Origin of the sequence: Superficieibacter sp., assembly GCF_032071645.1 — a bacterium.
Lineage (GTDB): Bacteria > Pseudomonadota > Gammaproteobacteria > Enterobacterales > Enterobacteriaceae > Superficieibacter.
Genome location: NZ_DAMAPU010000005.1, coordinates 1 through 57,671, shown reverse-complemented (window position 1 = coordinate 57,671; position 57,671 = coordinate 1). Strand labels below are relative to the sequence as shown.

Annotated in this window: 44 protein-coding genes and 1 riboswitch (1 of these 45 running past the window's edge); of the genes, 23 read left to right on the top strand and 21 right to left on the bottom strand. The window is 57.7% G+C overall.

Features of this window, described 5'->3' with window-relative positions; genetic code table 11:
* The 5 genes from motA to RT197_RS11440 form a co-directional block, all read left to right on the top strand.
* On the top strand, positions 1 to 249 hold the end of the coding sequence (gene motA, locus RT197_RS11460) for a flagellar motor stator protein MotA (RefSeq protein ID WP_312950585.1). 618 nt of this gene lie to the left of the window's left edge; 249 of the gene's 867 nt are visible here — the last part of the coding sequence; the start codon falls outside the window, past its left edge; it ends in the stop codon at positions 247 to 249.
* Entirely contained in the window at positions 249 to 1,241 is a 993-nt protein-coding gene (gene lafU, locus RT197_RS11455) for a putative lateral flagellar export/assembly protein LafU (protein WP_409529690.1), read from the top strand. The genes motA and lafU overlap by 1 nt, the downstream gene beginning before the upstream one ends.
* A 124-nt stretch (positions 1,242 to 1,365) precedes the next feature.
* Positions 1,366 to 1,462: riboswitch (TPP riboswitch) on the top strand.
* A 35-nt stretch (positions 1,463 to 1,497) separates the two neighbouring features.
* The gene (gene thiM, locus RT197_RS11450; protein WP_312950582.1) at positions 1,498 to 2,286 is read left to right on the top strand and encodes a hydroxyethylthiazole kinase; all 789 of its coding nucleotides are present in this window, start codon (positions 1,498 to 1,500) and stop codon (positions 2,284 to 2,286) included.
* A complete protein-coding gene (gene thiD, locus RT197_RS11445) occupies positions 2,283 to 3,083 on the top strand; it encodes a bifunctional hydroxymethylpyrimidine kinase/phosphomethylpyrimidine kinase (RefSeq protein WP_312950580.1) in 801 nt (266 codons plus the stop codon). Before thiM ends, thiD begins: the two co-directional genes overlap by 4 nt.
* Positions 3,084 to 3,266: 183 nt before the next feature.
* On the top strand, positions 3,267 to 4,013 hold the full coding sequence (locus RT197_RS11440; RefSeq protein WP_312951222.1) for a GntR family transcriptional regulator: 747 nt from the start codon (positions 3,267 to 3,269) through the stop codon (positions 4,011 to 4,013).
* Here RT197_RS11440 and RT197_RS11435 read toward each other — a convergent pair.
* From RT197_RS11435 to RT197_RS11425, 3 genes are all read right to left on the bottom strand, one after another.
* Positions 3,987 to 4,952 (bottom strand): PfkB family carbohydrate kinase, encoded by a 966-nt coding sequence (locus tag RT197_RS11435; protein WP_312950577.1) that lies wholly within the window; start codon positions 4,950 to 4,952, stop codon positions 3,987 to 3,989. The genes RT197_RS11440 and RT197_RS11435 overlap by 27 nt on opposite strands.
* Positions 4,949 to 5,953, bottom strand: a complete 1,005-nt coding sequence (locus tag RT197_RS11430; RefSeq protein WP_312950574.1) for an ADP-ribosylglycohydrolase family protein — start codon at positions 5,951 to 5,953, stop codon at positions 4,949 to 4,951. Before RT197_RS11430 ends, RT197_RS11435 begins: the two co-directional genes overlap by 4 nt.
* 81 nt (positions 5,954 to 6,034) lie before the next feature.
* Positions 6,035 to 7,309: a nucleoside permease gene (locus RT197_RS11425; protein ID WP_312950571.1), complete on the bottom strand. Its 1,275-nt coding sequence runs from the start codon at positions 7,307 to 7,309 to the stop codon at positions 6,035 to 6,037.
* Positions 7,310 to 7,560: 251 nt separating this feature from the next.
* Here RT197_RS11425 and fbaB point away from each other — a divergent pair, with 251 nt between their 5' ends.
* Entirely contained in the window at positions 7,561 to 8,613 is a 1,053-nt protein-coding gene (gene fbaB / locus RT197_RS11420) for a class I fructose-bisphosphate aldolase (protein WP_312950568.1), read from the top strand.
* Positions 8,614 to 8,655: 42 nt separating this feature from the next.
* Here fbaB and RT197_RS11415 read toward each other — a convergent pair whose 3' ends face one another.
* Positions 8,656 to 10,266, bottom strand: coding sequence for an FGGY-family carbohydrate kinase (locus tag RT197_RS11415; RefSeq protein WP_312950566.1), 1,611 nt, complete (start codon positions 10,264 to 10,266; stop codon positions 8,656 to 8,658).
* Between the two features lie 19 nt (positions 10,267 to 10,285).
* Positions 10,286 to 11,035 (bottom strand): SDR family oxidoreductase, encoded by a 750-nt coding sequence (locus RT197_RS11410; RefSeq protein ID WP_312950563.1) that lies wholly within the window; start codon positions 11,033 to 11,035, stop codon positions 10,286 to 10,288.
* Between the two features lie 243 nt (positions 11,036 to 11,278).
* Here RT197_RS11410 and RT197_RS11405 point away from each other — a divergent pair, with 243 nt between their 5' ends.
* A complete protein-coding gene (locus RT197_RS11405) occupies positions 11,279 to 12,292 on the top strand; it encodes a substrate-binding domain-containing protein (protein ID WP_312950562.1) in 1,014 nt (337 codons plus the stop codon).
* Positions 12,293 to 12,299: 7 nt separating this feature from the next.
* Here the strand turns inward: RT197_RS11405 and RT197_RS11400 are convergent, their stop codons facing one another.
* Positions 12,300 to 13,241: a sugar-binding transcriptional regulator gene (locus RT197_RS11400; RefSeq protein ID WP_312950559.1), complete on the bottom strand. Its 942-nt coding sequence runs from the start codon at positions 13,239 to 13,241 to the stop codon at positions 12,300 to 12,302.
* 271 nt (positions 13,242 to 13,512) lie between these two features.
* Between RT197_RS11400 and yefM the strand changes: the two genes are divergently transcribed.
* From yefM to RT197_RS11370, 6 genes are all read left to right on the top strand, one after another.
* Positions 13,513 to 13,764, top strand: a complete 252-nt coding sequence (gene yefM / locus RT197_RS11395; RefSeq protein WP_312950556.1) for a YoeB-YefM toxin-antitoxin system antitoxin YefM — start codon at positions 13,513 to 13,515, stop codon at positions 13,762 to 13,764.
* On the top strand, positions 13,761 to 14,015 hold the full coding sequence (gene yoeB / locus RT197_RS11390) for a type II toxin-antitoxin system mRNA interferase toxin YoeB (RefSeq protein ID WP_224330706.1): 255 nt from the start codon (positions 13,761 to 13,763) through the stop codon (positions 14,013 to 14,015). Before yefM ends, yoeB begins: the two co-directional genes overlap by 4 nt.
* Positions 14,016 to 14,237: 222 nt before the next feature.
* Positions 14,238 to 15,605, top strand: a complete 1,368-nt coding sequence (gene dalD, locus RT197_RS11385; RefSeq protein WP_312950552.1) for a D-arabinitol 4-dehydrogenase — start codon at positions 14,238 to 14,240, stop codon at positions 15,603 to 15,605.
* 9 nt (positions 15,606 to 15,614) lie between these two features.
* On the top strand, positions 15,615 to 17,078 hold the full coding sequence (xylB, locus tag RT197_RS11380; protein ID WP_312950550.1) for a xylulokinase: 1,464 nt from the start codon (positions 15,615 to 15,617) through the stop codon (positions 17,076 to 17,078).
* Positions 17,079 to 17,145: 67 nt separating this feature from the next.
* Positions 17,146 to 18,426: an RbtT/DalT/CsbX family MFS transporter gene (locus RT197_RS11375; protein WP_312950547.1), complete on the top strand. Its 1,281-nt coding sequence runs from the start codon at positions 17,146 to 17,148 to the stop codon at positions 18,424 to 18,426.
* A 52-nt stretch (positions 18,427 to 18,478) separates the two neighbouring features.
* Positions 18,479 to 19,144: an HAD-IA family hydrolase gene (locus tag RT197_RS11370; RefSeq protein WP_312950544.1), complete on the top strand. Its 666-nt coding sequence runs from the start codon at positions 18,479 to 18,481 to the stop codon at positions 19,142 to 19,144.
* A gap of 123 nt (positions 19,145 to 19,267) precedes the next feature.
* Here the strand turns inward: RT197_RS11370 and yegS are convergent, their stop codons facing one another.
* A complete protein-coding gene (gene yegS, locus RT197_RS11365) occupies positions 19,268 to 20,167 on the bottom strand; it encodes a lipid kinase YegS (protein WP_312950542.1) in 900 nt (299 codons plus the stop codon).
* A 282-nt stretch (positions 20,168 to 20,449) separates the two neighbouring features.
* A complete protein-coding gene (yegQ, locus tag RT197_RS11360) occupies positions 20,450 to 21,811 on the bottom strand; it encodes a tRNA 5-hydroxyuridine modification protein YegQ (protein ID WP_312950540.1) in 1,362 nt (453 codons plus the stop codon).
* A gap of 229 nt (positions 21,812 to 22,040) precedes the next feature.
* On the opposite strand from yegQ, the gene RT197_RS11355 reads away from it, so the two are divergent.
* Both RT197_RS11355 and RT197_RS11350 read left to right on the top strand, forming a co-directional pair.
* Positions 22,041 to 24,707 carry a DUF2339 domain-containing protein gene (locus tag RT197_RS11355; protein ID WP_312950537.1) on the top strand — a complete coding sequence of 889 codons (2,667 nt, stop codon included), beginning with the start codon at positions 22,041 to 22,043 and terminating at the stop codon, positions 24,705 to 24,707.
* Positions 24,704 to 26,053, top strand: coding sequence for a DUF3999 family protein (locus tag RT197_RS11350; protein WP_312950534.1), 1,350 nt, complete (start codon positions 24,704 to 24,706; stop codon positions 26,051 to 26,053). The genes RT197_RS11355 and RT197_RS11350 overlap by 4 nt, the downstream gene beginning before the upstream one ends.
* A 29-nt stretch (positions 26,054 to 26,082) precedes the next feature.
* Here the strand turns inward: RT197_RS11350 and RT197_RS11345 are convergent, their stop codons facing one another.
* The 7 genes from RT197_RS11345 to RT197_RS11315 form a co-directional block, all read right to left on the bottom strand.
* Complete coding sequence (locus tag RT197_RS11345) at positions 26,083 to 26,796, bottom strand: tetratricopeptide repeat protein (protein ID WP_312950532.1); 714 nt, start codon at positions 26,794 to 26,796, stop codon at positions 26,083 to 26,085.
* 151 nt (positions 26,797 to 26,947) lie between these two features.
* Entirely contained in the window at positions 26,948 to 27,670 is a 723-nt protein-coding gene (baeR, locus tag RT197_RS11340) for a two-component system response regulator BaeR (protein ID WP_312950529.1), read from the bottom strand.
* Complete coding sequence (gene baeS / locus RT197_RS11335; RefSeq protein ID WP_312950527.1) at positions 27,667 to 29,103, bottom strand: two-component system sensor histidine kinase BaeS; 1,437 nt, start codon at positions 29,101 to 29,103, stop codon at positions 27,667 to 27,669. The genes baeR and baeS overlap by 4 nt, the downstream gene beginning before the upstream one ends.
* On the bottom strand, positions 29,100 to 30,515 hold the full coding sequence (locus RT197_RS11330; protein WP_312950524.1) for an MFS transporter: 1,416 nt from the start codon (positions 30,513 to 30,515) through the stop codon (positions 29,100 to 29,102). Before RT197_RS11330 ends, baeS begins: the two co-directional genes overlap by 4 nt.
* Position 30,516: 1 nt before the next feature.
* Positions 30,517 to 33,594 carry a multidrug efflux RND transporter permease subunit MdtC gene (mdtC, locus tag RT197_RS11325; RefSeq protein ID WP_312950522.1) on the bottom strand — a complete coding sequence of 1,026 codons (3,078 nt, stop codon included), beginning with the start codon at positions 33,592 to 33,594 and terminating at the stop codon, positions 30,517 to 30,519.
* Positions 33,595 to 36,717, bottom strand: a complete 3,123-nt coding sequence (locus RT197_RS11320) for an MdtB/MuxB family multidrug efflux RND transporter permease subunit (RefSeq protein ID WP_312950521.1) — start codon at positions 36,715 to 36,717, stop codon at positions 33,595 to 33,597.
* Positions 36,717 to 37,952, bottom strand: coding sequence for an MdtA/MuxA family multidrug efflux RND transporter periplasmic adaptor subunit (locus tag RT197_RS11315; RefSeq protein WP_312950518.1), 1,236 nt, complete (start codon positions 37,950 to 37,952; stop codon positions 36,717 to 36,719). Before RT197_RS11315 ends, RT197_RS11320 begins: the two co-directional genes overlap by 1 nt.
* Before the next feature lie 280 nt (positions 37,953 to 38,232).
* On the opposite strand from RT197_RS11315, the gene RT197_RS11310 reads away from it, so the two are divergent.
* Entirely contained in the window at positions 38,233 to 38,292 is a 60-nt protein-coding gene (locus RT197_RS11310; RefSeq protein WP_312951220.1) for a type I toxin-antitoxin system Ibs family toxin, read from the top strand.
* Positions 38,293 to 38,399: 107 nt separating this feature from the next.
* Here RT197_RS11310 and yegD read toward each other — a convergent pair whose 3' ends face one another.
* The 4 genes from yegD to RT197_RS11290 all read right to left on the bottom strand — a co-directional run bounded on the left by yegD (position 38,400) and on the right by RT197_RS11290 (position 43,361).
* Positions 38,400 to 39,755, bottom strand: coding sequence for a molecular chaperone (gene yegD, locus RT197_RS11305; protein WP_312950515.1), 1,356 nt, complete (start codon positions 39,753 to 39,755; stop codon positions 38,400 to 38,402).
* A gap of 88 nt (positions 39,756 to 39,843) precedes the next feature.
* On the bottom strand, positions 39,844 to 41,058 hold the full coding sequence (locus RT197_RS11300) for an SGNH/GDSL hydrolase family protein (RefSeq protein ID WP_312950512.1): 1,215 nt from the start codon (positions 41,056 to 41,058) through the stop codon (positions 39,844 to 39,846).
* A complete protein-coding gene (locus RT197_RS11295; RefSeq protein ID WP_312950509.1) occupies positions 41,045 to 42,079 on the bottom strand; it encodes a DUF459 domain-containing protein in 1,035 nt (344 codons plus the stop codon). The genes RT197_RS11300 and RT197_RS11295 overlap by 14 nt, the downstream gene beginning before the upstream one ends.
* Positions 42,066 to 43,361, bottom strand: coding sequence for an MBOAT family O-acyltransferase (locus RT197_RS11290; RefSeq protein ID WP_312950507.1), 1,296 nt, complete (start codon positions 43,359 to 43,361; stop codon positions 42,066 to 42,068). Before RT197_RS11290 ends, RT197_RS11295 begins: the two co-directional genes overlap by 14 nt.
* A gap of 254 nt (positions 43,362 to 43,615) precedes the next feature.
* Between RT197_RS11290 and alkA the strand changes: the two genes are divergently transcribed.
* On the top strand, positions 43,616 to 44,461 hold the full coding sequence (gene alkA, locus RT197_RS11285; RefSeq protein WP_409529689.1) for a DNA-3-methyladenine glycosylase 2: 846 nt from the start codon (positions 43,616 to 43,618) through the stop codon (positions 44,459 to 44,461).
* Here the strand turns inward: alkA and RT197_RS11280 are convergent.
* Positions 44,454 to 47,783: a diguanylate cyclase gene (locus RT197_RS11280; RefSeq protein WP_312950505.1), complete on the bottom strand. Its 3,330-nt coding sequence runs from the start codon at positions 47,781 to 47,783 to the stop codon at positions 44,454 to 44,456. The two genes, alkA and RT197_RS11280, sit on opposite strands and share 8 nt — an antisense overlap.
* 338 nt (positions 47,784 to 48,121) lie before the next feature.
* Between RT197_RS11280 and udk the strand changes: the two genes are divergently transcribed.
* The 3 genes from udk to asmA all read left to right on the top strand — a co-directional run bounded on the left by udk (position 48,122) and on the right by asmA (position 51,309).
* On the top strand, positions 48,122 to 48,763 hold the full coding sequence (udk, locus tag RT197_RS11275) for a uridine kinase (protein ID WP_312950503.1): 642 nt from the start codon (positions 48,122 to 48,124) through the stop codon (positions 48,761 to 48,763).
* Between the two features lie 90 nt (positions 48,764 to 48,853).
* Positions 48,854 to 49,435 (top strand): dCTP deaminase, encoded by a 582-nt coding sequence (gene dcd, locus RT197_RS11270; protein WP_312950500.1) that lies wholly within the window; start codon positions 48,854 to 48,856, stop codon positions 49,433 to 49,435.
* Positions 49,436 to 49,461: 26 nt separating this feature from the next.
* A complete protein-coding gene (gene asmA / locus RT197_RS11265; RefSeq protein WP_312950497.1) occupies positions 49,462 to 51,309 on the top strand; it encodes an outer membrane assembly protein AsmA in 1,848 nt (615 codons plus the stop codon).
* A 71-nt stretch (positions 51,310 to 51,380) separates the two neighbouring features.
* Here the strand turns inward: asmA and RT197_RS11260 are convergent, their stop codons facing one another.
* Entirely contained in the window at positions 51,381 to 52,967 is a 1,587-nt protein-coding gene (locus RT197_RS11260; RefSeq protein ID WP_312950494.1) for a TerC family protein, read from the bottom strand.
* Positions 52,968 to 53,642: 675 nt separating this feature from the next.
* Here RT197_RS11260 and RT197_RS11255 point away from each other — a divergent pair.
* Genes RT197_RS11255 through wzc form a run of 3 tightly spaced genes read left to right on the top strand, consistent with a single transcriptional unit; the run spans position 53,643 to position 57,397 of the window.
* Positions 53,643 to 54,782 (top strand): polysaccharide export protein, encoded by a 1,140-nt coding sequence (locus RT197_RS11255; protein ID WP_312950491.1) that lies wholly within the window; start codon positions 53,643 to 53,645, stop codon positions 54,780 to 54,782.
* Between the two features lie 6 nt (positions 54,783 to 54,788).
* Positions 54,789 to 55,232: a low molecular weight protein-tyrosine-phosphatase Wzb gene (gene wzb / locus RT197_RS11250; protein WP_312950488.1), complete on the top strand. Its 444-nt coding sequence runs from the start codon at positions 54,789 to 54,791 to the stop codon at positions 55,230 to 55,232.
* 2 nt (positions 55,233 to 55,234) lie between these two features.
* The gene (wzc, locus tag RT197_RS11245) at positions 55,235 to 57,397 is read left to right on the top strand and encodes a tyrosine-protein kinase Wzc (protein ID WP_312950485.1); all 2,163 of its coding nucleotides are present in this window, start codon (positions 55,235 to 55,237) and stop codon (positions 57,395 to 57,397) included.
* Positions 57,398 to 57,671: the final 274 nt, after the last annotated feature.

Here is a 57,671-nt window from a genome sequence, read left to right as displayed (position 1 = left end):
GTGGGAACATTCCTTGGGGTCTTTTTCTGTTACTGCTTTATGGACCCACTGGCGAACGCCATGGAGCAACAGGCGCGTGCGGAACACTCACTGCTGGAATGTGTGCGTACTGTACTGGTTGCTCAGGCAGGGGGAAAACCGACGCTGCTGGCTGTGGATGCTGGACGTAAGCTCCTGCATCTTGCCTCCAAACCGACCTTTGCGAATCTGGACGCGTGGGTTAATGCGATGCTGGAGACAGAGGAATAATGCGCCAATCGAACAGACGCGGTCGGGATCAAAAGACCACGATTATCCGGCGGCAAATAAAAAAGAGCCACGGCGGTCATCATGGGGGAGCATGGAAAGTGGCCTTTGCGGATTTTACCCTGGCGATGATGGCGCTGTTTATGACCCTGTGGATTGTTAACAGCGTCAGTAAAAAAGATCGTGAAAGTATTGTTGCAGCGCTTCATGGACACTCCATTTTTAATGGCGGGGGTATCGCTCCGCTCAACAACCTGGGTAAGAAACATATTGTTAATGGCACTAACAGCCGGGGAAATAAGCAAGGGGCCAACAGCGATAAAGTGCTGAGCGCCCGGGTCGATGAGGATAGCGCCAAAAAAGCGCTGGACACGACGAAGAAAATGGCGCTGTTGAAACAGAAATCTGTCAGAGAATTGGGTGAACTGGCAACCAGCATTAACGATATTGCGCTCAGGGCGCATATGGAATCTAACCTTGAGATGGAAATTGTGCCACAAGGTCTGCGCATCCTGATCAAAGACAATAAGAATCGCAGTATGTTTGAACGGGGAAGCGCCAAAATCATGCCGTTCTTCAGCGCGTTGCTCACCGAACTGACGCCCATTTTTGACTCTCTGGATAATAAAATCATTATCACGGGCCACACGGACGCGATGCAGTATAAGCAGAATGCCTACAACAACTGGAACCTCTCCGGTGACCGGGCGCTGTCGGCCAGGCGGGTGCTGGAACAGGCGGGGATGCCAACGGACAAAGTGATGCAGGTGAGTGCAATGGCCGACCAAATGCTGCTGGATACCAAAGATCCTACCGGTGCTAATAATCGCCGTATCGAAATTATGGTGCTCACTCAGTCAGCCTCCGACACGCTGTATCAGTTCTTTGGCGCGCAAGGAGAGAAAATTGTCAAGCCAATAGCCAGCCAACTGGAGGCGGGCGAAAAGCCACATATTGCGCTACCTGCGTTGAAAATACAAAACAAGCACGGATGAAGGAGCACACCCCGTCGTTTTTTCTTATGGCTATTTAATTTTACCTTGTTTAAATAGCCTTACAGTACAAACTTGCATCACCAGGCGACTTCCCCTAAGCTGGTCATTAATAAAGAAATGTAATCTACATGACTCGGGGTGCCCTTCTGCGTGAAGGCTGAGAAATACCCGTATTACCTGATCTGGATAATGCCAGCGTAGGGAAGTCTGACTCCTGTACAGAAGTCCTTCTTCAGCGTCTGGCAGGAGCATAACTATGCAACCTGACCTGCACAGCCGCACCGCTGCGGCGCACGCGTTACCTCTTTTCCGTCGTCGTTCCCCGCTTGTTCACTGCATGACAAATGACGTCGTGCAAACCTTTACCGCCAACGTCCTGCTGGCGCTGGGCGCATCCCCGGCGATGGTGATTGATGCGCAGGAGGCCGCGCAGTTTGCGGCAATCGCCGATGCGCTGCTGATAAACGTCGGCACCCTGACCGAAGAGCGCGCGCAGGCCATGCGGGCGGCGGTCATCAGCGCCAGCGCCGCGCAAAAACCCTGGACTCTCGATCCGGTGGCGGTCGGTGCACTGACCCTGCGCAGCCGCTTTTGCCATGAGCTGTTAACGCTGCGGCCCGCCGCCATTCGCGGTAATGCGTCGGAGATCCTTGCCCTCGCCGGAGCCAGCGCGGGCGGACGCGGAGTGGATACCACCGACACGGCAGCGGCGGCGCTGCCTGCTGCTCAGGATCTGGGGCGGTCGTTCTCGACGATTGTGGTCGTGACGGGCGAAGTGGATTACATCACCGACGGTCAGCGCACGCTGGCGGTCAGCGGCGGTAATGCGCTGATGACCCGCGTGGTGGGTACCGGCTGCGCGCTCTCCGCCGTGGTTGCCGCCAGCGGTGCGCTACCCGGTGACCGGCTTAGCAACGTGGCCTCTGCCTGCGCCTGGTTCAAACAGGCCGGATCGCAGGCTGCCGGACACAGCGGCGGCCCCGGCAGTTTTATTCCGGCCTTTCTTGATGCGCTGTGGACGCTGGAAGGGGAGGTGCAGGCATGAAACGAATCAACGCATTAACCATTGCCGGAACCGATCCCAGCGGCGGCGCGGGCATTCAGGCCGATCTGAAAACCTTCTCGGCGCTCGGCGCTTACGGCTGTTCGGTTATTACCGCGCTGGTGGCGCAGAATACCCGTGGCGTACAGTCGGTGTATCGCATCGAGCCGGATTTCGTCGCCGCGCAGCTTGATTCGGTCTTCAGCGATGTGCGCATCGATACCACCAAAATTGGGATGCTGGCGGAAACCGATATCGTTGAGGCGGTAGCGGAGCGTCTTCAGCGCTACCAGATCAAAAACGTAGTGCTGGATACGGTCATGCTGGCAAAAAGCGGCGATCCGCTGCTTTCTGCGTCGGCGGTCGCCACTCTGCGCAGCCGTCTGCTGCCGCAGGTTTCACTGATCACCCCCAACCTGCCGGAAGCCGCCGCGCTGCTGGATGCGCCTCATGCCCGCACCGAGCGGGAAATGCTGGAACAGGGCCGGGCGTTGCTGGCGCTGGGCTGCGGTGCGGTGCTGATGAAAGGCGGGCATCTCGACGACGCCGAAAGCCCGGACTGGCTGTTTACCCCTGACGGCGAACAGCGGTTTACCGCCCCGCGGGTGAATACCAAAAACACCCACGGCACCGGCTGCACGCTTTCTGCGGCGCTGGCCGCGCTGCGCCCGCGCCATTCCCGTTGGGCCGACACGGTGCAGCAGGCCAAAAGCTGGCTTTCTGCGGCGCTGGCGCAGGCCGATACGCTGGAGGTCGGGGAGGGAATTGGCCCGGTGCATCATTTTCACGCGTGGTGGTAGGCATTCGGCTCCCGGCGACTGATTAACCCGGCAAATGTGTGGGTATCCCCGGCACCTGCGACGGGGGCAGCCAATATCAGGATGAGCGCGGGCCGGGTAAGCACGGGCTGGCGGTCAAGAAAATGCTCAGATTTTGACGCGCGTGATATACTGCCAGCAGACCCGGACATGGAAAAAAGACAAATGGAACAAGCGCATATCCAGCTGATTGAGCAGCTAAATGAGCGAATGACGGCGGCGGATAATACACCGCTGTACCTGAAATTTGCCGAGACGATAAAAAATGCCGTGCGCAGCGGCGGGCTGGCGCACGGCAATATTTTGCCTGGCGAGCGCGATCTCAGCCAGTTGACCGGCGTTTCGCGCATTACCGTGCGCAAGGCTATGCAAACCCTGGAAGAAGAGGGCGTCGTGACGCGGGCGCGAGGCTACGGGACGCAAATCAATAATATCTTTGAATATTCGCTGAAGGAGGCGCGCGGCTTTTCCCAACAGGTGGTGCTGCTCGGCAAAAAGCCGGATACCCTGTGGGTGAATAAGCGTATCGTTCCCTGCCCGGAAGAGGTGGCGCAGCGGCTGGCGATTGAGACCAACAGCGACGTGTTCATGCTCAGGCGCATTCGCTATGTTGATGATGAGGCGGTGTCGATTGAAGAGTCGTGGGTGCCCACGCATCTTATTCACGATGTCGATGCGATCGGCGTTTCACTGTATGAGTATTTTCGCAGTCAGCATATTTTCCCTCTGCGTACGCGTTCATGGGTCAGCGCACGCATGCCGGATGCCGAGTTTCAGTCGCATATTAAGATGGATGACACCGTGCCGATGCTGGTGATCAAGCAGGTCGCGCTCGACCACCAGCAGCGGCCCATTGAATACAGCATCAGCCACTGCCGTAGCGATCTATACGTTTTCGTGTCGGAGGAGTAACTCCTCGCGCGTCGGCGCACAGTCGCCGCCGCGATGTCCCACCACCCATGAGGCCACCGCGTTGCCCAGCAGCACCGCATCGGCCAGCGACCAGCCGCTTGCCAGACCTGCCAGCGTACCGCCCGCGTGGCTGTCGCCCGCGCCGATGGTGTCCACCACCGTTGTCGGGAAAGCCGCCGCCGTACCCTGGCCTTCGGCGCTGAAATACCACGCGCCCGCTTTATCGTGACGCACGATCAGCGGCGAGCCGAATTTTTGCAGCCAGTCTTCACCAAACGCGGGCATTTCCGGGCGCAGGTTAAACGCTTCGGCGGCGATCTCTGCCTCCTGACGATTGAGCGAAATAATCGGCTGGCAGGCCATAATCCGCGCCATCAGCGGGGCGGGGATATCGGCGATGCGCGGGCCAAAATCGATAAACGGCGTCACTTCCTGCAACGTTTCCAGCCAGCCGACCAGCAGCTCACCGCAGGACGAGGCGAGCTGGTAGCCGGAAAGTGAAACCAGACTGCCCGGTGCGACGTCAAGCCGGGCCAGCCAGTCGGCATTCCACGCATTTTCCACGCCGCTGAAGGACATAAACGTGCGCTCGCCGTCCGGCTCGACCAGCGCCAGGCACCAGCCGTTGTCGCCGCTGGCGTTATCGATCAGGCTGGTCAGCCCCTCTTTTGCCAGATTATTGCGCACGATCTCTGCCCACACTCCCCGGCCGAGCGGCAGCGCGTTGTTGGCGGCGACGCCCAGCCGCTTCAGCGCCACGGCGATATTTAACGCGCAGCCGCCGATATTGACGCTTTGCTGCTTAAGTTCAATATCGCAGCCGCGCCACGGCAGGGCGTAGGCGTCGGCAATCACATCAATGACCGCCGCACCGACCACCGTCACCGGACGGCGCGCGCGCAGGGTCGCCAGTTTATCCGTCAGCGTCGGCGCATTCATGCTTCCTCCCGTTGTTGGCGAAAGCGCATCAGGGCATCGGCGTAGCGCGTGAAATCAAGCTGATTGACGTCGTCCAGCTCCTGCTTCAACGCCGGATCGATCGCCCCGACGCCCTGCAACGCGCCGCAAATGGCGGTCGCCATTGCCCCGATGGTGTCGGTGTCGCCGCCAAGGTTGGCGCACAAAATAGCGCAGCGGTTAGGATCGGTTTGCGCCAGTTCAACCATCGCAATGGCGCAGGAAACCGACTCCAGGGTGCTGGTGCCAGCGCCGACCTGCTGATACAGCGCTTCGCTGGCGGATTCGGTGCCATCCGCCTCGCGAACGATTTTCAACGCCAGCTCCAGACGCGCCGCCAGCGAGGCGCTGAAGGTAGTGATGCGTTTTTCCTGCGCGTGGCGGGCGAGGGCGGGCAGGGCATCGACAATACGCGACCAGGGTTCGCCGTCAATGGCGCGGGAAATCGCCCACGCCACGACTACCGCCCCGGCAATGGCCAGATCCGATTTGTGCGTCGGGCTGGAGGCCAGCGCCACGTCGTCAATAAACGCGTCCACGTCGCGCGCCGGAAGCAGGCAGCCGAGCGGGGAGACGCGCATCGCCGCCCCGTTGGTGACGCCGTTGTTTTCCAGTTCAGCCACCGGTTTGCCGTCGCGGATCGCCTTCAGGGCGATTTTTGACGTCGGGCCGAGGACGTTTTTATTAAAGGCGTCAAAGCGCAGCGCCCAGTCCAGGATATTACGGCCAATCAGATCCGGGTCAATTTGCCCGTCGCGCGCCAGCAGCGCATCCGCCAGACACAGCGCCATTGACGTGTCGTCGGTAAACTCCGCGCGTTTAAAGTAGCAGGCGGCGTTATTCTCCGCCGGACCCGGCAAAAACCGGTCGATCCAGCCAAAATGCGCCTTCACCCGCGAGCGCGGCCACAGTTCTGATGGCATCCCCATCGCATCCCCTAACGCCTGCCCGTAAAGAGCACCGAGAATACGTTCTGATTTCATTTAGATTCCCCTCGTGTTAACGCAATATCGCGCGTCGGTGATTACCTTTCCACTTCATCTTTCAGGCTGCCTGGGGGCGACTTACTCACTTGCCGCCTTCATGTCGCCTGAATGATTTTGTGGATTTATTGCGGTAATTTCTTTATCCGACTCGCGGAACAACCACATAAACAGAACGGCGATGATCGCAATCATAATGCCGCCGAATGCCCACATCCCTGACCAGTTAAAGGTCAGACCGTTCACCGGTTCCGGGTAGGCAAACATTTTTTCCATCATCACCCCGCCCAGGCGGTAGCCCAGCAGGCTACCAAAGCCCTGACAGCAAAGGGTGATCAGACCCTGTGCAGCGGTGCGCATATGCACCGGCGCTTTTTTATCGACGTAGATATAAGCCGTGACGTAGTAAAAGTCGTAGCTCACGCCGTGCAGCAAAATGCCGAGGAACAGCAGGCCGTAGGTGAAATACTGATCCGCGCCGCCGTAGACAAAAAAGCCATAGCGAATCGCCGCCGTGATAAGACCTAATAACAATACCTTTTTGATACCAAAGCGCCGGGTAAAGAACGGCAGCGCCAGCATAAAGAAGATTTCAGAGAACTGTCCGAGCGTCATCCAGCCGGTGGCGTTTTTCATGCCGACTTCGGTGAGATAGCCGTTGGCGAAGATGTAATAAAACGCCAGCGGCATCGCAAACAGGAACGAGCAGACGAAAAAGACGAGGAAGTTGCGGTCGCGCAGCAGGATCAGCGCATCCAGTCCCAGCATCACCCGGAAATTCAGTTTGCCAGTGCTTTTCGGCGGCGTATCCGGCAGGAAGAAGGCAAATACCCCCAGCAGCGCCGAGCTGGCGGCGGTGATCAGCAGCGGAATATTGGTTGGTGAAATATCGCTGTAGCCCAGCCACTGCGGCAGGAAACCGCACGCCACGCCGGAGGCGATCCAGCCGATAGTACCCATCACGCGAATGCGCGGGAAGTCGCGCTCCACGTCCGGGACGTTGGCAAAAGCGATGCTGTTGGTCAGCGCAATGGTTGGCATATAGGTCAGTGAGTAGGCCAGCAGCAGCGGGAAGAATCCGGCGAAGGTGGTTTGCTGCGCGGCGAAGTAAATCAGCACCGCTCCGACAAACATCAACAGCGCCAGCACCTTTTGCGCCGAGAAAAAGCGGTCGGTCAGCGAGCCGACGAGGATCGGCGAGAGGATGGCGGCGATAGCGGTACAGGCGTAGGACCAGCCAATTTCCCCGGCGGTAAAGCCGCTTTTACTCAGCCAGAGCCACAGAGGAACAAACCATGCGCCCCAGATAAACCATTCAATGAACATCATGAACGACAGCTTTACTGTAGTTTTCATCTTTAAATCCTTCATGACAGGTAAGGTACGCTTTAACAATACCATTCAATAATACCTTTTAAATACCTTTGAGACGAAAGTATGACCGACTTAACATTTTATCGTTCAGCATAACTGCCAGCACGCGCGGGCAAAAAGTGCCTGAAAGATGGAAAAATGCGCAACCCGGGACCAGACTTACCACTGCCCGCACAAGGCGGGGCAGGACAATCCACATCCGACGCGATGTCGGAATAAACGGGAGAAACGCTATGACTGATATTGCGCAGTTGCTTGGCAAAGACGCCGACAGCCTGTTACAGCATCGTTGTATAACCATTCCAGCCGACCAGCTTCAGCTACCAGGACACGACTACGTTGATCGTGTGATGATCGATAACAATCGCCCGCCAGCAGTGCTGCGAAATATGCAGACCCTGTATAATACCGGGCGTCTGGCAGGCACCGGCTATCTCTCTATATTACCGGTTGATCAGGGCGTTGAGCACTCTGCCGGTGCCTCTTTTGCGGCCAATCCGCTCTATTTTGATCCGAAGAACATTGTCGAACTGGCGCTGGAGGCGGGATGTAACTGCGTGGCCTCCACTTACGGGGTACTGGCGTCGGTATCGCGTCGCTATGCGCACCGCATTCCCTTTCTGGTGAAACTGAATCATAACGAAACCTTAAGCTATCCCACCGAATACGATCAGACCTTATACGCCAGCGTTGAGCAGGCTTTTAACATGGGGGCAGTGGCGGTTGGGGCGACGATTTACTTTGGCTCTGAGCAGTCGCGCCGCCAGATTGAGGAAATCTCTGCGGCCTTTGAACGCGCGCACGAACTGGGGCTGGTGACAGTGCTGTGGGCCTATCTGCGTAATTCCGCGTTTAAAAAAGACGGCGTGGATTACCACGTTTCCGCCGACCTGACCGGACAGGCTAACCACCTCGCCGCCACCATTGGCGCGGATATCGTGAAACAGAAAATGGCAGAAAATAACGGCGGCTACAAAGCGGTTAACTTCGGCTACACCGACGACCGGGTTTACAGCAAGCTGACCAGCGACAACCCGATCGATCTGGTGCGCTACCAGCTGGCGAACTGCTATATGGGCCGCGCCGGATTGATTAACTCCGGCGGCGCGGACGGCGGCGAAACCGATTTAACCGACGCGGTGCGCACGGCGGTGATCAACAAGCGCGCCGGGGGGATGGGGCTGATTCTGGGACGTAAAGCCTTTAAGAAATCCATGGCGGACGGCGTGAAGCTGATTAACGCCGTCCAGGATGTATATTTAAACGCGAAGGTGACGATTGCCTGATGTGGATGCCCGGCGGTGGTCGTGCCGCCGGGCAACGGCAGGTCAAAACGCGCGCAGTTTTCGCGCGGTGTCCTGAAGCAGTTTGTACGCCTCGTAGCGCTGCTGGTGGCACCTCTGATGCGCCGTGTCGGGATCGTACTGCTTGTCCAGCACCGTAAAGCGCGACATCGCTTCCGGCACCGATGGGGAAACGTCGCCCGCCACCGCACCGAGGATCGCTGAACCCAGCAGCACCGGCTCGCTGGATACCGTGGTCAGGATCGGCAGACCGCAGGCATCCGCCAGCAGTTGACGCACCAGCGGATTCTGCCCCGCGCCGCCGCTAATCACGATTTTCCCGGTTTCAATACCGTTCTCTGACTGCGCTTCAAGGATTTGCCGCAGTCCGTAGCCGATCCCGCACAGCCCGGCGACGTACAGCGCCACCAGATTATCGAGATCCCGTTCCATCCCCAGCCCGGCAATCGCGGCCCGCGCGTGCGGATCGGCAAACGGCGCGCGGTTGCCTAAAAACTCCGGCACCACATGCAGCCCCTGCGCCAGCTCCACCGCCTGCGATGGCGAGACCACGCTTTTTAGCGCCCGATCGGCGAGGAACACCGGCAGCGATACGCCCGCCGCTTTCGCCCGTTCGCTGGCTTCGGCAGCAGCAGGGTGGAAGGCGATAAGCTGGTCGATCGCCGCGCCCGCCGCGCTCTGCCCGCCTTCATTCAGCCACAGCCCCGGCACCATCGCCGAGTAATACGGCCCCCACACGCCGGGCACAAATACCGGTTTCCCGGTGGACATCATGGTGCAGGCGGAGGTGCCGAACACCCAGGCCATATTGTGCAGCGCCCCGCGATCGACCCCGGCGGTGCCAATGCCGCCCGCGTGAGCGTCAATCATACCGATGGCGACCGGCGTCCCGACGCGCAGGCCCATTTCATCGGCGGCTTCCAGCGTCAGACCGTTACCGCACGGCGTGCCCGGCTCACGAATGCGCTGACCAATCCGCGCGAAATCCTCGTCGGCCAGTTCCTGTAAACCAATGGTGTGGAAGTAATCAGGGTCCCAGCGCTTTTCATGCGCCAGATAGGTCCATTTACAGGTCACGGTACAGGTCGAGCGCGCCAGATCGCCGGTGGCTCGCCAGGTCAGAAAATCCGCCAGATCGAAGAACTGCCACGCGCGATCGTAGATTTTTCGCCGGTGCTCTTTCAGCCAGAGGATTTTCGGCGTTTCCATTTCCGGGGAAATTTTACCGCCAACGTACTGCAACACCGGATGTGCCGTCTGGTTAATCCGTTCCGCCTGCGCGGTGGCCCGGTGATCCATCCAGACAATGACGTTACGGTCGGCTTCCTCCGAAGGCCCGACCGGCAGCGGCCTGCCTTCGGCGTCCAGCACCACCAGCGAGCAGGTGGCATCAAAACCGATGCCCGCCACGCTTGCCGGGGCCGCGCCGGATTTGCTGACCGCCTCTTTAATGCACTGGCACACCGACTGCCAGATTTCGCGGCTGGACTGCTCAACAATCTGTCCCGCTTCGCGCCAGAGGGTGATCGGGCGGGTGGCATGGGCCAGCAGCGTACCGTTAAAATCGAAAATCCCGGCGCGCACGCTGCCTGAACCCACGTCCACGCCAATAATGGTTCTGTTATCTTGATTCATACAGGCTCCAGGGACCGGATCAGAGATCGACGCTGTTCGGCAGGATCACCAGATCGCGCACGGTAACGTTTTTCGAGCGCGTCACCATAAACAGCACCGCTTCCGCCACTTCAATCGGCTGCATCAGGCTGCCGTTGGCCAGCGCTTCGTCCATTTTGGCTTTCGGCCAGTCATCGAGCAGGGCGGTGACGACCGGTCCCGGCAGCACCGCGCCGACGCGAACGCCATGCTGCGCAACCTGGCGGCGAGTGGTATGCACAAATGCCTGTACCGCAAATTTTGAGGCGGTATAGATTGGCTCCCAAATCACCGGCACCATGCCCGCGATGGAGCTGGTGAACAGGATATCGCCGGATTTCTGCGCAATCATATGCGGCAGCACGGCGTGAACGCTGCGAAAAGCGGCGTTGATGTTGAGATTGAGCACCCGATCCCAGACGTCAGGAGCGCCCTCGGCCACCGGCCCGCCGATGTAGGCCCCGGCATTGGCATGGAAAATATCCAGCCCGCCCGCCAGCGTCAGAATGCCGTCCAGCATCCCGGAAACTTCCGCCGGTTTCAGCAGATCAACCTGTAGGGCGAAAGCGTTTTCGCCGATCTCCGCCACCAGCTTATTCAGCTTCTCGCCGTCGCGATCCACCAGCACGACTTTTGCTCCGGCGCGATGCAGCGTTCTGGCACATTCCAGGCCGATGCCGGAGGCGGCACCCGTGATAGCAGCGACTTTTCCTGCCAGCGGACGATTCATAGAAACAGTTGCGGAATTCATTTTATAATCCTTCATAAATCTGATGGATACGATCGGCTGCACCGAGGGTACAGTCGGGAGGTTTTTTATTTCTCACCGAATTAACTCGCTGAAAAATAAATATTTTTGCCGGGTTTTCGGCAATGTGTTGCGCGACGGCTTGCAAAATTGCGCCAGGTTGCGCAATCTGCTCAATCGATGAAGCTGATTTAGCATCTTCCTTTTGGCAAGCGCAAGTCTGGCGATTAACGGAGAGATATATTTGTGACAGAGGTCGGAAAAAGCAGGAAAACGACGATTTACGATCTGGCCGAACTGTCGGGCGTTTCCGCCAGTGCGGTCAGCGCCATCCTCAACGGTAACTGGAAGAAGCGGCGGATCAGCGCAAAGCTTGCCGAGAAAGTGACGCGCATCGCCCAGGAGCAGGGCTACGCGGTTAACCGTCAGGCCAGCCTGCTGCGCAGCAGTCGGTCAAAAATCATCGGTATGATTGTGCCGAAATACGACAACCGCTATTTCGGCTCCATTGTTGAAACCTTTGAAATGATGGCCCGCGAGCGCGGCCTGTTTCCCATCATCACCTGTACCCGCCGCGACCCGGCGCTGGAGCTGGAAGCCGCGCGCACCATGCTTTCATGGCAGGTGGACTGGATGATTGCGACCGGGGCCACCGACCCGGATAAAATTACCGAGCTTTGCGCCCAGGCGGGCGTGCCGACGCTGAATCTCGACCTGCCGGGCACGCTGGCTCCGTCGGTGATCTCGGATAACTATGCCGGGGCGAAAGAACTGACGCGGCGCATTCTGCGCAACAGCGAAAAACGCTACGGCGAAAAGCGCCCGCTGGTGTTTGTCGGCGGACGCGGGAGCGATCACAATACCCGCGAGCGCCTGCGCGGTTTTCGCGATGCGCATCAGGATGCCGGACTGACGCTGGCGGAAGAGCATCTGCTCGCCTGCGGCTATGCGCCGCAAAAGGCCGAACTGGCGCTGCGCACTTTTTTCAGCGAGCCGCGCGCGGATATCGGCGGGCTGTTCGTCAACTCGACGATTTCGCTGGAAGGAGTGGTGCGCTGGCTGACCCAGGCGGGCTACCGCGACGGTAATCAGCCGCCGATGGGCTGTTTTGACTGGGACCCGTTTGTCACCCTGCTGGGGCATGACATCGAAATGGTGCGCCAGGACGTCCCGGCGATGCTGGCAGCGGTATTTGAAATTATTGATGCGGGCCAGGCACCGGTTCAGCAGCGGGAAATCCCGCCGATTTTTGTTACCTGACCGGCGTTTAGTGGGTGAGCAGCCAGCGGGCGGTGCCTTCATCGGTGACCAGTCCGTTGATCCATCCGCCGGTGAGCGCGGCGAGGATCACCGGGCGTTTGTCGTCTCCGCAGGCCACGGCAATGCGCGGGCAGGTGTTGCGGCGAATGTCATAGCTGGTGATCAGCCGGTTGATATCTGACCCGGCAACCTGGCCTTCGGCGTCGATAAAACGACCGAGGATCTCGCCGATGGCCCCGTGCTGACGCAGCTCTTCCAGCTGTGCAAGGTTGATAAACCCGTCTTTGAAAATAGGGCTTTGGGTGCCGAGCGCGCCGATGCCGACGAAAATCGCATCCGCGTGATCCGCCACCGAGGTCACGCTTTCAAAAAGGCGATTGGTGGACCACATTTTATGTTCCGGCAACGACTTCGCATAGCGCGGGGCGGGCCATTGAAAATAGTTTGCCTGAATTTTACGCGCCAGCAGCAGGGGGACGTCATCGTAATAATTACACTGCCCGTTTTCGTCCATCGCGCTGATCAGCGCCACGCATTTGCTGTTTTTGCTTTCAAAATCAATACGCTTAATGGTTTTTTTCAGCGTCAGGCCGGAGCCGATGCCGATGATCTTCGCGCTTTCACCTTTCAGATACTGCGACATCACCTGATAGCAACCGAAAGAGACGCTATCCAGCGTTGATTCATTGGCGAACGCGGGCACGACGTTGCATTCATGAAGCTGATATTTTTCTTTCAGCAGCGAGGCGTAGTTCAGACAGGCGGCAATCGGGTGATTAAGGCCAATAGAAACAATGCCTTCCTCTTTGGCGGCCGCGATTAACCGCTGCACCACCGGACGAGAGGTGCCGAGCTGCGCCGCTATCTCGCTCTGGTTCTGCCCGGCAACATAATACATCCACGCTGCTCTGACCTTCTGGTCAAATCTGATGTCATCTTCTTTCATCAATTTTTTCAGTCTCTTACGTTAACAACGTGGCAACAATTTTTAACTGGCGTTATGAAAGTATTGTCGCTTTTGCCGATGAAGCAGGCAATGTTTTGTTCGATATTACTTACTGCTTTGTCGGGTGAGGATTTATTATTTAACCTACGACGGTGAGATCCATTCGCTCTGCGCGCAACTACCATCAACCAGCTCATTGAGCCTAATTTAAATTAATAAGTAGTTAATCGCCAACCATCATTGTACAATGAACGTTACAACAGAGGAGATTAACATGCGTACAATCAGCTATAGCGAAGCACGCCAGAATTTATCGGCAACGATGCTGAAAGCCGTTGAAGATAACGCCCCAATTCTTATTACTCGTCAGAACGGAGAGGCTTGTGTTCTTATGTCGCTCGAAGAATATAATTCTCTTGAAGAAACTGCGTATCTTTTGCGATCCCCTGCTAACGCCCGGAGATTGATGGATTCAATAGATAGCCTGAAATCAGGAAAAGGTACGGAAAAGGATATCATTGAGTGAAACTAACCTGGTCTGAGGAAGCATGGGATGATTATCTGTACTGGCAGGAAACAGATAAGCGAATGGTTAAAAAGATCAATGAACTCATCAAGGATACCCGTAGAACCCCGTTTGAAGGTAAAGGTAAACCAGAACCTCTGAAGCATAATCTCGCGGGGTTCTGGTCTCGACGAATTACAGAAGAACACCGGCTGGTATACGCAGTTACTGACGATTCACTGCTAATTGCAGCATGTCGTTACCACTATTGAGGCAGCGCCAAAAACAGTTGCTGCCTTACATCTTTCTACACCGTAGCGATTCAACATCCCGCCTTCCACCGCCCATGCACCATTGCATTTAAAGAGATTACTTCGCTCATTTTTGGTCAAAAGTATTTTTATTGGTCATTTGCTCTTTTGTGATCTGTCGCTCTATTTTAAATCAATTGCTCATGTACATTCAGCTCCATAAACTCAATGGAGAGCAAAGCAATGAACAATCACTTCACATGGTTACACATCGGTCTGGGTTCTTTTCATCGTGCGCATCAGGCCTGGTATATGCACAAATTAATTGAGTCTGGCGATACCACCTGGCATATCGCCGCAGGCAATATTCGTAACGACGCAGAGCATGTGGTTTCAGCGTTGACCGCGCAGGACGGGCGCTATGTTCTGGAAACCGTTAGCCCGGAAGGGGAGCGGAAGTACGAACAAATTACCTCGATTCAAAAGCTGCTGGCGTGGCAGGAAGATTTACAGCCGCTGATTGCTGAAGGCGCAAACCCGGCGACGAAAGTGATTGCGTTTACCGTGACGGAATCCGGCTATTACCTCAACACCAGCCACAAGCTGGAAGTCAGCAACCCGGATATCGTCAGCGACCTGAACGGCGGCAACAAAACCATTTACGGCACCATCACTAAAATTCTGGAAAAACGTATTGCTGATAACGCCGGTCCGCTGACGCTGCTGAACTGCGATAACGTCCGTCATAACGGCGAGCGCTTCCACGATGGGCTGGTGGAATTCCTGACGCTGACCGGCAAAACGTCGGTGATCGCATGGCTGCACGCTAACACCACCTGTCCGAATACCATGGTTGATCGTATTACCCCACGCCCGGCGGCGGATCTACCGGCGCGCATTAAAGCGCAGACCGGCATCGACGACAGAGCGCCAGTGATGGGCGAAACCTTTATCCAGTGGGTGATCGAAGACAACTTCAAAGCCGGACGCCCGGACTTCGAAAAAATCGGCGTCGAAATGGTCGATTCCGTTATCCCTTACGAAGAAGCCAAAATCCGTATCCTTAACTCCTCACATAGCTGCATCGCGTGGGCCGGTACGCTGCTGGGCCAGCAGTACATCCACGAAAGCACCTTAACAGACGCGATTTACGCCATTGCCGACCGCTACGTGACGGAAGATGTGATCCCCTGCCTCGGCGATAACGGCATCGACTTACCGAAATACCGCGACGTGGTGCTACAACGCTTTACCAACCCGCATATTCAGGATACCAACCAGCGCGTCGCGGCGGATGGTTTCTCCAAGATCCCGGCGATGATCGCCCCGACCATGCTGGAATGCTACCAGCGCGGCGTGCGCCCGGCGGCCACCGCGATGCTGCCCGCACTGTTCTTCGTTTACATGGAGCAGTGGCATAAAGGCCAACTGCCGTATGAATACCAGGACGGCATTCTTGATGCCCCAGCGGTTCACGCCATGTTTAACGCCGCCGACCCGATTAGCGTTTACGCCAAAGACCGCGCCCTGTTCGGCGAGCTGGCTGACAACGCCGATTTTGCCGCGCTGCTGCGTGAAAAAATCAACGCCGTCTACTCCCTGATCCATTGAGAGGTCACTATGTACTTAGGCATCGATCTGGGCACCTCCGAAGTTAAAGGGCTGGTGATTGACGAGAATCACGACATCGTCGCCACCCATAGCGCGCCGCTGACGATTCAGCGGCCCCATCCGCACTGGTCGGAACAGGATCCGCAGGCATGGTGGGACGCCACCAACTATGTGATTGCCACGCTGCGTGAGAAATGTGCCCCGCACTGGAACGCCATCAAAGCGATCGGCCTGTCCGGGCAAATGCACGGCGCGGTGCTGATGGACGGCGACAACCGCGTGATCCGCCCGGCGATTTTATGGAACGATACCCGCAGCGCGGCGGAGTGCGTGGAGCTGGAGCACAGCGCTTCAGAACTGCACGCCATCGCCGGAAACCTCGCCATGCCGGGGTTTACCGCGCCGAAGCTGCTGTGGGTGCGCAAGCATGAGCCGGAAAACTTCCAGCGGCTGGAGACGGTGCTGCTGCCGAAAGATTATCTGCGTTTCAAAATGACCGGCAAGAAAATCGCCGATATGTCCGACGCCGCCGGGACGCTGTGGCTGGACGTCGCCCGCCGCGACTGGTCAGATTATCTGCTGGAAAAATGCGGTCTGGCCCGCTGCAACATGCCTGCGCTGGTGGAAGGCTGCGACGCCTCCGCAACCCTGGATGCGCAAATTGCCGCGAGCTGGGGACTTAATCCCTCCGTCGTCGTGGCAGGCGGGGGCGGCGATAACGCGGTCAGCGCCATCGGCGTCGGTGCCGTTGCGCCGGGCGATGCGTTTATCTCTCTTGGCACCTCCGGGGTGCTGTTTGTGGTCAACGAAGCCTACCGGCCTGCGCCACAGTCGGCGGTGCATGCATTCTGTCACGTATTGCCCAACCGCTGGCACCAGATGAGCGTGATGCTCAGCGCGGCAAGCTGCCTGCAATGGTTCTGCCGTCTGGTGGGGATCACCGAGGCGGATCTGCTCGAAGAGGTGGCGCAGTTAAGCGACGAGCAGCGCGCCAGCGCGCCGCAGTTCCTGCCGTATCTGTCCGGTGAACGCACGCCGCACAATGACCCGGATGCGAAAGGGATGTTCCACGGCATGACGCACTCCACCAACCGTGCGCTGCTGGGCTACGCGGTGATTGAAGGCGTTAGTTTTGGTATCGCTGACGGACTGCGGGTGTTGCAGGAGAGCGGCACGAAGATTGAACAATGTTCACTGGTGGGCGGCGGGGCGCGTAGCCCGTACTGGGCACAGCTGCTGGCCGATATCCTCAATATGCCGATCGTCACGCATAAAGGCGGCGAAACCGGCGGGGCGCTCGGCGCGGCGCGTCTGGCGTGTCTGGCTACCGGTCAGTCGCCGGAAGCGGTGTGCAAAAAACCGGAAGTTTATAAAGTCTACCAGGCTACCCGCGAACGTCAGGCAATGCTGACGCAGCGCTACCACGCCTTCAACGCGTTATATCAGAACGATCTCAGGTTACGGAATAAATAATTTTTACAAAAGGCATCCCGCCAGTGCGCGGGGTGCCTGAACCCTGAACCCTACAAATGAGGCACATATGACGAATACCAATAAGCAGTGGCTGGGATTGCCGCTCAATCTGTTATGGGGATATATCGCCATCGCGGTGTTTATGACCGGCGACGGATTTGAACTGGCCTTTCTGTCTCACTATATTACCGGCCTCGGCTTTACTCCGGCGGAAGCCTCTTTTGCCTTTACCCTGTATGGTCTGGCAGCGGCGCTCTCCGCGTGGATCTCAGGCGTAGTGGCTGAAATTATTACGCCGCAAAAAACCATGTTTATTGGTTTCGTGATGTGGGCGATCTTCCACGTTCTGTTCCTCGTTTTCGGCCTGGGACACGCCAATTACGCGCTGATCCTGCTGTTCTACGGCATTCGTGGTTTTGCCTATCCGCTGTTCCTGTACTCTTTTATTGTGATCATCATTCACAACGTGAAGAGCGACAGCTCCAGTTCAGCGCTGGGCTGGTACTGGGCGGTGTACTCCATTGGTATCGGTGTGGCGGGCAGCTATATTCCCAGCTTTACCATTCCGCTGATGGGCGAACTGGGCACGCTGTGGACTGCGCTGGGTTTCTGCGTGGCCGGTGGCCTGATTGCGATGGTTTCCCTGCGTAACGTTAATACCCCGACCCGGATGCATAACTTAACCACTCGCGAAAAATTCAGCGAGTTAAGTCGCGCGGTGACCCTGCTTTACACCAACAAAAACATTCTCTGCTCCAGCATCGTGCGCATCATTAATACCCTGTCGCTGTTTGGCTTTGCGGTCATTATGCCGATGATGTTCGTCGATAAGCTGGGCTTTACCACCTCCGAATGGCTCCAGGTGTGGGCGGTGTTCTTCTTTACCACCATTTTCTCCAATATTTTCTGGGGCATCGTGGCGGAAAAAATGGGCTGGATGAAAGTGGTGCGCTGGTTTGGCTGCATCGGTATGGCTCTCTCCAGCCTCGCGTTTTATTACATCCCCATGTGGGCCGGGCATAATTTTGCGATGGCGCTGATCCCGGCGATTTCCCTGGGGATTTTCGTGGCCGCATTCGTGCCGATGGCGGCGGTATTCCCGGCGCTGGAGCCGCATCACACCGGCGCGGCCATTTCGGTGTATAACCTCTCCGCCGGACTGTCTAACTTCCTGGCGCCAGCCATTGCGGTGGTGCTGCTGCCGTGGTTTGACACCATCGGCGTGGTCATTGCGTATACCGCGCTGTATCTGATTGCCTTTGTCGTTTGCCACTTTATCGAGGTGGAACAGCCGGGTTTTGAACGTAAAACCCGCTATGCCGAGGATGGCGCGCTGAAGGTTTCCTGATTTAAACCTGCTGGCATAACGGGCGTTATGCCAGCTTTTTAGGGATATTGTTATGAAGAACGCTAAAGCCGTTGTTTTTGACATGGATGGAGTGATTATCGACTCCGAAGCATTATGGCAGAGCGCTCAAATCACTACGCTGGCTGAGTTTGGCGTGACGGTTACGCATGAAGCGTGCGAGCAGCTGACGACCGGCAGACGCTCAGATGAAATTGCGCGGATCTGGCAGGAAAAATTCGCCTTGGATATTAACCCTGTCGTGCTGGAAGCATCGATCCTGACCCGTGTGGTCAGCCTGATCGACCAGTACGGCGTGGCGATGGAAGGGCTGTACGAAGCGCTCGACTATTTCCGTCAGCAGGGCTACAAAATTGCGCTGGCGACGTCATCGGCCCACCAGGTGATTCAGGTGGTGTTTGATAAACTCGATTTGTGGAAGTATTTCGACGTCATCACCAGCGCGGCAGATGTAATACGGGGCAAGCCCGATCCGGCGGTGTATCTGGCGACGGCGGTCAAACTGGATCTGCCCCCGCAGCACTGTCTGGTGATTGAGGACAGCGGCAACGGTTTTTTGGCCGCCCACCGCGCGGGAATGCGGACTTACGTGGTTTCCCCCCGCTGCGACGATGAAAAATTTCACCTCGCTGCCGGAAACTACCGGACGCTCTGCGAACTGGTGGCGGATTTTTCCCTGCCACAGCCGCTCAGCGCCTGATCGTTAACCAACCCGTAAGCGCTGAATCACACTTCCCGGATGTAAACGGTCTCATTTCAGGAGGATTCAGCGCTTACCTTTTTGCCGTAAAAACCGCCGCCTGAAGAGGACGGGGCCAGTGAGCTAGCGTAGCAGCGGGCAATCCGGCGGCAACCGGCAGCGCAGCGCGCCGGGGAGGATCTCAATGCGGAACAGTTGACCGCGCAGCGGCTCGCCGTCAAGGTTAAAGGTGATGTCGTGTGGGGCGCTGACTTCGAACCACGACGATGCGCCGTCGATAATATTCGGGCTGTCCTGCGGCTGGGTCAGGGTGGTGAAAATCGCGGGCAGCAGTCCGTCACCGGTAAACACGCGCAGGTGTAGCAGGCCATCGTTAATCAGCGCATCCGGGCAAAGCTGCTGTCCGCCGCCCGCCTGACGGCCGTTACCAATGCCAATCACCAGCGCATCGCCCTGCCAGTGAAAATTTTCGCCGCGTATTTCGCAGCGGTCAGGCGTCAGCGTATCCATGCGCATCAGGCCGTGGATCAGATAGGAGACGCCGCCGAGCGCGGCTTTCAGCTTTTCCGGCGTTTCGCTGGTGATGCGCGGACCGAATCCGCCCGTCGCCATATTGATAAAACAGGTTTTATTATTCACCCGCGCAATATCAACTGCCACGGCGTTACCGGCAATGGCCAGCTTCAGGGCTTTATCCAGCGTATCCGGCACCCCCGCGCTGGTGGCAAAATCATTGGCGGTGCCGAGCGGCAGTATCCCCATCGCCGGAACGTTCTCACCCGGTAACTGGATCAGAGCGGTAGAGACTTCGTTGATCGTGCCATCACCGCCCCCGGCGATAATGGTTTCAACGCCCAGCTCGCAGGCTTCCTCGACGTAGCGCGCGGCATCGCCTTTCTCCCACGTCACGCGCACGTGGATCACCACGCCTTCATTACGCAGCATATAAATTGCTTCGCGCAGCAGATCGTCGCCGGCATTTTTACCATTCAGAATAAGTAAGCTGGCGGGAAAGTTTGCCATCCATTTTTGCCTCTTAACGCAACATGCAGACAAGTGTATCTCAGGAAGGGAATGTGCGTGTAAGAACACGCTGAAATATTAGGGGGAAAAAATACGCCTGCGTAAGGGAGATTACGCAGGCTAAGGAGGTGGTTCCTGGTACAACTAGCATTTATGAGTTATGTTTTTCAGCACGACGGATAATATTGAGTCCGCGCGCATTCGTCTGTGATCCGATTCTAAGATCTGCTCATCGGCTCGCTTATTTTAACGTTCAGTGAAATTAAGCGGGCTGCTGTTGTTTTAACTGGCGTGCGGATTACGCGTACTTTGCCCGTCAAAGTTACGCATTAACAGCGCGTACTCCAGCGCCATTTCCTGCGGCACTGGCAGCCAGACGGTATAGCCGTCGCCCGGTGCGACCGGCATTGCTTCGCCTTTCGCGTTTTCCATATGCTCAAGGGTGAAATTCACGTTGCCCTGCGGCGTCATTAATTCCAGGCTGTCGCCGACGGAGAATTTATTTTTCACCGCGACCGCCGCAAGGTCGCCGTTGCGCTCACCGGTAAATTCACCGACAAACTGCTGGCGCTCAGAAACCGAGTAACCGTATTCGTAGTTCTGATAATCATCATGCGTATGGCGACGCAGGAAACCTTCGGTATAACCGCGATGGGCCAGACCTTCCAGCGTTTCCAGCAGGCTGGTATCAAACGGTTTTCCGGCAGCGGCATCGTCAATGGCTTTGCGGTATACCTGCGCGGTGCGGGCGCAGTAATAAAAAGATTTGGTCCGGCCTTCGATTTTCAGCGAATGGACGCCCATCTGAGTTAAGCGCTCAACGTGAGCAATCGCCCGCAGATCTTTCGAGTTCATAATATAAGTGCCGTGCTCGTCTTCGAACGCGGTCATATATTCGCCCGGGCGTTTCGCCTCTTCGATCATAAAGACTTTATCCGTCGGCGCGCCAATGCCCAGCGTCGGCTCGACGTTATGCACCGCAATAGGCTCATACTTATGTACAATATTGCCGACGGTATCTTCTTTGCCTTCCTGAACGTTATATTCCCAACGGCAGGCGTTGGTGCAGGTGCCCTGGTTCGGATCGCGTTTATTGATATAGCCGGAGAGCAGGCAGCGACCGGAATAGGCCATGCACAGCGCGCCGTGAACGAAAATCTCAATTTCCATTTCCGGCACCTGGGCGCGGATTTCTGCGATTTCATCCAGCGACAGCTCGCGGGAGAGGATCACACGGGTCAGCCCCATTTGCTGCCAGAATTTCACCGTCGCCCAGTTGACGGCATTAGCCTGCACGGAGAGATGAACGGCCATCTGCGGAAAGTTTTCCCGCACCAGCATAATTAAACCCGGATCGGACATAATCAGCGCGTCCGGCCCCATTTCCACCACCGGTGTTAAATCACGGATAAAGGTTTTCAGCTTGGCGTTATGCGGGGCAATGTTAACCACCACGTAGAATTTTTTACCGAGCGCGTGGGCTTCATTAATGCCAAGCTGCAAATTCTCGTGGTTGAATTCATTATTACGCACCCGCAGCGAGTAGCGGGGCTGGCCCGCATAGACGGCATCCGCGCCATAGGCGAAGGCGTAACGCATATTTTTCAGCGTTCCCGCCGGGGAAAGGAGTTCCGGTTTAAACATGATGTTCTCGTTCTGATGACAGGTCAGATCCGCCTCGTTAGCGGAAGCGGTTGGGGGAGTGCCCCCACATTAAGGGCGGGCATTGTAACGCTATCGCGGGCGGAGAGTAAACATGCCGGGCGCGGGTTCTCAGCAGGGCTTTACCCGCAGATACTACGCTCCCGCGCTTTTCAGCTATAGTGAAAATGATTTCCCACCAGCGAAGCGGATTGTGGTTTAAGGAAAAGACATGGATGAGATCGTCATTTTTGGCATTATTGTCGCGCTTTTTTACCTGGTCTTGCTGCCCGCGCTGGCGTTTAACGCGCTGGCAAAAGGACGACGTAACCAGTATCAAATCGACCGCCTGACGGCGCAGGTCGCGGAGCTGCAAAACCAGCTTGCCCGCGCCGAACTTCCGCTGCGTGAGACCGTACCGCCGGTCGCGGAAACCTTCGCGGCTACCGCGCCGCCAGAGATGCCGTCCTTCGAGCCGCCATTGCCGGAGCCTGACGCGCCGCGTCCGCTTGATGAGCCTGTGCCAGCGGCGGAAGTCTGGGAAAATGCACCGCCGCAGAAAGAGAAATACGCGCTTCCGCAGCCGGTAATGGGCCTGCTGAGCTGGTTTACCCGGGGCAATCCGCTGGCAAAAATCGGTATCATCCTGCTGTTTTTCGGGCTGGCCTTCCTGGTCAAATACAGCGTCGAACGCGATCTGTTCCCCATCGAACTGCGCCTGACCGGGGCGGCGCTGGCGGGCATTGCGCTGCTTGCCGTTGGCTGGCGTCTGCGGCTTAAAAATCCGCTCTATGCGTTGATCCTTCAGGGCGGGGCCGTCGGCGCGCTATACATCACTATTTTCGGCGCGTTCCGGCTGTATCACCTGCTGCCACATTTTCTCGCCTTTGGCCTGATGCTGGTGGTCTGTGCCGCAAGCGTAGGGCTGGCGGTGATGCAGCGGGCGCTAAGCCTGGCGATGCTCGCCAGCATCGGCGGCTATCTGTCGCCCATTCTGCTCTCTACCGGCGGTGGCAGTCACGTCGGGCTGTTCTCCTACTATCTGCTGCTGTCGATCGGCATTCTCGCCATCAGTATCTGGCAACCCTGGCGGCCACTTAACCTGCTCGGCTTTGTGTTTACCTTCGGCATTGGCGGATTGTGGGGATGGCAGGACTACCGGCCTGAATTCTGGTTTAGCTGCCAGCTATTCCTGCTGGCCAATCTGCTTATTTTCGGCGTGCTGAGCGTGGCGCTGGCGCTGCGCTCCCGGCGGCCAGGAGAGAAAATCATTGACGGCGTACTGCTGTTTGGTACGCCGCTGGTCGGCTTCGGAATGCAGTATGCGATAACCCGCCACTGGGCGTTTGGCCCGGCGTTCTCCGCGTTGTTCTTTGCCGCAGGCTATCTGCTGCTGGCGTGGGTGGCGATGAAACGCTATCCGTCACTCGGCAGGCAAATTGTGCTTGCCGCGCTGGCGCTGGGCGGCGTCTTTGCCACTCTGGCGATCCCGCTGGCGCTGTCAGCACAGTGGACCTCAATGGCCTGGGCGCTGGAAGGGGTGGGCGTGCTCTGGCTTGGGCATACGCAAAAACAGATCCGCATGAGCTACAGCGGCACCGCCCTCCAGCTACTGGCGCTGGGATCGGCGCTGTGGGCGTGGCAAAACGGCATCGGCGCGCTGTCGTTCAGCATCGTGTTTGCGATCCTGGCGCTAAGCTGGCTGAGCGCCAGCTATATCTGGCGCGTCGTGCGCATCCACGCGCTGTGGCGGCTGATAAGCCTGGGGCTGCTTGGCGGCGGTATCGCGCTGTGGATGGCGTGTCTGATGGGAACGCTGTGGCTGCTCCAACTGCCTTTGCAGCGGGAGATTTTCCTGCTGCTGGCGCTGGTCGCCGCCTCCAGCCTGCTATGGCGGCGGGCGGGGATGCGTCTGCACTGGCGCGCGCTGCGCTATGCGGTCTGGCTGCTGTGGCCGATGATGATCGGCGTCGTCCTCTGGCAGGTGCTGGTCGATACCTCGCCGCTGCACGCGGGCTGGCTGAATCTTATTTGGCTGCCCGTGCTGGCTATCGCGATTTTCCTGCTGCGCCGTGAAATGGTGCCGCCGGTCAAATTCCCGCTACGCTATGGGCTGCATCTGGCGCTGTTCTGGAGCATCCTGCTGGCGCTTGGCGGCGAGATTTTCTGGCAGACCGCCCGGTTGGCGTGGGGAATGGACGAGTGGCGGGAAGCGGCGAGAGTCACCGCCATCGCGCTGGCGATCAAAACCGTGCTGATTGCGCTGCGCCGGGGGATCTGGCCGGTGGCGCGTTACCGGCAGCTGTATGCCTTCTGGGGCGTGCTGCCGCTGATCCCGCTGGCGGTGCTGTTCCTGCTGTTTGCCAATCTGCTGGACGGCGTGATGCCGGACTGGCAGTACATTCCGCTGTTTAACCCGCTTGAAGAGAGCGCCATGCTCACTCTGCTGACGTTGATCCTCTGGTGGCGCAGAATTGGCCGGGTGCTCTATCCGCAGGCGGGGCGGGCAATGGCGATATTCAGCGCCGCCGTCGTTTTCTGGTGGGGCAACGGCATTTTGCTGCGCGCGCTGGCGTACTACTCTGATACCGCCTGGCGCGTCGAAACGCTGTGGGATTCGCGTCTCATCCAGACCACTTTTGCCCTGCTGTGGGGATTATCCGCGCTGGGCGTCATGGCGCTCGCCACCCGGCGTAATTACCGCATCGGCTGGTTTATCGGTGCGGCGCTGCTGGGGGTGGTGGTCATTAAACTCTTTCTGGTCGATAGCGCGGGCGGCGGCGGTTTACTGCGCGCGGTGGCGTTTATCGGCGTGGCGGTACTGATTTTAATCATTGGTTATTTCTCTCCGTTACCTCCCGGACAGGAAAAAATGACCCGCGAGAGGACAGATAAATGAAAAGGATCGTATTACATGCCGTTCTGCTGGGCGGGTTAACGCTGGTCGGGGCGACGATAGCTCAGGCTGCGGACGCGCCGAATGATTTTGCCTGGGGCACCTCGCTGACCACCGACGGCAGCGAGCCGTATTATCAGGTGGAGTTGCCGGAAAAGGTGTATGAGCAAAGCGTCTGGCCGGATCTGCGCGACGTGCGGGTGTTCAACGGGCAGGGGCAGAATCTGCCGTTCGCCTGGAGCCTGCCTCCCGCGCGCCCGGGGGGAGAGAAGGACATTCCGCTGCGGGTTTATACAATGAATCAGACGGCTTCCCGCTCGCCGGACGAGGTTTCTCTGCGTTCTGGCTCCGGGCTGGAGGTGACCCTGTGGGCGGAAAAGCCTCAGGCCACGCAGCGGGGCTGGCTGCTTGAACTGGGCGATAAGATGCTGGACCAGCCCGGCATCGATCAAATTCGTCTTGAGTGGTCGCGGCTGACTGAAAACTGGCAAACCAGTGTGGACGTTTTTTACAGCAGCGATCTTAAGTCATGGTCGCGGATTGCTGAAGACGTCCCGCTGATGGATCTGAATTCGGGCAGCGACCGGCTACAGCTTAATACGCTGGATGTCGACGGCGCACATAAATACTGGCTGGTGCTGGCGCGCGATCCCCTGGCGGTGCCAAAGCTGAATATCAAAGCGGCGCAGGCGGTGAGCCGCGATCCGCAACCTGCCCAGGAGATGCTGCGGCTTTCACCACGGGCGCAGGCGGTTTCGGCGGATGAAGCGCACTATTTCTGGCAGCAACCGCAGCCGTTAAACGCCGTGAGGATCGTGCCCACGGTTAAAAACAGCGTGCTGCCTTTGGAGATTGAATACCGCAGCTCGGCGTCCGATAGCTGGCATCCGCTGACCAAACTGGTGGCTTATGCGGTCAGTGGCTACGACCCGATGCCGCTGGCGCTGGATGGCAAGGTGATCCAGGGCATCCGCCTGAAAGGGATTCATCAGCAGTGGGGCAAGGAACTGCCACGGGTAACGGGGCTGCGTGAAAAGCGCACGCTGGCCTTCAATGCCCAGGGGAATCCGCCTTACCTGCTGGCGTGGGGAAATAAAGCCGCCCAGCCGCAGGCGTTGAGTGCCAACGCGCTGCTGCCACCGTCAATGCCTGACGCCACCCTTTTACCCTGGGCCTACGCCGGGGATGAGGTGACGCTCGGCGGCGAAGCGCGGCTGACGGCGACCGATCCGGCCGAGCGTGCCAGTATGCTGAATAAACTCCTGCTGTGGGGCGTGTTGCTTGTCGGTGTCGCCGGGCTGGTGGTGCTGATGCTGCGCGTATGGCGGGAGTTCAAACGTCAGGGATAGCGCCCTCATCCGTAAGAGGGCGTGGTGGATTATTTCACCCGGACAAACGTGCCGTTGGCATCGACGTTATGACCGAAGCCGCACTCCTGAGGTTGATCGGTTTTGAGTTCGGCTTCATCCGGCGCGACGGTCAGGGCGATATCGCAGTTCGCAATGGCTCCATCGCGTACGGCAATGACGCCTTTGCCGTCTTTTAACCGTACCGGTGCGGAAAATTCACCGGTATTCGGGCCATTCCACGCGCCCATGATGCCAAAGTAATAGCCCATATAATCCGCCTGATATTCTCCGGCGGATTTTCCTGCTTTTAGCGTCAGCGTATTCCATGCCGACCCCCCGGCATACTGCCAGTATTCGCCCGCAGGGGAAGTGGCTGGCGGCAGCGCGGCCAGTTTATCTTTGATCATCCCAAGGTTATAAGCCGACTTCGGATCCTTTGGCATCAGCATCAGCCAGGCCTGCGCCTCGCGGTAATTCTTTTGTCGGATCAGCGTCAGGGCGACGTTATTGTACGCGGTGGCAATGGCGCTATCTCCGAGGTCGCAGCTTTCACTCCAGATCACCTGTTTTGCAAAGGCGTTATACGCTTTAGCATAATTTTTGGCTTTATAAGCCTGCTCGCCGTCGCGGGCGTAATCCGGCACTTTGGCACAGGCGGCATTGACCTCCTCTTCGCTGATCTCAGCATGGGCGGCGAAGGACATCACCAGGAGCGCACAAAGGGCTGAGCGAATGGGCAGCATAAATAAATCCTTATTTTTTCGGGGGATGGAGGGCTTTGCCACGATCATGACCCCCGTTCGCAATGTGATGCTATAGGATTATTCCGACCCGAAAGGGCGTTTTCATCCGGCGCAAGACTTTCTGATATTCAGGAAATCAACCCAGCGGGCGTTAGCCGGGCCGCGAAGCATCCGCTTCCCAGCGATAGCCCACGCCATAAACCGCGCGAATAAATGACTGTTCCGCATCCAGCGCTTCCAGCTTGCGGCGCAGGTTTTTGATATGGCTGTCAATGGTGCGATCGGTCACCACCCGGTAATCGTCATAAAGATGATTCAACAACTGTTCACGGGAGAAGACTTTCCCCGGCTCCTGCGACAGCGTTTTCAGCAGGCGAAATTCGGCGGGCGTCAGATCCAGCAGTTTGTCGTGCCAGGAGGCCTGAAAACGGCTTTCATCAACGATTAGCGGGCTGTTTTCATCCAGCGCAAGCAGCTCACGGTGCGGCTTGCAGCGGCGTAAAATGGTTTTCACCCGCGCCACCACTTCACGCGGACTATAGGGCTTACAGATATAGTCGTCCGCGCCGATTTCCAGCCCCAGCAGACGGTCGATCTCTTCGATTTTGGCGGTGACCATGACAATCGGCACTTCGGAAAAACGGCGGATTTCCCGGCACAGGGTCAGGCCGTCGGTGCCGGGAAGCATTAAATCCAGCAGGATCAGATCCGGCGGCGTCTGGCGCACGTAAGCAAGGACTTTATCGCCGTGGCTGATAAGCGTTGGCGCATAGCTGGCGGCCAGCAGGTAGTCGATCAGCAACTGCCCCAGCTTGGGTTCATCTTCGACAATTAAAATACGCGGTGTTTTGTCGTCAATCGGTAATTCGGTCATACGTCTCCCTGCAAATCGCGATCCAGCGGTAACTCTACTTTAATACTAACACCGCCATACGGCGAATGCGCGAGGTGCAGCGCCCCGCCGTGAGCGGCTACGATGTTCTGGCAAATCGCCAGCCCCAGCCCGGAGCCGCCGCTGGCCCGGTTGCGCGAACCTTCAGCGCGGTAGAAGCGTTCGCACAGCCGGGAGAGTTGCTCATCGCTCACCCCCGGCGCGCTGTCGGCGAAATCAAGAGTGACGGTCGTGGCCGTCATACTGGCGGCGATCAGCAGGTGTCCGCCGCTGTCGGTGTAGCGCAGGCTGTTCTCCAGCAGATTATTAAACAGCTGCATCAGACGGTCGCCGTCGCCGAACACCGTTGCACCCGGCAGCAGCAGCACCCGCAGCGTCAAGCCCCGGCTGGCGAAGCGTTCGCGAAACGCGGCAGCGGCCATTTCCACCAGCGGGATCACATCTACCGGCGCTTTCTGATAGGCCAGCGCGCCTTCGTCGGACATGGAAAGCTGGTGCAGGTCGTCCACCAGCTTGGTCAGCGTGCCGACTTCCGCCTGAAGCGAGGAGACGGATTCCGGGGTGAATTGACGCACGCCGTCCTGAATGGCCTCCAGCTCGCCGCGCAGCACCGCCAGCGGGGTGCGCAGTTCATGCGAAATATCCGCCATCAGATCGCGGCGCATCTGCTGATTTCTCTCCAGGGTGCTGGCGAGCTGGTTGAAGTCCTGCGCCAGCTTGCCCAGCTCATCCTGGCTACTGGCCGCCACGCGGGTGGAGAAATCGCCAGCGGCCAGTTTATGCGTGCCTTCCACCAGCCGTTTGACCGGAGCCAGCAGGCCGCGCGCCAGCGGGAAGGTGGCGAGCGCCGCCAGCAGGGTAGCAAGAGCGACAATCAGCCAGCTGGTGCGCCGCTGTTGACGGTCGAAATTAATATCGGTATTGCGCGTCAGGCGCTCGACGGGGGAAGCAATCACTTCGCCTACCTGCACGCCGTTGACTTTAATTCCACGGCGCGTACCGTCCGGCGGCACCGGCGAGCGCGGGCCAACCAGCACCTGCTGCTGCTGATCGACCACCCAGAACTGCGTGCGCCAGCCGTGCGGCGGCATACCGGGGCCGGGTTCGCCCGGACCACCAGGCCCGCGCGGGCCGCCTGGATGCTCATCTTCATCATGCTCGAACGAGCGCAGGATCTGGAAAATAAAGCGGTCGTTATTGCGCAAAAAGCGCCAGTTGCCGTGCAGGGCGTACTGATCGCTTAACGCATCGCTGAGCATTTGCAGCCGCTGCTCGTTGCCGTGCTTAATATAATCGATAAATCCGCGCTCGAAGCTGATGCGCACCGCCCAGTGCATCGTCACCAGCAGCAAAATGCAGGTCGTGAGGATCGCCAGGAAAAGCTTGCCGGTAATACCGGGCCGCCATAGTTTCACGAATTTCTCCTTTTGCGCCGGGCGATGACCGCGTTCTTGCTGGTGTCGTCCGGGACGCGGGCAAAAATCAGCGCGGGCAGGGCAATAATCACCGCCATGCTGAAATAGGTATAAATAAAGACGCTGTGCGACGCGCCGCTGTCCACGGCGATATGCTGCTGCCCGTACATCCCCAGCAGCAGCCCGGCGACGGTCACGCCGATACTCATCGACAACTGCATAATCATCGACAGCAGGCTGTTGCCGCCGCTGGCAAGATCGTCCGGCAAATCTTTCAGCGTCAGCGTATTCATTGACGAAAAGCGGGTGGAGTTAACCATGCCCTGCACGAAAAGCACTACCGGTAGCAGCCAGAACCAGCCGAGCAGCGCGACGCTCATAAACAGCAGGCTGACCAGCGCCAGCCCAACGGTGGTGACGACCAGCACCCGGCGGTAGCCAAAGCGGTTAACCACCTGCACCACGATGCGCTTCATTCCCATGCTGCCGAGCACCATCGGGATCATCATCAGTCCGGCGTGGAAGGGCGAAAATCCCAGCCCGATTTGCAAAAACACCGGCGTCATAAACGGCAACATGCCGCTGCCCAGCCGTCCGGCAAAGCTGCCCGCCAGTCCCAGCGAAAAGGTTGGGGTGCGGAACAGATTCAGGTTAAACAGCGCGGCGTCGTTATTTTTCGCATGACGCAGATATAACGCCATCGCCATAACGCCGACGATGACCAGCCCCGCCAGCGCCAGCGTCGAAATCCCCAGTCCTTTTTGTCCGTCGAGCGCCAGGGTCAACGCCGCCATTCCCAGCGCCAGCAGGAGAAACCCCGACATATCAAAGCGCCGGGTCTGCATTTTATAATTCGGCATCAGCATCAGGGTGGCGATGGCTCCGATAATGCCGACCGGAATATTAATCAGGAAAATCCAGTGCCAGGAGGCATATTCGACCAGTACGCCGCCCAGCGCCGGGCCAAGCAGCGGGCCGATCTGCCCCGGCAGAGTGACGAAAGTCATCGCCGCCATGTATTGCTCGCGCGGCACGATTTTCATCACCGTCAGCCGCCCGACCGGGACCATCATTGCGCCGCCCACGCCCTGCAACACCCGCGCCATCACCAGTTCATTGAGATCGCTGGCCTGGGCGCAGAACAGCGAACCAAGGGTGAACAGCACAATCGCGGTACAAAAAATGTTGCGCACGCCCACCCGATCCGCCAGCCAGCCGCTGGCGGGCAGCATCACCGCCACCGTCAGCACGTAGGAGACGATCACCATGTGCATATGCAGCGGACTCTCCCCCAGGCTTTGCGCCATTGAGGGGAGGGCGGTATTGACAATCGTGGTATCCAGCGCCTGCATAAAAAAGCCAAAGGCCACAATCCACAGTTGCCAGCGCACGCTGGCGGGCAGTTCAGTCATTTTACTCGCTTACCGGTTGACGGGATTGACGCGAAAAACGCAGCCGCAGACGGTCGAAGAACAGATAGACCACCGGCGTGGTGTACAGCGTCAGCAACTGACTCATCGCCAGACCGCCAACGATGGCGATCCCCAGCGGCTGGCGCAGTTCCGAACCGTCTCCGCCGGAAATCACCAGCGGCAGCGCGCCGAACAGCGCCGCCAGGGTGGTCATCATAATCGGGCGGAAACGCAGCAGGCAGGCCTGGAAAATCGCCTCTTCCGGCGACAGGTTGCCGTTACGCTGGGCGTCGATGGCGAAATCGACCATCATGATGGCGTTTTTCTTGACGATGCCAATTAATAGCATAATGCCGATCAGGGCAATCAGGCTGAACGGGGCATCAAAAGCTTCCAGCGCCAGCAGCGCCCCCACCCCCGCCGAGGGGAGGGTAGAGAGAATGGTCAGTGGATGCACATAGCTTTCGTACAGGATCCCCAGCACGATATACACCGTGGCAATCGCCGCGAGGATCAGGATCACCTGTGAGTTCATCGTTTCCTGGAACACCTGGGCTGTACCCGCAAAACTGCCGCGCACGCTGGACGGCACGCCAAGCTGGGTCATCGCGCGGTCAATCGCCGCGCTGGCTTCGGAAAGCGACTTGCCGGTCGGCAGGTTGAAGGAGACGGTCGACGCCGCTGACAGTCCCTGATGATTCACCGACAGCGGCGCGTTGGCAGGCTGCCATTTGGCGAAGAAGGACAGCGGGATAGCTTTGCCGTCACTGTTAATCACGTACATTTTGTCCAGCGCGCTGATGTCCTGGGTGTACACCGGATCAACTTCCATCACCACTTTATACTGATTCAGCGGCTGGTAGATGGTGGAAATCTGGCGCTGACCAAAGGCGTTATTCAGCAGGCTGTTCGCCGCCTGAACGCTGATCCCCAGCCGCGACATGCTCTCACGATCGTAAATCAGGTTCATCTCCGCGCCGTTATCCTGCTGATCGGAGTTAACGTCCGCCAGCTCCGGCAGGGCAGCCAGTGCCTTACGGATTTTTGGCTCCCATTCGCGCAGGGCGCTTAAATCATCTGACAACAGCGTGTACTGATAGCTGGCGTTAGCCTGACGACCACCGACGCGGATATCCTGCACCGCCATCAGAAACAGGCTTGCGCCCGGCTCGTTAGCCAGCTTTTTGCGCAACCGATCGATGATTTGCTGCGCCGTTTCCTGCCGCTCGCCGCGCGCTTTCAGGGTGATGAACATCATGCCGCTGTTCACCCGTGACCCGCCGGTAAAGCCGGTGACGTTATCCACCGCCGGATCGTCGCGGATGATCTTCATGAAGTTCTGCAATTTGCCGCGCATCGCCTGGAAAGAGATGCTCTGATCCGCCTGGATGCCGCCCATCAGCACGCCGGTATCCTGCTCCGGGAAGAAGGTTTTTGGGATCGAGATATACAGCCAGACGTTGAGCACAATCGTGGCGAGCAGTACCAGCCCGGTCAGCCGCGCGTGCTTTAACACCCACTGGAGCGATTTACCGTAACCCTGCTGGAGGGCCACCAGCAGGCGACCAACGCCCCGGTTGCGCGTGGGCTGGTGCGGCGGGCTGCGTTTAAGCATCCAGCCGCACATCATCGGCGTCAGGGTCAGTGAAATGATCAGCGAGATACCGATGGCGACCGACAGCGTGACCGCAAATTCGCGCAGGAGTCGCCCCGGCAGCCCGCTCATCAGCAGCAGCGGCAGGAACACCGCCACCAGCGATACGCTCATCGACAGCACCGTAAACCCGACCTCGCGCGTCCCCTGAAGCGCCGCCTGGAGCGGTTTCATTCCTGCTTCCAGATGGCGGGAAATATTCTCCAGTACCACGATGGCGTCATCCACCACAAAGCCGGTGGCAATGGTCAGCGCCATCAGCGACAGGTTGTTGAGGCTGAAGCCGCACAGATACATGGCGGCGAACGTCCCGATCAGTGAAACCGGCACCGCCACCGCTGGGATCAGCGTAGCGCGCCCGGATCGCAGGAACAGGAATACCACCAGGATCACCAGCGCCACCGAGATAATCAGCGTTTGTTCGACCTCTTCCAGCGAGGCGCGAATGGTCGGCGAGCGGTCCTGGGCAATTTGCAGATCGATAGCCGCCGGAATGGTTTTTTGCAGCTCTGGCAGGCGCGCACGGACGCGGTCTACCGTCTCGATAATATTGGCTTCCGGCAGCTTGCGGATCATCAGCAGGATCGCCGGTTTGGCATTAGTCATCCCGGCATTGCGCACGTCCTGCACTGAATCTGTGACCGTGGCGACGTCGCCGAGGCGCACCGCCGCGCCGTTGCTGTAATGCACAATCAGCGGTTTATATTCGGCGGCAGTTTTCAGCTCGTCGTTGGTCTGGATCTGCCAGCGGTGGCTGGCGTCGTCGATTGCGCCCTGCGGCTTGCGCACGTTGGCGTTACTGATGGCGCTGCTGACGTCATCCAGCGAAACGCCCTGGTTAAACAGCGCCTGCGGATTTAAGCCCACCCGCACCGCCGGGAGCGAACTGCCGCCCACGTCAACGTCGCCCACGCCGTCCATTTGCGCGATGGTCTGCGCCAGTTGGGTGGAGGCGAAGTCATACAGTTCACCCTGCGAATAGGTGTCGGAGGTGAGAGTGAGGATCATAATCGGCGCGTCTGACGGATTGGCCTTACGATAGGTCGGACGACTCGGCATTCCGCTCGGCAGCAGGCTTTGCGCCGCGTTGATGGCGGCCTGAACGTCACGCGCCGCGCCGTTAATGTCGCGGTCGAAGTTAAATTCCAGAATAATGCGCGTGCTGCCAAGCGAGCTGCTGGAGGTCATTTCACTGACCCCGGCAATCCGCCCCAGCGAGCGCTCCAGCGGTGTGGCGACCGACGAGGCCATCGTTTCCGGCGACGCGCCGGGCAGCGAAGCGCTGATCATAATGACCGGGAAATCCACCTGCGGCAGCGGGGCGACCGGCAGCAGGCGAAAACCGAGGATGCCGCACAGGGTAATGGCGAACGAAATCAGGATCGTCGCCACCGGGCGGTGAATGAAGAGCGCGAAAAACTTCACCTACGCCTCCTCGTGACGCTGCGCAACCCGACTGCGCGTCCACAGCGACAGGCGGTCAAACAGCAGATAAATCACCGGCGTGGTAAACAGCGTCAGCACCTGGCTGAGCAGCAGACCGCCGACCATACCAATCCCCAGCGGACGGCGCAGTTCCGCGCCGACGCCGGTACTGAGCATCAGCGGCAGCGCCCCCAGCAGCGCGGCGAGGGTGGTCATCAGGATCGGCCGAAAACGCAACAGACAGGCCTGATAAATCGCCTCGCGCGGGGCCATGCCCTGTTCACGCTCCGCTGCCAGAGCAAAGTCGATCATCATGATGGCGTTTTTCTTCACAATGCCGATCAGTAAAATAATGCCGATGATGGCGATCACGTCCAGTTCGCTTCCCGACAGCCACAGCGCCAGCAACGCGCCAACGCCCGCCGTGGGCAGCGTGGAAAGAATGGTGATCGGATGGATAAAGCTTTCGTACAGCACGCCGAGCACGATATACATCGCCACCACCGCCGCGACGATCAGCCACACCGTGCTACCCAGCGCCGACTGGAAGGCGAGGGTGCTGCCCTGGAACTGGGTGGTAATGTCAGTCGGCAGGCTGAGGTCTTTTTCAGCAGCCAGAATCGCCTCCACCGCCTCGCCCAACGAATGCCCGGCAGCAACGTTAAAGGAGAGGGTCGTGACCGGGAACTGATCCAGATGATTGATCGACAGCGGGGCAAAACGCTGCTCCACTTTCGCAATCGCGGTCAGCGGCACTACGCCGCCGTCGGTGCTGGTCAGGCGCACGCCGTCCAGCGCTGCCAGCCCCGGCGTGCTGGTTGTATCATGCTCCAGCACCACGCGGTACTGGTTGGCCTGGGTGTAAATGGTCGAGATCAGCCGCTGACCAAAGGCGTTGTACAGCGCGTTATCGACGTCCGACATGCTGATCCCAAGACGGCTGGCGCTGTCGCGATCGACGTTGACATACGCCACCATGCCTTTGTCCTGCCAGTCGCTGCTGACATCGGCAATCTCCGGCAGCGTTTTAAGGCGGGTAGTTAACAGCGGTACCCAGTGGCTGAGTGCGTCCAGCGAGGTAGCCTGGAGAGTAAACTGATACTGCGTGCGGCTGACGGTGGTATCAATGGTCAGATCCTGGGTCGGCTGAAGATACAGCTCCACGCCGGGCACGCGCGCTGCCGCCTGCTGAAGCCGCTGGATCACCGTCTGCACGCGGTCTTCGCGGTCATCAAGCGCTTTAAGATTGATTTGCAGGCGTGCGCTGTTCAGCGCCGGATTGGTGCCATCCACGCCAACAAACGTGGTCAGGCTTTCCACCGCCGGATCGTTAAGGATTTCATCCGCCACCAGCCGCTGACGCTGCGCCATGCTGGCAAACGACGCCGACTGCGGAGCCTGTAAGGTGCCCTGAATAATGCCGTTATCCTGCAGCGGGAAAAAGCCTTTCGGAATGAAAATCCACAGCATGACAGAGAGCACCAGCGTTGCCAGCGCCACGCTCAGCGTCAGCCACGGATGGTTCAGCACTTTCGTCAGGCCGCACCCGTAGGCCGCGATGACCCGCTCGAAGAAACGCTCGCTGGCGCGTGAAAAACGGTTCTGCCTGCGCAGCGATTCGGCGCTCAGCATTCGTGCGCACATCATCGGCGTCAGGGTCAGCGACACCACGGCGGAAATCAGGATCGCCACCGCCAGGGTGACGGCAAATTCGCGGAACAGGCGGCCTACGATATCTCCCATAAACAGCAGCGGGATCAGCACCGCAATCAACGAGAAGGTCAGGGAGATAATGGTAAAGCCGATTTCGCCCGCGCCCTTCAGCGCTGCGGCCAGCGGCTTTTCGCCTTTTTCGATATAGCGCGAGATATTCTCAATCACCACGATAGCGTCATCAACCACAAAGCCGGTGGCGATGGTCAGCGCCATAAGCGTCAGGTTATTGATTGAAAAATCGAGGAACACCATCACCGCAAAGGTGCCGACCAGCGACAGCGGCACCGCGACGCCGGGAATAATGGTCGCCGGAATGTTACGCAGGAAGACATAGATAATCATCACCACCAGCGCGATGGCGAGCATCAATTCAAACTGGGTATCGCTGACCGAGGCGCTGATATTGGTGGTGCGATCCGACAACACTTTCACCTGCACCGACTTCGGCAGGCTTTCGGTTAACTGCGGCAGCAGGGTGCGGATGCTCTGCGCGGTGGCGATAATATTGGCTCCCGGCTGGCGCTGTACGTTCATTACAATCGCCTGCTCTTTATTGGCCCACGCGCCAAGCCAGCTATTTTCTGCGCCCTGCTCGATGGTCGCGATATCGCCGAGACGGATTGCCGCACCGTTCTGGTACGCCACAATCAGACGGCGGTACTTTTCGGCGGTCTGCATCTGGTCGTTCGCCGACAGGGTGATGGCGCGCGTCGGGCCATCAAGACTGCCTTTCGCCGAGTTTACGTTAGCGCTGGTGATCGCGGTGCGCACGGTTTCGCTGGTCAGGCCCAGCGCGGCAATGGCCTGGGCATTGAGTTTCACCCGCACCGCCGGGCGCTGTCCGCCCGCCAGCGTCACCAGACCGACGCCGGAAAGCTGGGAAATTTTCTGCGCCACCCGCGTTTCCACCATGTCTTCGACCTGGGTCATCGGCAGGGCAGAAGAGGTCACGGCAAGGGTCATGATCGGCGGATCGGCCGGATTCACTTTGCTGTACACCGGCGGGTTAGGGAGATCGTCAGGCAGCAGATTGGTGGCGGCGTTGATTGCCGCCTGCACTTCCTGCTCGGCAACGTCCAGCGGCAGCGTGAGCTGGAACTGAAGCGTAACCACCGACGCGCCGCCGGAGCTTTGCGACGACATCTGTTTGAGGCCGGACATCTGACCAAACTGACGCTCCAGCGGGGCGGTGATGGCGGACGTCACCACGTCCGGGCTGGCGCCGGGATACAGCGTAACGACCTGAATCGTCGGGTAGTCCACTTCCGGCAGGGCGGAGACAGGCAGAAAACGGTAGCCGATGATCCCGGCTATCATAATCGCCACCATTAACAGGGTGGTGGCGACCGGACGCATAATAAACAGCCGTGAGGGGCCGCCGGTCGCGCGGGGAGGTAACACCTGCATCAGGAGTTCGCTCCTTTTTTGCCGTATTCGCGACTGGTTGGCGTTTGTGTCGCGGCGGCGGGGGAGCTTTGTGCTTCAACCACTTCCACTTTTGCGCCTTCGGTCAGGCGGTCTATCCCGTCCGTCACCACGCGGTCGCCCGCTGAGAGTCCGGCGGTAATCACCACTTTCAGGCTGTCCTGAATGCCGGGTACGACCGTGTGCTTGCTGACTTTATTGTCGGCGTTGATCACCCAGACAAAATTGCCCTCATTGCCCATTTGCAGTGCTGCCGTCGGGATCACGACCGCGTTTTGCTGGGTATCCACCAGCAGGCGGGCGTTGACGAACTGATTGGGGAACAGCGAGTCGTCCTGGTTATCAAAGCGCGCTTTGAGCTTGATGGTGCCGGTGGTGGCGTCGATCTGGTTATCCAGGCTCAGCAGCGTTCCGGCGCTGAGTTTTTGTTTATTGGTACGGTCCCAGGCTTCTACCGGCAGCGTCTTCCCGGCTTTTTGTGCCTGCACGATGGTGGTGATATCTCCTTCCGGCAGGGTGAAAACCAGGTCGATGGGATGGGTCTGGGTCAGCACCACGAGCCCGGTGGTGTCGCCGCTGGAGATCTGATTGCCGATATCCACCTGTTTCAGACCCACGCGTCCGTCTACCGGGGCGGTGATGCGGCTCCAGGTCAACTGCAACTGGGCGCTGGCCACGCTGGCCTCATCCGCCGCGATCGTTCCCTGCGTTTCGCTGACCAGCGCCTGCTGGGCATCCAGCTCCTGGCGGGACACGAGGTTAGTTTTCGCCAGTTGCTGATAGCGCGCCAGATCGCGGCGGGCGTTCGCCAGCGTCGCACGATCTTTTGCCAGTTGGCCCTGCGCCTGGGCCAGCGCAACCTTAAACGCGCTGGGGTCGATTTCCGCCAGCAGATCGCCCGCTTTTACCTGCTGCCCTTCCTGAAAGTGGATGGCCATCAGTTGCCCGTCCACCCGACTGCGCACGGTGACGGTATTAGCGGCGGTAATGGTTCCAAGGCCAGAAAGATAGCGCGGGACCGATTCACTGGTCGCCGTCGCCGCCTGCACCGGTGCCAGTTGCGCACTGCGCTGGGCATGACGTCCGCCAGCCGCAGGTTTCGTCGTGGCGGAGGCGGTTTCTGACGTACTGCGGCCATGCCAGAACCAGACGGCGGCAAGGGCCACAATGACTACTATCAGCGCTGTCGCCCAGCGGGCTTTATTACTGCCTTTCATTGTTATGGGAGTCTCTTCCTGAAGCGTATGGCGAATAATACTAGTTTAGTAACCTGAGTCCCCACAAAAATGGAGGAACTATGAAACAGCAGAAAGAATAGTCTGAATAGCGGGGTGGGGTGACAAACGGATTTGCGAGGCAACGCGTAGAACGCGCGTCGTTTTCAGGAAGCAGACGAAACGGGTGATAACATCACGCTACAGGTCGTCAGGGGAGTTCAGCAGGAGGCTGAAACGGGAAAGCCCCTCCCGAGGAAGGGGCCAGAATAAGGAAAGGGTTATGATGAAATGGGTCATCATACTGGTGATACTCTTAGTGATTAGCTACCCAGCTTACTAAGACACCAGAGGGAGGAGAAATCCTCCCTTACCCTCACTCCTTTAATTTAGAAGCGGGTCTCCCTGAAGTCAATAATCCTTTGCAGGCTTTGCGGCGTGCCTCGATCTTTACCCGCCAAACGTCACCTGCGCCCAGCGTGCCAGCCCGGCGGTGACGGAGCCAAAATCATCGCCGCCCGCAATTGGGATGCCCGGCAACCGCTCCGCCAGCGCTTTTTTAATCAGCGGGGAGCGCGCGCTACCGCCGGTCAAATAAATCACGTCCGGTTTTTCCTGCGCATTCTCCAGCGCCAGATGCACCTGTTCCAGTATGCGCGTCAGCGGCTGGCTGAGCGCCGCTTCCAGCCCGTCCTGGGTAATGGCTGCCGCCAGCGAATCGCTGATAAAGGGCAGGGGAGTGGTGATTTCCGGGCGATCGGACAGCGCAATTTTGCTCTCTTCCGCGCTGCGCACCAGACGGTAGCTCAGCCGCTGCCGCCAGACTTTGATCAGCAGCGCGACTTTCTCCGCGTCGCGGGCGTCGCGCAGCAGATCGTTTAACAGACGGCCGTTGGCGGTGCTGTAGAAATCGCTTTGCGCCGGAACGTCGTTGATCGCCACCGCGTTCCACCACGGCAGGATCGGCAGGGCGATGCCTTTTTCAGTTTCACCGCCCAGACCCAGCAGCGGCATCAGACTTTTAAACGCCAGCGCGATATCCAGGTCGTTCCCGCCGATGCGACAGCCGCTGTGACCCAGCAGGCTGGCGTCGCGCTCCCGGCGATGCTGCCACTGCGGACCCATCAGCAGCAGCGAACAGTCGGTGGTGCCGCCGCCGATATCCACCACCAGCACGCGTTTTTCTTCCCGCAGCGTGGCTTCGAAGTCCAGGCCTGCCGCCACCGGTTCGTACTGAAAGATCACATCCTGAAAGCCCGCGCGGTGCGCGGCGCGGTTAAGAATGCCCTGCGCCTGAGCGTTGGCGTCATCGCCGCCCAGCCCCTGAAAGTTGATTGGCCGACCAATTACCGCCTGGGTGATGGCTTCCGGCAACTGGCTTTCCGCCTGCTGACGGATGTGCAGCATCATTGAGCACACCAGATCTTCAAACAGGGCGATTTGCTGCGGCTTCAGCCCGCTGGCACCGAGAAACGATTTTGGCGATTTAACAAAGTAAACTTCTTCCGGGTCGTCAACGTACTGACGCAGTGACGCCAGACCAAACTGGACGCTGGCGGGCAGGACATCAATATCTTCATCGCGGTTGTAGTTAATCGCCCGGCGCAGCAGCGCCTGCGTTTCGCTCCCGTCCGCCGGAACGCCGTGGTGGCGATAAAGCCATTCGCTGACCGCTTCCCGCGTGGGTGCGCTAAGCATGGAGGGTAAAAGCGTGCTGCCGTTTTCAAGGGTCAGCAGCTGTGGTGTGCCGTCGCGCATCACCGCCACTGAACAGTTTGCCGTGCCGTAGTCAAATCCAATAAACACCTGATAATCCCCATGCCGGTGAAGAAGGGGGGCGACTTTAGCGAAATGTCAGCGGGGCTGCAAGCCCGGACGCGCCGGGCTGTGGTATTTACTGCGCCGACGCGAGCAGGGCGCTGAATTGATCGAACAGCGCATCCGCGCTCTTTTTATAGCCTTCAGCGGAGAGATGTACCCGGTCGGGACGGGCATCGCCGCTGGCGGCCCAGCGATCCATGGCACATGCGCCGCCCATAAAGGCGCGCCAGTCCCAGAACAGGATCTGCTGCGCCTGCGCAACCTGCTGCTGCACCGCGATGACGTTGGCGAGGCTGGCTGGCGCGCGCGCGCCACAGGCGGACGACGCTTTATTTTTGATGCTGTCCGGCGGGCCGATCAGCAGAATGACCGCGTCGGGCAGCGCCTGACGAATTTCAACGATCCGCTTTTCCAGCTGGCTGCGATACCGCGCCGGGTCGAGATCGTCCTGAAACGCCTCGTTGGTGCCGTAGGCCAGAATGACCATATCCGTTTTCAACGCCACCAGCGGCGAAAGCCAGTCGGACTGCCATTTTTCCCAGCCGGAGAGCGTCGCGCCGTTAATTCCCAGGGCGGATAAGATCACCCCCGGCTGCGCGGAAGAGATAAACCAGCCGCCCAGTTGACCCTGCCCCGGCATACTCAGCGTGGCGGTCAGCGGAAAGGTCACTTTTTGCGGGGCGGAGATCTGCCACTGATTCTCGCTGTCAGGCAGCCTCATTACGCCGCGCGCGGTGGTCAACGTCGCATCGGCGGCGGATTTGTACAGCGCTTGCAGGGAATACACCCCGCCGTCACCGTGAGTCAGTTTCAGCGTGACTGGCGCGTTGTCCACGTTGGGCCGGGCGATAAGCCCGGTAAACGGAAAATCCTGGCGGGTTTCTTTACGGGTGGAGTAAAGCTGCCAGCGTTGCGCCGGCTGCTGAAAGCTCACCACCGCGCTGCGCTGGCCGGGAACCGCCAGCGGACTGACCATGCCGGGGCCGCCGTCGCCGTAGCGGGACTGAAAGCGCTGGCGGAGCTGTCCGGTAAACATATCCGCCGCCGTGTGTGAATCGCCAAGCTGAACAATATGAACCCGCGCATTTTTAGCCCGCAGTTTTTCTGCCAGCAGACCAAGCCTGGCGTCGCCAAAGCGGGTGAGCTGATTCTGCTGAAGCCCGGTCGGAGCCTGGACGGTGGCCGGTTTGACCTCCTGCTTCTTTTGCAGGTGGCAGGAGAGCATCAGCAGTATGCCGACAAACAACGTCAGCGGACGCCACAATGAAATGCATTTATTTTTGAACATCAGGGGTTTCTTCTTCTGTGCCATCGACAATCAGCATTGACAGTACCCGGTCGGCAATCATTTTTTGCCCTCTGGGAGTAAAGTGGATGCCGTCTCCGCTGCGCAGTTTTAGCTTCCGTCCATCGACTTCCTGATAGTCTGAATAGCTATCGCCCTGATAGCCCAGAATATCATTGGCAGAAAGATAATATTGACCCGCCTCGTTGACGGCCCCGGCGTAGAGCGTATTCAGCCGCGCCATGTCCCCGGACAGTCTGGCTTTACGCATATTCGGCGGGCCGATCCAGATCACCGGAATGTGTTTTTGCTGCGCGCTGTGCAGGATGTTGTCAATCCGGCTACGATAAAGCAGCGCCCATTCCGGGCTTGAGAATTTAAGATACGCACCGCCGCCGTCGGGTTTCATCGGCCAGGGATCGTTAGGGCCGAGAAACATCACCAGCAGTTCAATGTCCGGCTCGTGGTGCAGCGTTTCGCTGACGGTGCGCGGCCAGTCAAAAAAGCCCGGCGCGGTAAGGCCGGTGCTTTGCTTACTTTTATTGATGCTCTGAATGCCGTAGCGTTTATTCAGCGCCAGCATGATATGCGGGGCGATCCCCTGCATCATTGAGTCTCCGGCAAAGAACACTTTGCCTTTGGGCGTCAGGTGGACGTGTTCTTTATCCCGCGGGACAGCGGGCGTTGCAGGGTCAGCGACGGGTCGCGGTGCGGCCTCTACCGCCGGAAGCTGCGCGGCGATCGCCACGTCAGGCGACGGCGCGACGGCCACGGACGCAGGCTCCTCTTCCAGCGCTGCGCTAAACGCGGTTTTACCGGCGTCAAACGCGCCTAAAATTTTATCCCCCTTCAGCCACAGCGGTTGATCCAGCGTGCTCCACGGCGCATCGCGATGAAACTCCTGCTGCCAGTAGAGCGACAGCGAACGCTGATTAAGCCACACCACGCACAGCGTGCTGAACAGAATGATATAGAGAAATTTATTTACCTTTTCAAATAGCGTGACTTTATCAAAAGTTTGCATAAATAAACTCCGGCAGACCCGCAGGGGCGAAAAAGAAAATCAGCGTTAAAAAAAGTGCCAGCGGCAGCGGGAAATAGAGCCACGGAATTCTGCATATCAGTGCGCCGACTCTTATTCGCAGCGAATAAAGGCGGGGATAAATAATAAAGAAAATGAAAAAAAGCAGAATTGTCGCACCCTCTGGCGCGCTCAGCAGAGAAGAAAAGGAAAGCTGGCCGATCCCGCTGAGAATACGCCAGGCGCTGGCGACATCGCTGGCGCGGAAAAATATCCACGCAAAGCAGATAAAGTGGAACGTCAGCAGTCGCGAGAGCAGGAGCCTGACCGGGCCGGAATGTTTGCCGGGCAACCAGCGCGTTTTATAGTTGAAGATCACCAGCCCGATACCGTGGATCGCTCCCCACAAAATAAAATTTACTCCGGTGCCGTGCCACAGACCTGAGAGGGCCATCGCGATCAGCAGGTTGATATTTTTGCGCATAAATCCCCGCCGGTTGCCGCCCAACGGAATGTAGATATAGTCGCGAATAAAGGTCGATAAACTGATATGCCAGCGCGCCCAGAAATCCGAAAGGTTTTTCGCCTGGTAGGGGGCGTTAAAATTCACCGGCAGGCTGAAGCCAAGCAGCGCAGCCAGCGCCGTCACCAGATGAGTGTAGCCGGAAAAATTGAAATAAATTTGCCATGCGTAGGCGTACACCGCGACGATGAGCTGGAGCGGGGTGGCACTTTCGGGCGAGTCAAACACCGGGTTGACGTATTGCCCGGCAAGCCACGCGCTGCACAGAAAGAGTTTGGCTAACGCCAGCGCCAGCAGGCACACCGGCTTCTGGATATTGCCGAGCCTGCGCGGGGTGGCAGCGTCAATCTGCGGCAGAAAATGGCTGGCGCGGTTGATTGGCCCGGAAACTACGCTCGGAAAGAAGCTGATATACAGCAGCGTGCTCACCAGGCGGGCTGGCGCGATCTCCTTTCTGGCAATCGACACGATGTAGCTGACGGAGTGAAAAAGATAAAACGACAGGCCCAGCGGAACGAGAATATTCACCACCGGCAGATCGATCTGACTAAAGCTGGTTTGCAGGCTTTCCCTCGCCGCCGGATAGTATTTAAAGGCGGTAAAGAAGCCGATAATCAGCAGCGCAAGAAGAGAATATCCCGCCCTGGATTTATTTGTTTTGTGAATAAATAAACCTAAATAATAAATCAGCAGGCTGTATATCAGCATGATGACGGCGGAGCTAAGTGAAAACCAGGCGACAAAAGCGTAACTGGCGATCAATAAGATTTGGTTCTGTATTTTCGTATAAGAACAGGATAGCCAGTAAAGTAAAAAAAGCGCCAGAAAAAGCCACGCAAACGTGATTGATAACATGTTCATGATTTAGCCATCCCTGCTAAAAGTCTTTGCGACCGCAGGAATATACGCTGTCAGGTCGGGCGGAAGCAACGGCTCATAACATTAAATTTCTGTTATTCTTGAGATGAATATTTAATGATAAATAATATATTTTTTGGATTTTTTGAGGAGAACAGATGTTTACATTGCCCTGGCAACCGCCCTATGACTGGACGTGGATGTTCTCATTTCTGCGCGCGCGTGCCGTCAGCGGCATTGAGACGTTCGACGACGACAATTACACCCGCAGTATCGCGCTGGCAGGACACCGGGGTTTGATGACCCTGACGCCCGATCCCGGCAATGGCACCCTGAAAGTCAACCTTAGTGAAGAATTGCTCCCGGTGGCGGAGCTGTGCCTGCAACGTATTATGCGGTTGCTGGATTTACAACGCGATCCGCAGCTCATTGCCGCTGCGCTTGGCGATCTGGCCCGCGCCCGTCCGGGACTGCGCCTGCCGGGTTCGGTGGACGTGTTTGAACAGGGCGTGCGCGCGATCCTCGGTCAACTGGTCAGCGTGGCGATGGCGGCGAAGCTCACCGGGAAAGTGGTGGCAGCCTGCGGGGAACCGCTGGCGCAGGCACCGGGCTACTACACCTTCCCGACGCCGCACGCGCTGGCGGCGGCCGATCCGCTGGCACTGAAAGCGCTCGGAATGCCGCTTAAGCGCGCCCAGGCGCTGATCCATCTGGCGCAGGCGACGCTTGACGGCCGTTTTCCGCTCCAGGCGCCGACGGATGTTGAACAGGGGGTGAAGATGTTGCAGACATTTCCCGGCATCGGGCGCTGGACGGCGAACTATTTCGCCCTGCGCGGCTGGCAGGCAACGGATGTTTTTCTGCCGGATGACTATGCCATCAAGCAGCGTTTTCCGGGCATGACGCCCACGCAGATCCGCCGCTACGCTGAACGCTGGCAGCCGTGGCGCTCATATGCGCTGCTGCATATCTGGTTCACCGAAGCGTGGCGGCCGCTTAATTAATGGCGAAATAGCTGGTGCTTAACAGCAGATCCAGCGGCTGGTTTTGCGCGATGGTATCGCCGTAAATCAGATCGATACCAATCCCCGACAGCACATCCATCATCACCGGGGTGTTGGTCGGTCCGGCAATGCTCTTCATGCCAAGGCGATGGGCGTGACCCTGAATAATCGTCACCATCATTTCATCCAGCAAATTGGACTGCACGTTGGCGACCAGTTCCGGGTCGAGCAAGATATAGTCCGCCATTTGCGGCGTCAGATGGTTAAACAGCTCCAGATCCTGATTGATATGGCTGAGGATGATTTTGCATCCGGCCTGGCGCAGTTTTTTAATTCCTTCGTCAATCTGATGACCGTTGCGCATCACCGCTTCAGAATGGATCACCAGGTGCAGCAGACGCGGCGGCAGCGGGCTTTTTTCCAGCAGCGCCAGCAGCTCATCCACCAGCGTCATGCTGGTTAAGCCCGCGGTGGAGAGGGGGAGGGTAATGCCCAGCCCTTTGCTGGCCACCGCCGGAGCATGATGGCGGAAAAATTCGGTAAACACCCGCCGATCCAGCGCGTGAATCAGTTCCGGGTCGGCAAGCCCGGCGCGGAACGCCTGCTCTTCCATCATTTCGCCTTCGCTGGTCCACAGCCGCAGCGAAAGCAGCCAGAAGTGGCTGGATTCAGGAATGCGCGGGGAGGCGACGCCGCGCGCCATCATCAGCAGGTGATTGTCTTTGATCATCTGCCACTGTTCTTCCAGAGACATCATGCTGCGCTTTTCGTGCATCCGCTCCTGCTGCGGCTCGTAAACGGTCACAATCCCGCGACCGTTATTTTTCGAGGCGTAGCAGGCGATATCGGCCTGCGACATGACTTCAGATGCCTGAGTATTGGTCTCATCAATCAGGGTGATCCCGGCGCTGGCTCCGATGCGGTGCAGGCGGCCTTCCCAGATAAAGTGATAGTCATTGATGGCGTTAATAATGCGTCCGGCGATGTAGCGGGCGCTTTCAATATTACAGTCCGGCAGCAGCAGGCCGAATTCATCGCCGCCCAGCCGGGCAAGGATATCGCTGGTGCGCAGCATACTGAGCATTAGCGAAGAGAGTTCCCGCAGCAGCGCATCGCCCGCCGCGTGTCCGGCGCTGTCGTTGACCGCTTTAAAACGATCGAGATCGATAAACACCAGCGCATGACGCTGATGGGTTTCGTGCACCGTTTGCAGCAACCGTTTCAGATGGCTTTCAAAACTGACCCGGTTTGCCAGATGGGTCAGGGCATCGTGCGAGGCGCTGTAGCTAAGCTGGCGCAGCATTTTGCGCGATTCGGTGACGTCCTGAATGACCAGCACCGAGCCGATGGTCTGCCCGTCGAGGGTACTGAGCGGGGTAATACTGTAGTGAATATCGTAGCTGCCGCCGTTGCGACAATGAAGGATCAGATCCTGCTCGATGGCCGAGCGTGACATATCACCACTATGAATATTTTCCATGATCGGGCCGTTATCGCCGAAGGTGATGCGCAGCACCGTCAGCAGCGGCTGACCGATGGCCTGATCCTGCGTCCAGCCGCTCATTTTTTCGGCGACTGGATTCATAAACGTGACTTTCATATTGTCATCGGCGCACACCACCGCTTCGCCGATTGAATCAAGGGTGATATGCAGACGCTCCTTTTCCTGGAACAGCGCTTCGTTCAGCTGTTTCACCTCGGTCATATCCATATTGACCCCCAGCAGTCGTTCCACTTCGCCCTGTTTATTAAGTACCCGGCTGGCCAGCGAACGAATATGGCGGATGCCTTCTTTTACCTGAATGCGGAACTCCAGCTTGAACGGCGCGCGGTTGCGCAGCGCGTTGCGCACAGTCTGCGACGCGGACTCGCGATCTTCCGGCAGCAGTTTCTGGTGCCAGAGCTGCCAGGTGGGTTTGACGTGCGGCTGGATCTCGTACAGCTCAAACATCCGTTGATCCCAGGTGATCACATCCGGCCCCAGTTCCCATTCCCAGATGCCAATCCCGCCCGCTTCGTTGGCGAGGGTGATCCGCTCCATCAGCCGTTTGTTAACCCATTCGGTGTGTTTGAGATCGGTAATATCTTCAATCTGCGAGATAAAATAGAGCGGCGTTCCGTCTTCATGCCGCACCAGCGACACTGCCAGCAGCGCCCAGACCACTTCGCCTTTGCGGGTGTAGTAGCGTTTCTCCATTGAGTAGCTGTTAATTTCGCCGCGCACCAGCATGTTCAGCTGTTCAAGATCGCTGTTGAGATCTTCCGGCCAGGTCAGTTGCTGGAAGGTTAAATTGCGCAGTTCATCCTGGCTGTAGCCGAGGAAGTGACACAGCGCCTTATTGACCTGAAGCCACTGGCCTTCGGTGCCGACCAGCGCCATCCCGATGGCGGAATATTCCATCGCGTTGCGAAAGCGCTCTTCGCTCTCGGTAATGTGTTTGCGTTCAGCGCGAAAGGCGTACATCACCATCGTCATGATATTCGCCGGGAGCAGCATCATCAGGAACGGCAGCCACGGCGTATTGGCCATGGCCGCCATGTTAGGCGCGGTCAGATTAAGCGGGTTGGTCGCCATCATCATTGAAACCATCATCACCGTCAGCAGGAACACCAGAAAGGCTTCCATACGTGGCAGGCGCACCGCGCTCCACATCAGCAGGACGATAATGCAGGTAAACGGCCACGGCAGATACAGCATCGCCAGCGCGCTAAGCGCCAGCGTCAGGGCGAGAGTCACCAGGGTTTCAAACAGCAGTCGCGGTTCGCGGTGGCGCAGCAGATAATGCGGCTTGTAGAGCAGCCCCAGCGGCACCAGCGCCAGCGCGGCAATCACTTCAGAAAGCACCCACACCAGGAAAATGTGCAGCGCGTCGTCGCCTTTAATCAGCGGAATGATCAGCAGCCCGCCGACCAGCGGCGGAACAATGGCGCTACCGACCGCCAGCCGTACCCAGTCCGCCAGACCTTTCAGCGGATTATATTGCGGCAGCAGTTTACGCAATAGCACAGCGCCCACCACCGCTTCGGTAATGTTAATGCCGGTGTACCACAGATTTACCGAGGCCAGGGAATGGATCACCACGCTTGCCGCGATGCTGCCCAGCGAACAGGCGATGGCAATTCCCGGCCACATTTTCCCGGCGTGACGATAAAAAGCGACCATCATAATGGACGTCGGAAACCACAGCGGGGCGATAAGGGTGCCAAAGCGCGTCAATTCGAGCGAAAAGAGGGTAAAAATGAAGGTTAACAGCCCCAGGCTGATAAAACGCAATAAAGGATGCGCAGGGGTGATCACTACTCGCTGGTATGGTTTCTTCATTACCATTCTATCCGCCAGACTCTGGGCCAGAAGTAAGCCCGAACGCTAAGATGTCAAATTGGGATTATGCTAGTACAAACAATTTACAATTCCTATGGTGACTGGTCATAATTTGACATCAATAAGATATTAATTAGCGATTCCGGGTAAAAAAAACAGTATTGCGTTAAAAATGAGCACAAAAGTTTTACTAAAGTCCCTGTCGCGCCGTTAAGAACAGTCTGAAACCATTGCGTGCATTCGACTGGTATCATCACGCACAAATCCCTATAATTGCCGCGTTTGGCGCTTCGGCGTCGCCCTCCCTTACAATCCAGGTTAATCAGGTCGCTAAATTTATGACTGATCAGTCTCATCAGTGCGTCATCATCGGCATCGCAGGCGCATCGGCTTCAGGTAAAAGTCTCATTGCCAGTACGCTTTACCGCGAATTACGTGAACAAGTTGGCGACGAGCATATCGGCGTTATTCCAGAAGACAGCTACTATAAAGATCAAAGCCATCTGCTGATGGAAGAGCGCGTTAAAACCAACTACGACCATCCGAGCGCGATGGATCACAGTCTGTTGTTCCAGCATTTACAGGCTCTGAAACGCGGAAATGCGATTGAACTGCCGGTTTACAGCTACGTTGAACATACCCGCACGCCTGAGACGATTATCATCGAACCCAAGAAGGTCATTATTCTTGAGGGGATTTTGCTGTTGACCGACGCCCGACTGCGCGGCGAGATGAATTTCTCCATTTTCGTTGATACTCCCCTGGATATCTGCCTGATGCGCCGTATTAAACGCGACGTTAACGAGCGCGGGCGTTCAATGGATTCAGTGATGGCGCAGTATCAGAAGACTGTGCGTCCGATGTTCCTGCAATTTATTGAGCCGTCTAAACAATACGCGGACATTATCGTTCCGCGCGGCGGCAAAAATCGCATCGCCATTGATATTCTGAAAGCCAAAATAAGCCAGTTTTTTGAATAAATTACGCGTATTGTGTAACGTGCAACGATAAACAGTTCTTCCCTTATGTCGCAGGCATAAGGGCACGCCGCCCAATTAAGGAGAAAGCGTATGCGTTTGTGTGATCGGGATATTGAAACCTGGCTGGATGACGGTCGATTGTCGATTAATCCTCGTCCACCGGTCGAGAGAATTAACGGCGCGACGGTGGATGTCCGCCTCGGCAACAAATTCCGCACCTTTAGCGGACACACGGCGGCCTTCATTGATTTAAGCGGGCCGAAAGCTGAAGTCAGCGCGGCCCTTGACCGGGTGATGAGTGATGAAATCGTGCTGGCGGAAGGCGATGCGTTTTATCTGCATCCGGGCGAACTGGCGCTGGCGGTGACGCTGGAGTCGGTGACGTTACCCGCCGATCTGGTGGGCTGGCTTGACGGACGTTCCTCTCTGGCGCGGCTGGGGCTGATGGTCCACGTGACCGCCCACCGTATCGATCCGGGCTGGTCGGGCTGTATCGTGCTGGAGTTTTATAATTCCGGCAAGCTGCCGCTGGCGCTGCGTCCCGGGATGCTGATTGGTGCGCTAAGCTTTGAACCGTTGTCCGGCCCGGCGGCCCGTCCCTATAACCGCCGTGAAGATGCGAAATATCGCGATCAGCAGGGTGCTGTTGCCAGCCGTATCGACAAAGACTGACGTTTCGCGGTTTTACTGAGGATGCCATGAGAAGATTTCTGACGACGCTGATGATCCTGCTGGTAGTGCTGGTCGCAGGCCTTTCCGCGTTGGTAATGCTGGTAAATCCCAATGACTTCCGTGCCTATATGGTGCGCCAGGTTGCCGAGCGCAGCGGTTATCAGCTTAAGCTCGACGGCCCGCTGCGCTGGCACGTCTGGCCGCAGCTGAGCATTATTTCCGGGCGAATGATGCTGACCGCGCCGGGAGCCAGCGAGCCGCTGATCGTGGCGGATAACATGCGGCTGGACGTTTCGCTGCTGCCGCTGCTTTCGCACCAGTTGCAGGTTAAGCAGGTGATGCTGAAAGGCTCGGTGATCCAGTTAACGCCGCAGACCGAAGCCGTGCATGAGCGCAATGCCCCGGTAGGCCCGAAAGACAATACGCTGCCGCAGGTGGCAGAAGATCGCGGCTGGTCATTTGATATCGCGGGTTTACAGGTTGCCGACAGCGTGCTGGTTTTCCAGCATGACAGCGACGAACAGGTGACGGTGCGTAATATTCGCCTCGCCATGCAGCAGGATAAATCCCACCAGGCCGATATCGATTTTTCCGGCAATATCACCCGCAACCAGCGCGATCTGACGCTGGCGCTGAAAGCCAAAGTTGATGCCAGCGATTATCCCCATCTCCTGACCGCCTCGATAAATCAACTCGACTGGAAACTACAGGGCGCAGATTTACCCCAGCAGGGGATCGGCGGGCAGGCCACCCTGCGCGCGCAGTGGCAGGAAGAGCAGAAAAAAATTGCCTTCAGCCAGCTTAATATAACCGCCAACGACAGCGCGCTGAGTGGTGAAGGCAGCGTGGTGCTCGGCGAGCAGCCGGACTGGGCGCTTAATCTTCAGTTCGACAAACTGAATCTCGACAATCTCCTCGGCCAGCCAGCGTCGTCCGTCAGTAGCGCCGTGCGCCAGCAGGGGCAGAGTCAGAAGAGTCCACCGCGTCCGGTGATTGCCGCCGACGGCGACGTGCCGGATTACCGTGGGCTGGCAGGCTTCAACGCGCGGCTGATGCTGAAAGCGAAACAGCTTCAGTGGCGCGGGATGCCTTTCACTCAGGTCAGTACCCAGGTGACAAATCAGGCCGGTTTGCTGAAGTTTAACGAGCTGCAGGGCAATCTCGGCAGCGGGCATATTTCGCTTCCCGGTTCGCTGGATGCGCGCAGCAGCACCCCGATGGCGACGTTCCGCCCGCGTCTGGAAAATATCGAGATCGACACCATTCTGAAGGCGTTTGATTATCCTATCGCCATGACCGGGAAAACCAGTCTGAGCGGCACGTTCTCCGGGCATAAAGTGGACGCAGACGCCTTCCGTCGCGACTGGCAGGGCGACGCGCAAATCAAAATGAACGATGTGCGCGGGGAAGGGCTGAACTTCCAGCAACTGGTGCAGCAGGCCGTGGCCCGCAGCAGCAACGTGCAGGTGCAGGAGAATTACGAAAGCGCCACCCGTCTGGATACCCTGACCAGCACCCTTTCCCTGAAGGAAGGTAAAATCACGCTGGCGGAGATGTCCGGCAGTTCACCGCTGCTGGCGGTGGACGGTAAAGGCACGCTGGATCTCCAGGCAGAGCAGGGCGATATGCTGTTTAACGTGCGCGTGCTTGACGGCTGGAAGGGCGACGAGAAGCTGGTTGAAATGCTGAAAACCACGGCGATCCCGCTGCGCGTTTACGGCAAGTGGCAGGCGCTGAATTACAGTCTGGAAGTGGACTCAACGCTGCGCAAATATTTGCAGGACGAAGCCAAACGGCGCATTAACGACTGGGTGGAGCGCAATAAAGACAGCCGCGATGCCCAGGACGTTAAAAAGCTGCTGGAGAAAAAATAGGTTTCGCGAGGCTGCATTTCGACGGGGTTATCCCTTTGTGCCGGGTGGTGATTAGCCACCCGGCAACGCATTTACACTTCGTAATCCGCTACGTCGTCTTCTACCGGCGGGATAATTTTTACTTTCTGCACCCGGTGGCTTTCCACCTGCAACGTTTTCAGCGTATAGCCGCCGACCAGCACCTCTTCCCCGGCCTTTGGCACCCGCTGTAAATACTCCATCAGCAGACCGGCGATGGTGTGATACTCGCGCCGCTCGTCGAGCGGTAGCGGCACATACTGAACCAAATCTTCCAGCGGCATATGGCCGTTTGCCGTCCAGCCGCCGTCGGCGTCTTTCTGGATATCATGGCGGGCGTCGATCTCTTCCACTTCGTTCGGCAGATTCCCGGCGATAGTTTCCATCACGTCACTCAGCGTGACCACTCCTTCCACCGACCCAAACTCATCCACCACAAAGGCGAAGTGGGTGCGGGCATTGCGGAATTGCTCCAGCGCCGACAGCAGCGGCAGACCCTCCGGGAACACCAGCGGCTGGCGCACCAGCACCCGCAGATTCAGCGCCTCGCCGTGCAGTGACTGTTGCAGCAAATCAAGAATATGCACCACGCCGAGCAGGTCTTCTTCTTCGTCGCCGCCGGTGATCACCAGCCGGGTATGCTGGTTTTTGTCCAGCAGCGCGCGGATTTCCTCTTCCGGGGCGCTCAGATCGATATGTTCAATATCATGGCGTGAGGTCATGATACTGCTGACGGTGCGCTGGTTAAGATTCAGCACCCGCTCAATCATCAGCCGCTCCTGAGGATTAAAGATCTGCCGGTCATCGTGGTCGGCAAGCAGCGAGGAGGTTTGCGCATCCAGCTCGGCATCTTCTTTGCGCCCGCTCAGCAGGCGCATTACCGCTTCGGTGGTGCGCTGGCGCAGGGTATGGTTTGCCGAAGAGAGGAAACGGCGGCGATTAAAGTTCGCCAGTTGATTCAGCCCTTCAATAATGACCGAGAAACCAATTGCCGCGTACAGATAGCCCTTCGGAATATGGTAGCCAAAGCCGTCAGCAATCAGGCTGAAGCCGATCATCAGCAGGAAGCTTAAGCACAGAATAACAATCGTCGGATGATTGTTGACAAAGCGGGTCAGCGCTTTACTGGCGAGCAGCATAACGCTGATCGCGATAATCACGGCGGCCATCATTACCGGCAGGTGATCGACCATGCCGACGGCGGTGATCACTGAATCCAGCGAGAATACCGCATCGAGGATGACAATCTGCGCCACTACTGCCCAGAACTTCGCCCCGCGCCGCTGGGTGGGGTTTTCGCTGTCCTTTCCTTCCAGCCGTTCGTTAAGTTCGACCGTGGCCTTAAACAGAAGAAACAGGCCACCCACCAGCATAATTAAATCGCGGGCGCTGAAGCTGAAATCGCGGACGCTAAATAACGGTGTGGTTAACGTGACCAGCCAGGAAATTGAGGCCAGCAGCCCGAGGCGCATCACCATTGCCATCAACAGGCCGGTGACGCGCGCCCGGTCACGTTCAGCAGGCGGCAGTTTTTCTGCCAGAATCGCGATAAATACCAGGTTATCAATGCCGAGTACCAACTCGATAACCACCAGCGTTACCAGCCCCGCCCAGATTGAAGGATCGGCAATCCATTCCATATTGAAGTAATACCTTAAGTTGCATGACGTTTGTCATGTATTCGATCATGGATAAAGCGACGGCAAAATGCAATAAATTGCTGAGATTTATCCTGGTAATAAGACATTAACTGTACGAATTTAGGCTTTATTTTTATTTGCAATAGCCATTTTTATTTTCAGACTATATCGCAAAGTTGTTTTTGCGGCAGAATGCGCACTGTAAAGTCAATATCAATAAATTCCTAAAACTCCAAAACTTTGCGCTTAATATTATTCTTAAAAGCATGTTTACCAAAGATTACTGTCTTGCCAGTATTTAGCTTAGCTGCAACAATTCTTCCTGCATAAACTGAGAGATTCTTTATGGCAGCCTCAACCCGGTTATTGTTCTGAATGATAACCCCGCTTTACCTGTGCCATTAATAATCTCTGCGATAGCCGTTTATGTGGAGTGGTGCCTGTATCTTTATGATTCGACAGTGATTTGGTAACTGAAAGCCAGGGGCGGTAGCGTGCCAGCAAGCCAGTTATCCAGCCTCTAATATTCTGTCAATAGCCTGCAGATGAATAAACTTTTTTTTAGGAAATATGCCACTTAACTTTTTACTGTTTCCCGGCATTCTTAAAATGGTATCTCCACCGGTTTATTTTAATCGCACAGGATAATTACTCTGCCAAAGTGATAATTAATCAATGATGAAATCCAAACTAAAATTGATGCCATTATTGGTGTCTGCAATTCTGATTAGCGGTTGCACCGTCTTTCCCGGCAGTAATATGTCGACAATGGGCAAGGATGTGGTGAAACAACAGGACGCTGATTTCGACCTCGACCGAATGGTGAATGTTTATCCGCTGACGCCCCGACTCATTGAGCAATTACGGCCACGGCCTAATGTCGCCCAGCCCAACATGTCGCTGGATCAGGAGCTAAACAATTATCAATACCGCATCGGGCCGGGCGACGTACTTAACGTCACCGTCTGGGATCACCCGGAACTGACCACCCCGGCGGGGCAGTACCGTAGTTCCAGCGATTCCGGTAACTGGGTACAGCCTGACGGCACCATTTTTTATCCGTACGTTGGCAGGATTAAAGTGGCGGGCAAGACGCTGAGCGAAATTCGCAGTGATATTTCCGGGCGTCTGGCGAGCTATATCACCGACCCGCAGGTTGACGTCAATATTGCGGCCTTCCGCTCGCAAAAAGCGTATATCTCCGGTCAGGTTAATAAATCCGGCCAGCAGGCGATCACCAACGTGCCGCTGACCATTCTCGACGCCATTAACTCGGCGGGCGGGCTGACCGACAGCGCCGACTGGCGCAACGTGATCCTCACCCATAAAGGCCAGGAGCAGCGCATTTCCCTGCAGGCGCTGATGCAGAACGGCGATTTAAGTCAAAACCGTCTGCTATACCCGGGCGATATTCTGTTTGTGCCGCGCAATGACGATCTGAAAGTGTTCGTGATGGGCGAAGTGAAAAAACAGAGCACCCTCAAAATGGACTTCAGCGGCATGACGCTGACCGAAGCACTGGGTCAGGCGGAAGGGCTGGATCTCACCACCTCCAACGCCAGCGGGATTTTCGTTATCCGTCCGCTGAAAGACCCGAGCGCCGCGCGCGGCAAGATTGCCAACATTTACCAGCTGGATATGGCCGATGCGACGTCGCTGGTGATGGCGACCAACTTCCGCCTCCAGCCGTATGACGTGGTGTACGTGACAACCGCACCGGTTGCCCGCTGGAACCGTCTGATTAGTCAGTTGCTGCCAACGATCAGTGGCGTTCGCTACATGACCGACACGGCGACCGACCTGCACAACTGGTAACGCGCGATGTTTAACAAAATCTTAGTGGTCTGCGTGGGGAACATCTGCCGTTCCCCGACGGCGGAACGTCTGCTGCGGCAGTACGCGCCGTCGCTCACCGTTGACTCTGCCGGACTGGGGGCGCTGGTGGGCAAAAGCGCCGATGCCAGCGCGGTCAGCGAGGCGCAGGCGCATCAGCTTTCGCTGGAAGGGCATACCGCCCGGCAAATTACCCGCCAGATGTGTCAGGAATACGACCTGATCCTCGTGATGGAGAAAAGGCATATTTCCGCGCTGTGCAACATGGTCCCGGAAATGCGCGGCAAAGTGATGCTGTTTGGTCACTGGGACAATGAGCGGGAAATTCCCGACCCATACCGCAAAAGCCGTGATGCGTTCGCTGCGGTTTACGCCTTACTCGATCAATCTGCCCGCCAGTGGGCGCAGGCACTGAACGTTCAGCAGGGATAACAATGACTGATAAAGTACAACCTTCTGCCGCCCCAACGACGGGCAGTGATGAAATCGATATTGGCCGTCTGGTCGGCACTATTATCGAGGCGAAATGGTGGGTGCTGGGCATTACCGCGCTGTTTGCGCTGATTGCCATTATCTACACCTTGTTCGCCACGCCTATTTACAGCGCCGATGCGCTGGTGCGTATTGAGCAAAACGAGGGCAGCGCGCTGGTGCAGGATATCAACAGCGCGTTAACCAATAAGCCGCCCGCCTCGGAAGCGGAAATCAAGCTGATCCAGTCACGTCTGGTGCTCGGCCAGACCGTGGACGATCTGGATCTGGATATCGCCGTCACCAAAAACACCTGGCCGGTGCTGGGTGATGGCTGGGAACGGCTGATGGGCCGCCAGAATGAGACGGTCAGAGTCACCACCTTCACGCTGCCGAAGGGCATGGCCGAGGATGTCTTTACCCTTGAGGTGCTGGACAAACAGCATTATCGCCTGACCAGCGACGGCGGCTTTGATGCACAAGGGCAGGTGGGTAAACCGCTGGAGCAGGATGGCGTCACGCTGAACGTTGATTCCATTCATGCCCGCCCGGACACACAGTTCACCGTTACTAAATTTTCCACCCTGGGGATGATCAACACCCTGCAAAACAATCTGACCGTGACCGAAGACGGCAAAGATACCGGGGTGCTGACGCTGACCTATACCGGGGAAGACCGCGAGCAAATCCGCGAGATCCTCGACAGCATCACCCGCAATTACGTGAAACAGAACGTGGCGCGTAAATCGGAAGAGGCGTCGAAAAGCCTGGCGTTCCTTGAGAAGCAGCTCCCGGAAGTGCGCGCCAGCCTGGACGAAGCGGAGAATAAACTTAACGCCTATCGCCAGACTCAGGATTCAGTCGATTTACCGCTGGAAGCGAAATCGGTACTGGACTCAATGGTCAACATTGACGCCCAGCTTAACGAACTGACCTTTAAAGAAGCGGAAATTTCCAAGCTCTACACCAAACGCCATCCGGCCTACCGCACGCTGATGGAAAAACGGCAGGCGCTGGAAGAGGAAAAGGCGCGCCTTAACAAACGCGTCACCGCCATGCCGAAAACCCAGCAGGAGATCCTGCGCCTGACCCGCGATGTTGAATCCGGTCAGCAGGTCTATATGCAGTTGCTGAACAAACAGCAGGAGCTCAGGATCACCGAAGCCAGTACCGTCGGCGACGTGCGCATTGTTGATGACGCCATTACCCAGCCGGGCGTGCTGAAGCCGAAGAAAGGGCTGATTGTCCTGGGCAGCATTCTGTTTGGCCTGATTGCTTCTGTCGTCGGCGTACTGCTGTTCTCCCTGCTGCGACGCGGCGTGGAAAGCCCGCAGGCGCTGGAAGAGCGGGGCATTAATGTGTACGCCAGCATTCCGCTTTCCGAATGGCAGAAAACCCGCGATCGCGTGACCGTCAATAAAGGCGTGAAGCGCTACAAGCAGAGCCAGCTTCTGGCGGTGGGGAATCCGGCGGACATGGCGATTGAGGCGATCCGCAGCCTGCGTACCAGTCTGCACTTCGCCATGATGCAGGCCAGCAACAATGTGGTGATGATGACCGGCGTCAGTCCGTCCATCGGTAAAACCTTTGTTTGCGCCAACCTCGCGGCGGTGATCAGCCAGACCAATAAACGCGTGCTGTTGATCGACTGTGATATGCGTAAGGGCTACACCCATGAACTGATGGGGACCACCAACGCCAACGGGCTGTCGGAGATCCTGATTGAGAAAGGGGAAATCTCCTCCTGCGCCCGCCCGACGTCAATCAACAATTTCGATCTGGTGCCGCGTGGTCAGGTGCCGCCGAATCCTTCCGAACTGCTGATGAGCGACCGCTTTGGCGAGCTGATTCACTGGGCCAGCAAAAACTATGACCTGGTGCTGATCGATACGCCGCCTATTCTGGCCGTTACCGACGCTGCCGTAGTGGCGCGCTATGCCGGAACGACGCTGATGGTAGTGCGCTACGGGGTGAACACCCTGCGCGAAATTGAAACCAGTATGGGGCGTTTTGAGCAGAACGGTGTTCCGGTGAAAGGGGTGATCCTCAACTCTATTTTCCGCCGCGCGACGGGGTATCAGGATTACGGGTACTACGAGTACGAGTACAAGTCGGATTCTAAATAGGGGTTTGTGAGCGGCCTGGTACTCGTTGCTCCCCCTCACCCCGGCCCTCTCCCTCAAGGGAGAGGGAGAAAACCGGACGTTACCACGAACTCGGTTTTGGGGAGAGGGAGAAAACCGGGCGTTACCACGAACCCGGTCCTGGTGGAGAGGGAGAAAACCGGGCGCAACCACGAACTCGATCTGTTCCCTCTCCTGGGGGAGAGGGTTAGGGAGAGGGCGTTGACGTGAGGGAAGGAGGATAAACGCCCCCCCCCCCCCCCCCCCCCCCCCCCCC

Coding starts and splice junctions, on each gene's coding strand:
- RT197_RS11370 (WP_312950544.1), top strand. CDS start 18,479: ATGAAGAACGCTAAAGCCGTTGTTTTTGACATGGATGGAGTGATTATC.
- RT197_RS11430 (WP_312950574.1), bottom strand. CDS start 5,953: ATGAAATCAGAACGTATTCTCGGTGCTCTTTACGGGCAGGCGTTAGGG.
- RT197_RS11350 (WP_312950534.1), top strand. CDS start 24,704: ATGAAAAGGATCGTATTACATGCCGTTCTGCTGGGCGGGTTAACGCTG.
- alkA (WP_409529689.1), top strand. CDS start 43,616: ATGTTTACATTGCCCTGGCAACCGCCCTATGACTGGACGTGGATGTTC.
- lafU (WP_409529690.1), top strand. CDS start 249: ATGCGCCAATCGAACAGACGCGGTCGGGATCAAAAGACCACGATTATC.
- RT197_RS11260 (WP_312950494.1), bottom strand. CDS start 52,967: ATGGAATGGATTGCCGATCCTTCAATCTGGGCGGGGCTGGTAACGCTG.
- RT197_RS11415 (WP_312950566.1), bottom strand. CDS start 10,266: ATGAATCAAGATAACAGAACCATTATTGGCGTGGACGTGGGTTCAGGC.
- yegS (WP_312950542.1), bottom strand. CDS start 20,167: ATGGCAAACTTTCCCGCCAGCTTACTTATTCTGAATGGTAAAAATGCC.
- dalD (WP_312950552.1), top strand. CDS start 14,238: ATGAACAATCACTTCACATGGTTACACATCGGTCTGGGTTCTTTTCAT.
- wzb (WP_312950488.1), top strand. CDS start 54,789: ATGTTTAACAAAATCTTAGTGGTCTGCGTGGGGAACATCTGCCGTTCC.
- RT197_RS11355 (WP_312950537.1), top strand. CDS start 22,041: ATGGATGAGATCGTCATTTTTGGCATTATTGTCGCGCTTTTTTACCTG.
- dcd (WP_312950500.1), top strand. CDS start 48,854: ATGCGTTTGTGTGATCGGGATATTGAAACCTGGCTGGATGACGGTCGA.
- thiM (WP_312950582.1), top strand. CDS start 1,498: ATGCAACCTGACCTGCACAGCCGCACCGCTGCGGCGCACGCGTTACCT.
- RT197_RS11300 (WP_312950512.1), bottom strand. CDS start 41,058: ATGTTCAAAAATAAATGCATTTCATTGTGGCGTCCGCTGACGTTGTTT.
- RT197_RS11280 (WP_312950505.1), bottom strand. CDS start 47,783: ATGAAGAAACCATACCAGCGAGTAGTGATCACCCCTGCGCATCCTTTA.
- RT197_RS11345 (WP_312950532.1), bottom strand. CDS start 26,796: ATGCTGCCCATTCGCTCAGCCCTTTGTGCGCTCCTGGTGATGTCCTTC.
- RT197_RS11375 (WP_312950547.1), top strand. CDS start 17,146: ATGACGAATACCAATAAGCAGTGGCTGGGATTGCCGCTCAATCTGTTA.
- RT197_RS11425 (WP_312950571.1), bottom strand. CDS start 7,309: ATGAAAACTACAGTAAAGCTGTCGTTCATGATGTTCATTGAATGGTTT.
- xylB (WP_312950550.1), top strand. CDS start 15,615: ATGTACTTAGGCATCGATCTGGGCACCTCCGAAGTTAAAGGGCTGGTG.
- RT197_RS11435 (WP_312950577.1), bottom strand. CDS start 4,952: ATGAATGCGCCGACGCTGACGGATAAACTGGCGACCCTGCGCGCGCGC.
- RT197_RS11320 (WP_312950521.1), bottom strand. CDS start 36,717: ATGCAGGTGTTACCTCCCCGCGCGACCGGCGGCCCCTCACGGCTGTTT.
- yefM (WP_312950556.1), top strand. CDS start 13,513: ATGCGTACAATCAGCTATAGCGAAGCACGCCAGAATTTATCGGCAACG.
- RT197_RS11440 (WP_312951222.1), top strand. CDS start 3,267: ATGGAACAAGCGCATATCCAGCTGATTGAGCAGCTAAATGAGCGAATG.
- asmA (WP_312950497.1), top strand. CDS start 49,462: ATGAGAAGATTTCTGACGACGCTGATGATCCTGCTGGTAGTGCTGGTC.
- yegQ (WP_312950540.1), bottom strand. CDS start 21,811: ATGTTTAAACCGGAACTCCTTTCCCCGGCGGGAACGCTGAAAAATATG.
- RT197_RS11255 (WP_312950491.1), top strand. CDS start 53,643: ATGATGAAATCCAAACTAAAATTGATGCCATTATTGGTGTCTGCAATT.
- RT197_RS11410 (WP_312950563.1), bottom strand. CDS start 11,035: ATGAATTCCGCAACTGTTTCTATGAATCGTCCGCTGGCAGGAAAAGTC.
- baeR (WP_312950529.1), bottom strand. CDS start 27,670: ATGACCGAATTACCGATTGACGACAAAACACCGCGTATTTTAATTGTC.
- wzc (WP_312950485.1), top strand. CDS start 55,235: ATGACTGATAAAGTACAACCTTCTGCCGCCCCAACGACGGGCAGTGAT.
- udk (WP_312950503.1), top strand. CDS start 48,122: ATGACTGATCAGTCTCATCAGTGCGTCATCATCGGCATCGCAGGCGCA.
- RT197_RS11295 (WP_312950509.1), bottom strand. CDS start 42,079: ATGCAAACTTTTGATAAAGTCACGCTATTTGAAAAGGTAAATAAATTT.
- fbaB (WP_312950568.1), top strand. CDS start 7,561: ATGACTGATATTGCGCAGTTGCTTGGCAAAGACGCCGACAGCCTGTTA.
- RT197_RS11330 (WP_312950524.1), bottom strand. CDS start 30,515: ATGACTGAACTGCCCGCCAGCGTGCGCTGGCAACTGTGGATTGTGGCC.
- thiD (WP_312950580.1), top strand. CDS start 2,283: ATGAAACGAATCAACGCATTAACCATTGCCGGAACCGATCCCAGCGGC.
- RT197_RS11315 (WP_312950518.1), bottom strand. CDS start 37,952: ATGAAAGGCAGTAATAAAGCCCGCTGGGCGACAGCGCTGATAGTAGTC.